This is a genomic window from Rhizobium sp. Leaf306, assembly GCF_001423425.1.
GTDB lineage: Bacteria > Pseudomonadota > Alphaproteobacteria > Rhizobiales > Rhizobiaceae > Neorhizobium > Neorhizobium soli.
This window is the reverse complement of the sequence record NZ_LMNX01000003.1, coordinates 692058-749581: the sequence shown is the minus strand read 5'-3', so window position 1 is coordinate 749581 and position 57524 is coordinate 692058. Positions and strand designations below refer to the sequence as shown.

The following is a 57524-nucleotide window of genomic DNA, read 5'->3' as shown; positions in this document are numbered from 1 at the left end:
CGCAAATGACATTGAGCATGGTCTCAACCGAGAGGTTTCCCTTGAGGCCGAGCGTCAGCGCTTCGCCCAGCAGCGCCGATGTGGCGCCCACCAAGGCGTTGAGGACGAGCTTCAGATAGCGGGCCTCCTCGGCCTGGCCGACATAGAAGCGACGCGAGGCAAAGCAACCAAAGATAGGATCGAGGCGCTTGTAGGCGTCTTCCGGACCTGACGCCATAACCGAAAGGGTTCCCGCAGACGCGGTCGCCGTGCTGCCCGAGACCGGTGCGCGCAGGTAATGGACGCCGCATGCGCTCATGGCTTCATTCACTTCGGCGGAGATCGCGGGCGACACAGTGCTCATTTCCACCAGCGTCTGGCCGGTTTTCATGACGCTCGCAAGGCCGCCCTTGCCGAAGATGAGGTCGCGCAAAACGGCGTCGTTGGGAATAGTCAGGATCACGACGTCGGATTTTGCGGCCAGATCCTCAAGCGTGTGGGCGACATTGGCGCCTTCCGCAACGATCGTCGCCCGATTTTCGGGCAAGGGTTCATAGACGTGAAGCCGGTAACCGGCTTCCAGCACCCGGCGGCTCATCGGAGCGCCCATCTTGCCTATGCCAGCCCAGCCGACTGAAATTTCTTCGTTCATTGCGTCCTCCCGTCCCAATCGACAACAGGCTGTGACGGACCACCGATCTGGCCATCGCCTGGGGATCCATACGCCCAGCGCGCGCATCGATCAGCGCGGACCAGACATTTCCTCCCTCCAAAACACTAGGGCGACAGCCTACCGAATGCTCTCTGCAAAATATCCATTCTGGACAAAAGGGGGGCTGTGACAGGTTCCGTTATCTACTAGCCTGAAGTCGGACCGTTCAGCGTTCCGTGGGAGGAACTTAGCTGACAACAAGGATCATGGTGTGCGCGCTGTCGAGCGTCGTTCCCCTGTGCCGTGTGTTTCGCAGGATATGTCGAGGATCGGAGGAGGATCCGCCATGCAAGACGATCATTTCAGAAATTTGGATATTCGACGCTAGCAAACCTCGGCAATGCGTTGGTGAGGCCACTGCCGCCATGTCGCCTCGTGACATCGGAGATTGGCGCGGCTGGCAGCGCAGGCAGATGCAGTTATTTCGGGAAGGACAGTCAGATGAAAGCCGTTCGCTACTACACACAGAAAGACATCCGGGTGGAGGATGTCCCGGCGCCTTCGGGTCCGCTCGGGGACGACATGGTGCTGATCGAGCCGCTGGTCTGTGGCATTTGCGGGACCGACCTGCATGAATACATTGCCGGACCGATCGTGACGCCGAGCACGCCTCATGTCTATTCGGGCGCAACACTGCCACAGATTCTAGGCCACGAATTCTCGGCGCGCGTCCTCGAAGTCGGGCGCAACGTCACGCATGTTTCGCCCGGAACCCGCGTGTCGGTGCAGCCGCTCATCTCCCCACGCGACGACTACTACGGGCGCCGCGGTCAGTATCATCTCAGCGAGAAAATGGCCTGCGTCGGCCTGTCCTGGGACTGGGGCGGCATGGGAGAGCGCGCTGTCGTCAACAGCTACAACGTCTTTCCGGTCCCTGACAGCGTCAGCGACGTTCAGGCGGCGATGATCGAACCGGCGGCGGTCGCGCTCTACGGCGTCGATCGCGGCGGTGTCGAGGCCGGAAGCACGGTCCTCGTGTCCGGTGTCGGGCCGATCGGAGCGCTGGTCCTTCTGGCGACCCGCGCAGCCGGTGCGACGACGATCTTCGTTTCCGAACTCAATCCAAACCGCCGCGCGCTGGCTCAGAAGCTGGTCCCGGAGGCGATCGTCTTCGACCCGCGCGAAACGGATACGGAAAGCCTTTTCCGGCAGCATACCGAAGACGGCGTCGGCGTCGATGTGGCGCTCGAATGCGTCGGCGCGGAAGCCTCTCTCAATCTCTGCGTCAAGGCCGTCAAGCGCCGAGGCACGGTCGTCCAGGTCGGCCTGCATGTCAAACCTGCCTCGATCGACGCCATGCTCTGGGCCTTGAAGGATATCACAGTGGAGGCGACGTGGTGCTATCCGGTGACGATCTGGCCACGCATCGCCCAGATGATCGGCGCCGGCATCTTTCCGGTTGAGCAGATTGTGACCGCGCAGATCTCGCCGGAGGATGTGGTCGAGAAGGGTTTCGAGGCTCTGCTCGATCCCAATGCGTCACACATGAAGATTTTGGTCAACATGCAGGGCTGACACCCTGCGCTTGCCGCGGACCGTGACAAGCGCGGCCGCCACGCAGATCCGTCCGACCAAAGGTGATTTGCGGGCGGTCTGCAGCACTTGAAACAGCCTGATCCAAGAGGGTTATCATGCATTACATCGTTCATTGCCTCGATCATCCCGGCGCCGTTGACAAGCGCCTCGCCCATTACGATGCCCATAAGGCCTATCTGGCATCTGCCAAGACAAAGACCGTAATCTCCGGTCCTCTTCTTGCCGACGATAACGAGACGATGATCGGCTCGCTGTTCCTGCTCGAGGCCGACACGAAGGACGAGGTGGTGGCCTTCAATCAGGCAGACCCGTTCAATGCTGCCGGCGTCTGGGCGTCGGTAAACATCCATCCCTTTGCCAAGCGGGTGGACAACCGATGAGCGGCTACGAGGGAAAACCCGTCCAGGCGGCCATTGTCGGCCTTGGCTGGTGGGGCAAGAAAATGGCGACGCTGGTCAATGCCGGAGGTGCTGAAATGCACTTCGTGCATGGCGTCGACCCCAACCCGGCAGAGCAGGGCTTTGCCGCGGAACGGGGCATGCGTTTCTCCTCCGAACTCGGCGAGGCGCTTGCCGATCCCGAGGTCGAGGCCGTGATTTTGGCAACGCCACATTCGCTGCACCAGAACCAGATCGCGCAGGCGGTTGCTGCCGGCAAGCATGTCTTTTGCGAAAAGCCGCTTGCGATGACCAGGAAGGACGCCGAAGCCTCTGTCGCGCTGTGCGAGAAGGCCGGTCTGGTGCTTGGCATGGGCCACGAGCGCCGCTTTGAACCGCCGATTGCCGAGATCCTTGATGCCGCGGCCACGGGCCGCCTTGGCCGCCTGCTGCAGATCGAAGCCAATTTCAGCCATGACAAGTTCCTGGGGCTCGATCCGTCCAACTGGCGGCTCAATGCCGAACAGGCGCCGGCGGGCGGCATGACCGCCACCGGCATCCATCTGACGGACCTCTCCGTCAAGCTGATGGGACCGGCGAAGGATGTCCGCGTCATCTGCGAAAACCTCGCGTCGGAAATCCCGCAGGGCGACACCATGAGTGCGCATATCCGCTTCAAGTCCGGCGGGTCGGCCTATGTGTCCGCCACACTTGCAACGCCGTTCATCTCGCGCTTTGCGGTGTTCGGCACGCTCGGCTGGATCGAGGTGCGGGACAAAGCGCATGTGGAATCGCCTGATGGGTGGATCGTCACCGAGGGCTGGAAGGGCCAGCCGATAACGACCCGCGAAGTGTCACCGGCCGAGCCGGTCCGGGACAACCTGCGGGCTTTTGCGCGCGCTGTCCGCGGCAGAGAGACCTATCCGATCAGCGGCGAAGAAATGATCGACAATATTGCGCTGCTCGAAGCGATCATCCTGTCTGCCCGCTCGGGCGCAGTCGAGCAACTTTGAGATTGGCTTTGGGAGGAGCATCATGAAAGCCTTGGTATTCGAAGCACCGGACAAGCCTGTCATTGCCGATCTGGCCATGCCGGAAATCTCTGCCAACGAGGTCCTCGTCCGAACCCGTGCCGTCGGCATCTGTCACTCGGATTACGAACTTCTGGCCGGTCGCTACATCATTCCGATCTCCTATCCGGTGACGCCCGGCCACGAGTGGAGCGGCGAGATCGTCGAGGTCGGTCGCAACGTCACGGGCTTCAAGGCGGGAGACCGTGTCGTCGGCGAATGCGTGGTGCGCACGCCCGAGCGGCTTCATCATTTCGGTTTTTCGATAAGCGGCGCCGACCGGGAGTTCTTCGCCGTCAATCCGGAGTGGCTGCATAAGCTGCCGGACGCGGTGGACGACAAGAAGGCGGCGCTGATCGAGCCGTTTACCTGCGGCTTCTATGCGGTGCTGCGGTCCGGCGGCACCAATGCCAGCGAGACGGTCGTCGTCTCCGGCGGCGGAACGATCGGCCTGGTGTCGGCGGCGGCTGCGATCGGCATGGGTGCACGCGTCATCGTCGTTGATCCGCTCGCAACCCGTCGCGATGTGGCGCTGAAACTCGGCGCAGACGCTGCGATCGATCCATCCGATGGCGGCGCGGCAGATCGGATCCGAGAGATGACCGGTGGTCATGGCGCTGATCTGGTGGTCGAAGCCTCCGGACATGATGCCTCGCTTGCGGCGGCGTTCGACTACGCAAGAGAAGACGGGCGCATGTCGATGGTCGGCATCAACATCGGCCGCAAAGTCCCTGTTGTCATCGGCCAGATCCAGATGAAGAATCTGACGGTCCGGGGCTGTATCGGCTCGCCCGGCGTCTGGCCGGCCGCGATCCGCTTCCTGGAGCGAACGGGCATCGACCTCTCGCCGATCCAGACCCATGACTATGCTCTGACCGATGCGGTGCAAGCCTTCAACTTTGGCAAGGACGCGACCAAGAGCATCAAGATCACTCTTTTGAATGGATGAGAACATGACACATCACGCTCTCATTGTCGGTGCGACCGGCATTGCCGGCAGCAATCTTGCCGAATACCTGCTGGCCCAAGGCGGCTGGGAGATTTCCGGTCTGTCCCGGTCGCAAAGCCCGATTGCCGCCGTCCGGACCCTGTCCTGCGACCTCACCGACGCTGCCTCCGTCGCTGCCGCCCTCGAGGGTATCCGGCCTACCCATGTCTTCATCACCGCCTGGTCGCGGCAGGAGACGGAAGACGAGAACTGCAAGGTGAATGGTGCGATCGTCCGCAACGTTCTCGATGCCCTGCGTGGCCGAGGTGTGAACCATGTCGCCCTCGTTACCGGCACCAAGCATTATCTTGGGCCTTTCGAGAACTATGCGAAAGTCGCGCCGCAGACGCCGTTCCGCGAAGAGCAGGAGCGCCTTCCCAACCAGAACTTCTACTATGTGCAGGAAGACGAGGTCTTTGCGGCGGCAGCCCGCGAAGGGTTCACCTGGTCGGTGCATCGGCCGCACACCCTGATCGGCTATGCGGTCGGTAATGCGATGAACATGGCGGCCACGCTCGGCGTCTATGCCTCCATCTGCAAGGAAACCGGCATGCCCTTCGTGTTTCCGGGATCCTCCGAGCAATGGCAGGCGGCAACCGACGTCACCGATGCGCGCATCCTCGCCAATCAACTGGCCTGGGCGTCGACGACGCCGGCCGCAGCCAACACGGCGTTCAACGTGGTCAATGGCGATGTCTTCCGCTGGAAGTGGCTCTGGCCGCGCATCGCTGCCTATTTCGGCATCGAAGCTGCGGACTATCCGGGCTCTCCTCAGCCGCTCGAGACGAAGATGGCCGATGCCGCGCCCATCTGGGATGCGCTCGTGAAGAAGCACGGGCTGAAGGAGAATGCGCTCTCGCGCGTGGCCTCCTTCTGGCACACAGATGCCGACCTCGGCCGGCAGGTGGAGACGTTCAACGACATGGCCCGCAGCCGCAAGGCAGGCTTCCTCGCCTACCAGGACACGACAGAATCCTTCACGGACGCGTTCGATCGTCTGCGCGCCGACCGGATCATTCCGTAATGACAGGACCACGCGACCAGCAAGGGAGATCGACAGGCCATGGCTGACATCGGTTACTTTACGGAGACGAACTCGGTCGATACCGTCAATGCGCGCATGGGCGCTGACGTTGATCCGCGCCTTGCGCACGTGATGGCGAGCCTCGTGAAGCATCTGCATGACTTCGCCCTGGACGTCCAGCTGACCCAGGACGAGTGGGAAACGGCGATCGGGTTTCTCACGCGCACCGGCCAGATCTGCACGCCGGAGCGGCAGGAGTTCATTCTTCTCTCCGATACGCTCGGTCTGTCGATGCTGGTGGATGCTATCAATAACCGCCGGCCCGAGGGTGCCACGGAAAACACCGTGTTCGGCCCGTTCCATGTCGAAGGCGCGCCGGTGCGGGAGATGGGCGACGAGATCTGTCGGGATGGTAAGGGCGAGAGCTGCCTGTTCCTCGGCCGTGTGCTTGATCTTGAGGGCAAGCCAATCGAGGGGGCGCGGATCGACGTGTGGTCCGACAATGCCGACGGCTACTATGACGTCCAGCAGCCCGACATTCAGCCGAAATGGAACAATCGCGGCGTGTTCGTCACCGGGGCCGATGGACATTACAGCTTCATTGGCATCAAGCCGGTGTCCTACCCCATTCCCGACGACGGCCCTGTGGGGGAGATGCTGGCGCATCTGGGACGGCATCCTTATCGCCCAGCGCATATGCATTACATGGTGCGTGCCGAAGGCTACCAGAAACTGGTGACGCATACGTTTGTCGGCGGTGATGCGTATCTCGAGTCCGACGCGGTGTTTGGCGTCAAGTCGACCCTTGTGGCACCGTTCGACCGTATGGAAGATGGCGAGACGCTGTGGCGTTCGGAGTTCGATTTCATCCTCGTCCCTCCGCAACAGTCTAGATAGGAGCAAGGCGTGGATAATTTCGTCTATAATGGAAATCCGGCCCGCGTCATTTTCGGAAGCGGCACGGTATCGCGCCTGGGTGACGAAGCCGACAGGCTGGACGTCCGGCGCATCCTGGTCCTTTCGACGCCGGAGCAGGCGGAACAGGCGCAAGGGATCGCAGAGATTCTAGGCTCCCGTTTTGCAGGGATGTATTCGAACGCGCAGATGCACACGCCCGTCGAGGTGACGCAGGATGCGATGCGAACGGTCGAGAGCCTCTCCGCCGATGCCGTGCTGTCGATCGGTGGCGGCTCGACGACAGGCCTTGGCAAAGCCATCGCATTTCGCACCGACCTGCCGCAGATCGTGGTGCCAACGACCTATGCGGGCTCGGAGGCGACGCCCATTCTGGGTGAGACCGAGAACGGACGAAAGGTCACGAAATTTGATCCGCGCATCCTGCCCGAGGTGATCGTCTACGACGTCGACCTCACTCTGACCCTTCCGGTTGCCATGTCGGTCACGAGCGGCATCAACGCGATCGCCCACGCGGTGGAAGCGCTTTATGCCCGCGAGGCCAACCCGATTGTTTCGCTGATGGCGGAGCAGGGGATTGCCGCGATTGCCCGCGCGCTTCCCATCATTGCCCGTCGACCGAATGATCCGGACGCCAGGGCGGACGCGCTCTATGGGGCCTGGCTCTGTGGCGTGTGCCTTGGATCCGTCGGGATGGCGCTGCACCACAAGCTTTGCCACACGCTCGGCGGCATGTTCAACCTGCCGCACGCACCCATGCACACGGCGCTTCTGCCGCATGCGGTCGCCTACAACGCGCCGGCCACGCCGGAAGCCATGGCCAAAATCGCCGCAGCTCTTGGTTCGGATGACGCGGCAACGGGGCTGTTCGATCTGGCCGAGGGATTGGGGGCTTCCACGGCCCTCAAAACGATGGGCATGCCGGGAGATGGGATCGATGCTGCCGTCGAACAGGCCATGGCCAATGCCTACTGGAACCCGCGGGTGCTTGAGAAAGACGGCCTGCGCCAGCTTCTGGCAAGGGCTTACGAGGGCCAGCGACCAGAATAACCTCTTATAATGAACGGCCCTTGGGAGGGGGTTAGCGATGAGCAAGTGGCTTGGAGACTGCTGGCACGTGATATCGGATTGGCTTCGTGAGCTGGGAGCGGCCTATGTCGTGAACGACGGCATGGGTGAGCGGGAAGACAAGCCATGATCCGGCACATCGTCATGTGGAACGTGCGCGGCGAGACGCCCGAGGAGAAACTGGCGGCTGCGCGTCTGATCAAGACCAAATTCGAAGGCCTCAAAGGGCAGATCCCCGGTTTGAGTACAATTGAGGTGGGGTTGGACATCAGCCGCATCTCCTATGCCTGCGACGTAGTTCTCTACTCCGAGTTCGACGACGAAGCCGCTCTCAAGCTTTACGCGGACCATCCGGCGCACGCGAAGGTGCGAGCCGAGCTCGAGGGCATCCGGATCGCCCGCCATCAGGTCGATTATATCTGCTGACCACACGTGTCGCCTGACCGCGCGATAAGCGCGGCCCCGCCTTCATGCCCTTCTAGGAGACCATCGCATGACCTCCCATTTCAGCAAGACGCCGAAAATTGCTTTTCTCGGAACCGGCGCACAGGGTGCATCGATCGGAGCGGACTTCGTGCTCGCCGGTCATGACGTGACCTTCATCGAGCAATGGCCCGACCATGTAAACGCGATCCGGGAAAATGGGATCACCGTCAATCTGCCGACCCGCACGATCAACGCCAGGGTCAAGGCCTTGCATCTCTGCGAAGTCGCGGAGATCAAGGAGCCGTTCGATCTCGTCTTCCTGGTGGTCAAAGCCTACGACACGAAATGGGCGACCCAGCTGATCGAGCCGGTGCTTGCCAAGGACGGCCTTGTGATCGGCCTCCAAAACGGCATGACCCACGAGGATATTGCGGCCATCGTCGGGCGGGAGCGGACTATTGGCGCCGTCATCGAAATCGCTTCCAACATGTTCGTACCCGGCGTCACCAACCGGCAGAACGACCACGATACCTCCTGGTTTGCGCTCGGCGCCCTAGACCCGCAGACCCAGGAGAGGGTGGAGTCGGTGGCCGACCTGCTGCGCTGCACCGGGACCGTCGAGGTGACGGATGATATCCGCTCCGCCAAATGGATGAAGCTCGTGGTCAACGCCGCCGAACTTATTCCGTCTGCCATCGTCAATCTGCCGCTCGGCGATGCGGCGCGCAGTCCGGGCATGCTCGAGGTGATGCGGGCGGCCGGCTATGAGGCCATGCAGGCGGCAATTGCCGATGGCGCAAAGATCGTTCCGATCATCGGCATGCCGCCGGTCACCACCAATCATCCGGAGCGCTATGTGGACCAGATCTTCGAGGAGGTGCTCACCGTCTTCTCGCAAGCCGATACGCTCACGACCTCGCTGCAGGACTGGCGGAAGGGCCGGCGGGCCGAGATCCAGGAGGTCAACGGCTGGGTCATCGACACGCTGAAAGCGCATGGCCGGACGGCCCCGATCAATCAGCGGGTCGTAGACCTGGCCTATGAGATCGAGGCGAACACGCTTGAGGCGAAGCCAGAAAACGCCGCTTTGCTGATCGAAACCTATGCGGCCAGCATCCCGGCGGGCTGAGGGCGCACTGATATGTTTCCCGTCTCGAATACACTTATCCAAAGCGGATATTTTCAGGGTTTTCGTAGTCTTCAAAATACATACAGTTGATCGGAAGGAGTTCGGAGGAGAGAATTTCCTGACGTATTTGAAGCGCCGGATTGCGTACTTGTTTTAGCAAGAGACGCTGACCGGTCAGAGTGACAAATTCTTGGAGGAGCAAGAATTTGGGCAATCCGCAAATCATCGTGCCTTGTGAAGTTCTGACCGCGCAGCGGTTCGGAGCCAGCTACAGGCTTGCCGAAGCTTGAGGCTGAGGCCGACGATGCCAAGGATCTGTCCAGCAGATTGCTTCCTCCAGGTATGAACCATAACCGGCTCTGGGAGGAGGACGCGATGCCTGATTTTGCTGACAAACCGACGTGTCTCTTTGCAGACTTCAAGGCGGCGTCCAGCGCCGCCGAAGAGATCGGCTTGCGCCGCCCGGCCATCGCCTCGGGTGAGGTGCGATCATCAAAAGGAGCCGACCGGTGAGTGCAGTCTCGACAATCCCCACACGGGCGGACAGCTATGCCCCAGGCCGGATGAAGCTGACGCGGAGTTTCGTGACCGTGGTCTTCTCAACCATGGTCCTTCTGATCGCCTGCCTAGTCTTTGCGCCCTCAAGCGTATCCTGGGGTGCCCTGTCAGGCAGTCTTCCGTTTGCGGCGATCATTGCCATTGTCGGCCTCGGCCAGTTGATGGTGGTTCAGCAGGGCGGCTTTGACCTCTCGCTTCCCGGTGCCGTCTCTCTCGCCGTCGTGGTCTCGACCCATTACCCGCAGCAGAATGACGGATTGCTGTATCAGGCAGTGCTCTTGGCGCTGGCCTTCAATCTGACGATCGGCTTTCTCAATGGCGCGCTCGTCAGCATCTTCCGCCTGAACTCGATCATTGCGACGATTGGCACCAACGCACTGCTTTATGCGACCGTCTTTGCCATGTCGGGCGGGGTGCCGTCTGTTACGACGGGCCTGCTCGCCAATATTGCCGGCGGCGAAACCTTCGGCCTGCCCAATGCCGTCTACTTCGCCCTCGGCGCCACCGCGCTGGTCTCCTTCATGCTGAAAAAGACCGTGGGCGGCCGCCGGTTCGAGGCGATCGGCGCAAGCCCTGCTGCCGGAGAGGCCGCAGGCCTGCGCGTGCGCTCCTATCAGATGATGGCGTATGTCTATGCCCAGCTATTCTATTGCCTGGCCGGCGTCCTGATTGCCGGCATCACCCGCGAACCCACGGCCTTCCAAGGCGATAGCCTGCTGCTGCCGTCGGTTGCCGTCGTCGTGCTGGGAGGCACGTCGCTGCTCGGCGGGCGCGGTTTTCCCATCTCGACGGTGCTGGCGGCCTTCTTCCTCAACCAGCTGAGCCAGTTCGCGCTGTCGGTCGGTGTGCCCTATTCAGCGCAAACCATCATCCAGGCTTTGGCCCTCGGTTTCGGCATCGGCGTCTACTCGCTCCGGTGGAGCGGGAAAGTCAGAAAAACAACCTAACAATAACAAGTGGAGGAGCAGACATGAACTATGCAAATTTGAAGAAGGGCCTGGCAGTCTCGGTTGCGACTGCGGTCATCGCACTGGGAGGTGCGGGTCTGGCAAAGGCGGAGACACCGTCCTGGTGCGGGCCCAAGAAGGCGACGCTTGCCCTTCTTGACGGTTACGGCGGCAACAGCTGGCGTCAGGTGACGACGGCATCCGGCAAGCAGACCGTCGAACTGTGCCCCAGTATCACCAAGTATGAGTATGCCGACGGCCAGGGCGACACCCAGAAGGCAATCTCCGACATCAAGGGTATGGCCGCCAAGGGCGTCGATGCACTGGTCGTCTTTGGCGACGCCGGCCCGGCCATGCTGCCGGCCATCACCAGCGTCTTCAAGGCCGGAAAGATCATTGTGCCCTACCGCGTCGCGGTCGGCGGCAAGGAAGGCATGAATTATTCGAAGTTCATCGGCTCGTCCTTCGAAAACGACGGCGTCACTTGGGGCAAGTGGATCAAGGGTGTGCTTCCCAAGGGTGGCAATGTCCTGTTCCTCAGCGGACCTGCCGGCAACAGCCAGGGCCTGGATGAGCTGAAAGGCCTGAAGAGCGTGCTCGGGCCTGAGTATGTCTTCGTCAATCAGGCGCCTTTTGCCGTCACGAACTGGGATCCGGCGCTGACGCAAAAGGTGCTGACCGCCGAAATCGCCAAGAACGCCAAGATCGACGTCATCGTCTCCGACTTCGGCCCGTCGCTGGTCGGTGCTCTGCCGGCCTTCACCAAGCAGGGCAAGTCCATCCCGGCGCTTGCCACGTCGGACGGCAACTCGCTCGGCTGCTTCTGGCAGGACAATCATGCCAGCAACCCGGACTTCAAGCTGTTCACCGTCGCCACCGGTAACGACAATGTCCGGTTGGCCGTGCAGTGGGCCGTCGCGCTTGCAACCGGCGGCGAAAAGCCGAAGGAGCAGATCTTCGAGGCGCCTGCCTACGAGGATTCCGTATCGGGCAAGCCCAATGCCGTTCAGTGCCGCAAGGATCTGCCGGGCGCCATCTACATGTCCTCGGCGCTGAAGCCGGAAGACCAGGCAAAGGCCGTCGGCCAGTAACTGAAACTCACGCATCGCTGACCCCGGAGGGTTTACCTTCCGGGGCTCTGTCACCAGGACGGATTGCAAATAATGTTGGCACGAAACAGTCAAGACGTGGCGCTGGACGCTCGGGATGTGGTGATCCGCCTTTCGGGCATCTCGAAATATTTCTCGGTTGTCGCGGCACTGGCCGATGTCAGCGTGGAATTCCGGGCCGGCGAAGTGCATGCCCTTCTCGGCGAGAACGGCGCCGGCAAATCGACCCTGATGAACATCATTTCCGGAACGCTGCAGCCGACCGAGGGAGAGATTCACTTCGAAGGCCGCGCCGTACAGCAAATGACCCCGGAAATCGCCAAGTCCCACGGGATTGGCATCTGCTTCCAGCATCCTGCCATTCTGGACGATCTGTCGATCCTGGAAAACCTGCGCGTGGCCTTGCCAGCCTCGGTGTTTGCGGGCGCAAAGCCCGACGATGTGGGCCGGCGCGTGCTTGCCAAGGTCGGCCTGCATCTCCCTCTTGGCATGCGCGCCGACGGTCTGACGGTTGCGCAGAAGCATTTGCTTGAGATCGCCAAGGCGCTGGCGCTCGAGCCGAAGGTGCTGATCCTGGACGAACCCACCGCCTCGCTCGACCAGGATTCGACCGACATGCTGTTTGCCCGCATCCGCGAGGTGGCGGCCGCTGGCACATCGGTCATCTACATCACCCACCGCCTGGCCGAACTTCGCCAGATTGCCGATCGGGTCACCGTGCTTCGGGATGGTCGCGTGCGCGGCTCCGCCGTCATCGGCGAGATCAGCGATGCCGATCTGGTCGGGCTTATCGTCGGGCGTACTCTGGAATCGGCATTCCCGCCGAAAGCGTCATCGGCCGATACGGAGACCGGTCTGTCCGTGGTGGGCATCACCAACAGGGACCTGAAGAACATCAGCTTCGACGTGCCGCGCGGGCAGATCGTCGGGATCGCCGGTGTCGCCGGCAACGGTCAGCCGGAACTAATGCGGGTTCTTGCAGGGCTGAGGCCTGCCGAGGGGCAGATCGTCTTACGCGGGCGCGCACTCGCCCAACCGGAACTCCTCCATGAGGCAGCCTTCATGCCGTCGGATCGCCACGTCGAAGGTGTCGCCGGCAGTTTGACCGTTCGGGAAAACGCAACTTATTCCGCGCTTGAGAAGTTCGCGGTCGGTGGCGTGATGAGCCGCAAGAAGGAACTGGCGCAGGTCGGTGCGATCTTCAGTGAGCTGGCGGTCAAGACGCCCGGGATCGAAGCGCCGATTTTTGCGCTGTCGGGCGGCAACCAGCAAAAAGTGGTCATGGCCCGCGCACTTTTGTCCGAGCCGGGACTGATCATTGCCGACGAACCGACGCAAGGTGTGGATGTCGGAGCCCGGTTTGAAATCTACCGAATTCTGCGCGAAGTCTCGGAGGCAGGGACGCCGGTTGTGGTGAACTCCTCCGATGCCGTGGAGCTCGAAGGTCTGTGCGACAAGGTCGTCGTGCTGTCGCGCGGGCATGTGGTCGAGATCCTTGAAGGTGACGACGTCACCGAAGAACGCATAGTCGCTGCGGCCGTTGGAGCGGAGACGCATGGCGACAGCAGTTTGACGGTGGCACAGCCGAGTACCGGCAGCCGATGGCGCGACCTGCTGCGGTCGGACAATGCTCCGGCGGTCCCGCTTGCCATCGTGACCGTGCTCCTTGGGCTCTATGTCTATGGCCAGAACGAGAACTTCTTCTCTGTCTACAACATCTACAACATCCTGCTTTTGGCGACCGCACTCGGCTTTATTGCGATGGGCCAGACAGTGGCGCTGCTGATGGGCGGGATCGATCTTTCGGTCGGTCCGCTCGCCGGATTTCTGGTCGTGGTCGCGTCATTCTTCATTACCGACGACAATTCCACTGCGATGATGGCGGTCGGCTTCCTCCTGATGTTTGCCGGCGCCTTTGTGACCGGGGCTATCAACGGTGTGCTGATCCGATTTGCGAATTTCACCCCGATTGCCGCGACGCTCGCCATGTATATCGCGATCCAGGGCTGCAGCTTCCTGCTGCGTGACAATCCGGATGGCTATATCAGCGCGACGGTCACCGACTGGGTCAACTGGCAATTGGGTCCTTTCCCGGTCGCCTTTCTGGTACTGGTTGTTGCAGCGGTCGGCGCCGAAACGCTGTTGCGCCGGACACGTGCAGGCTGGCGTTTGCGGGCGGTCGGATCCGACGAACAATCTGCGCGCCGGGCCGGCATTCCGGTCGAACTCACCTTCATCGGCGGCTATATCGCCTGTTCGCTGCTGACCGCTGTCGGTGCCATCATGCTGATGACGCAGATCGGTGTCGGTGACCCGCGCCAGGGCGTGAACTACACGCTGGCCAGCATCACCGCAGTCGTTCTGGGCGGAACGAGCCTTTCGGGCGGGCGGGGAACCTTCATCGGAACCCTTCTCGGAGCCGTGCTTCTGACCGAAGTGCTGAACGCGGTGACATTCCTGGGGCTGACCCAGACCTACCAGTATCTCTTCCAGGGATTGCTGGTTGTGGTGGCAGCGTTGATCTACGCAAGCGCTGGCCGGCGGAAATCGCACTGACCTCCTGGTTCTGAACAGGAGTACCTGCCGTCGATCGTGAGAAGACGACCCGGAACGCGCATCTTGACTGATTCCATAAATCCAGTATTCTGGATATATGGAATCAGAAGTCGCTATTCTCGCCCTTGCGGCGCTTGCTCAGCCAACCCGGCTCGAAGCTTTTCGCCTGCTTGTCAGGCATGAACCGGATGGACTGCCCGCAGGTGACATAGCGCGCGCGCTCGCGGTGCCGCAAAACACGATGTCTGCTCATCTCAATATCTTGTCACGCGCGGGTCTTGTTTCTTCGCAGCGCCAAAGCCGCGTCGTCACCTACCGTGTGGAGATTGAGACGTTACGGGAACTGGTGCTCTTCCTTCTCAAGGACTGCTGTGGCGGAAACGCAGCGCTCTGCGCGCCGCTGATTGCGGAACTCATCCCGTGCTGCCCTCCGGAAAAGGCGCTCTCATGACCGACAAGACATTCAACGTCCTGTTTCTGTGCACCGGCAACTCTGCGCGATCGATCCTCGCGGAAAGTGTTCTGCGAAAAATTGGCGCTGGGAAATTCAATGCCTACTCGGCGGGAAGCCAGCCTAAAGGCAACGTCAACCCAATGGCGCTCGATGTGCTTGTTGGCCACAAGTTTCCCACGGAGGGACTTCGGTCAAAAAGTTGGGACGAGTTTGCGGGTGCCGAGGCTCCGCAATTGGATTTTATCTTTACGGTCTGCGACAACGCTGCTGGCGAATCCTGCCCGGTCTGGCCGGGAAAACCAATGACCGCCCATTGGGGTATCGAGGATCCTGCTGCAGTCGAGGGTACCGACGCGGAAAAGCGCATCGCCTTCACCACAGCGCTTCGCTACATGAAGCTGCGTATCGCGGCTTTCGCCGCGCTGCCTTTAGAAAGCCTCGAAAAGATAAGCTTGACCGCCAAGCTTCAGGAAATCGGTCAGCTTGAAGGATCGACAAACAAAAGGCCTGACGTCGCATGACTTACCCCATCGATATCGTCATCTACCACAACCCGGACTGCGGGACCTCGCGCAACACGCTTGCGATGATCCGCAACGCCGGCATCGAACCCCATGTGGTCGAGTATCTCAAAACCCCGCCAGCGCGCGCGCTGCTTAAGCAGTTGATCGACCGGATGGGAATTTCCGCGCGCGATCTTCTTCGCGAAAAGGGAACGCCATTTTCCGAACTCGGTTTGGGCGACCCTTCCTTGTCCGACGAGCAACTGGTCGATGCCATGATGGACCATCCCATCCTGATCAACCGTCCAATCGTCGTCACGCCTGCCGGTGTCAGGCTGTGCCGACCATCGGAAGCGGTGTTGGATATTCTCCCAGCTGGCCAGCAGGCTGCGTTTGCGAAGGAAGACGGCGAAGTCGTCGTCGACCAGACCGGCCGTCGCGTCGTCTGACGCACGCCATTCAAGCCGAACCCGTGCGGCCCCAGTCTTCATGGCAAGGCTGCGGACGATGTCTATCTGCCAAGGAGGCCGCAAATGCGTCCCGAAGAACCAACACTGCGTCTGTCGTTCCTCGACCGCTATCTGACCGTCTGGATTTTTGCCGCCATGGCACTGGGTGTGCTGCTCGGAACTGTCTTTACCGGCCTGCCCGCAGCGCTCGACAGCCTGTCCATCGGCACCACCAATATTCCGATTGCCATCGGCCTCATCCTGATGATGTATCCGCCTCTGGCGAAAGTGCGCTTTGAGGAACTGCCGCAGGTGTTTGCCGACAAGCGGGTTCTGGCGATCTCTCTCCTGCAGAACTGGATTATCGGTCCGGTGCTGATGTTCGCGCTGGCGGTGATCTTCCTGCGGGACTATCCGGAATACATGACCGGCCTCATCCTGATCGGTCTTGCCCGCTGCATTGCAATGGTTCTCGTCTGGAACCAGCTTGCCCGGGGCGACAACCAGTATGTCGCGGGTCTCGTTGCCTTCAATTCGATTTTCCAGATCCTGTTTTTCAGCGTCTATGCGTGGTTCTTCCTGTCCGTCATGCCTCCGCTGTTTGGTCTTGAAGGCAGTGTGATTGACGTCTCGTTCTGGACGATTGCGGAAGCGGTGTTGATCTATCTCGGTATTCCGTTCCTCGCGGGATATCTGTCGCGCCGCTTGCTGACCGCGAGCAAGGGCAGGGACTGGTACGAGAATGTCTTCCTCCCGAAGATCAGCCCGATGACCCTGGCCGCCCTTCTGTTCACGATCGTCGCCATGTTCAGCCTGAAGGGCGGAGACGTGGTCCGCCTGCCGGGCGATGTGGTGATGATCGCCATTCCGCTGACGATCTACTTTCTCATCATGTTTCTTGTCAGTTTCTGGATGGCGAGGTCGGTGGGGACAGATTATCCACGCACGACAGCGGTTGCCTTTACTGCGGCCGGCAACAACTTCGAGCTGGCCATCGCGGTTGCCATTGCCGCGTTCGGCCTGGCGTCCCCGGTCGCATTTGCGGCCGTCATCGGCCCGCTCGTCGAGGTTCCTGTGCTGATCCTTTTGGTACAGATGGCACTGTGGATGGGCCGCAGATATTTTGCCAAATCGGCAGGAAGCCCGGCCGTGTAGCGCTCCCAGCGGGCACCCAAGGACGCACGGATCCCAGCGTACTAGTTCAGGCCGGACGGCTCGCGAGATGATCGCCAGACTTGTGGCGGCGCTCCAGTCGCGCAATCCCGACGAAGGCGACAATCGCACAGGCCCCGAGCGCTGTTGTGATGGTCAGTGACCACAGCGTACCGATATGGGCCATGGCAAACGCCAGCGCAAACGGTGCGGTCGCGGACAGGATCAATCGTGCGGCCATGACCTTGCCCTGCAGCCTGCCGTAGCCAGCGCTGCCAAACAGCATCAGCGGCAGGGTGCCGGTGACGATGCTGAAAAGACCGTTGCCCAAACCGAAGACAACGGCAAACGCCATGGCGCCTGCCACCGACGGAGCGGTAAGGGTGAGGATCAATACACCCCCAGGGATCAACGTGGCGGCAATCGTTGCCAAAGCCAGCGGCGGCAGATTGCCGCCGAGCATCATATTGGCAAAACGGCTCAGCACTTGTGACGGACCAAACAGCGTGCCGACAATGGCGGCAGTGGCCCCAAGGCCAAGACCCGACAACAGCGGCACCATATGGACCAGGATCGCCGCACTGACGAGAGATTGCAGTGAAAACCCCACCACCATCAGCTTGAACCCGAACTGCCGGACGTCCGGGCTGAGGCACCCTTCGACGACTTGCGCCGTGCCGTTCTGTTTCTGCGACTTTCCTTGGGCAAGGCCGTAGGACAACCAGGCGTGCAGAGGCAGGCAGACGAGCAGATTGAGCCCGGCAAACACCAGGTAGACATTCTGCCAGGACAGATGGGCGTGCAGAGCCGTTGTGATGGGCCAGAAGATCGTCGAGGCGAAGCCGGCGATCAGGGTCAGATAGGTGATGCTGCGCTGGGCGGTGCGGGGGCTTGCCTGCACCAGCAGCGCAAAGGCCGCGCCATATTGTACCAGATTGGCGGCGATCTCGATCACGATCAGAGCGGCGACGAAGCCGCTCTTTCCCGGCGCATAGGCACAAGCGACCAGCGCTGCCGCGGCAATCGCGGATCCGGCCGTCATCACCCGTCCTGCGCCAAAATGATCAATGGCCCGGCCGAGCCAGGGAGCGGTCAAGCCGCCCAGAAGAAGTGCCGCCGAAAGTGCGGCAAATATCCACTCCGTCGACCAGTTCAGGTCTCGCGCCATATCGGGTGCAAGAATGCTGAAGCTGTAATAGAGAGTTCCATAGCCGATGATCTGGGTGAGGCCCAGGGCAAGGATAGTGCCGATCGGCGGCCGCTCGCTCATATCGACTTCAGATCCACGCGCTGTTCGAGCTTTGCGGCCTCTTCCTTCCTCTCGCTATAGCGGTCTGTCAGATAGTCGGACGCATCCCGGGTCAGCAATGTGAATTTGACTAGTTCCTCGCAGACATCGACGACGCGATCGTAGTAGGCCGAGGGTTTCATGCGGCCATCCGTGTCGAACTCCTGCCATGCCTTGGCAACCGACGACTGGTTCGGAATGGTGATCATCCGCATCCAGCGACCGAGAATGCGCAACTGATTGACCGCGTTGAAGGATTGCGAGCCACCGGAGACCTGCATGACGGCGAGCGTCTTGCCCTGCGTCGGTCGCACCGAACCGGTCGTGAGGGGGATCCAGTCGATCTGCGCTTTGATAATGCCGGTCATCGCACCGTGCCGCTCGGGGCTGACCCAGACATGGCCTTCCGACCAGAGAGAAAGCGCGCGCAATTCCTGAACCTTCGGATCCGTATCCGGTGCGCCATCTGGAAGGGGCAGACCTTCGGGATTGAAGATCTTCACCTCGCATCCAAGGTGCTCGAGGAGCCGTGCTGCCTCTTCCGCCAAAAGACGGCTGAACGAAATCTTCCGCAGCGATCCATAGAGGATCAGGATCCGCGGCTTGTGCTGCGAATAGGGTGGTCGAAGTGCCTCAAGGTCGGGCTGGGAAATAAGATCAAGCGAGGCGGCTGGCAGATCAGCCATTTGGATACTCCATCGAAAAAAATTGAAACGTTCGCATTTGGGGCTCCTATAACGCAGACCCTGCGAGTTCTGTAGGCCCGCAACCGGCATCAGATTGGCCCGAACAACAGTTCTCCATCAGGAAATGGGCGAGGCCGTTGAGGGTCTCGAAATTCGCGCTGTAGACGATGGAGCGTGACTCCCGCTGAGCGCTGATCAGGCCCGCATGTTCCAGTTCTTTGAGATGAAAAGAAATGTTGGAAGGCGACACGTTCACAGCGTCGGCAATCATACCCGCCGCCAGTCCGCCCGGGCCTGCGACGACGAGCTTGCGAATGACCTGCAGTCGGGTCTGCTGTGACAGTGCGCCAAACGCATCAAGGACCTCTCGCTCGTTCACCAGTTCGTTCCTTGTCCAATAGTGATCAGGCGCGGGCGCTTGCCCGGCTTTCAAAGCCCTGTAAAGGCTATAGAACAATAATTATTCAAGACTTCAAGGATTATTGAAATATTGGCCGAAAACAATCTGCGTGACGAAGCCCGCGCGCTCGATCCCAGAATTCCATTCGGTCTCTCAAGCTGGTCGCAGGGTAGGGGCCGAGCTTTATAAAACCAGGGCTCGAAGCCGCAGCGAAGCTCGCGTTCCGAACGGTTGTCTTGTCGCGTGGACGCCAAACCGTTCGGACGCTTTCCAGTCAGCCTAGCGGGCTGGCGGAAATTCCAGCTTCTTTACGTCGTAGCCGAGTTCGCTCGCCTTGCGCACCATGCGGTTGAGCTTGGATTTCGATGGTACGGTTCGCGAATAGATCCACAGGTCCGACATCGACGGGTTGGCGCTGATGAACCAGGATTTATCCGGCGATTTGTAGAGCACGCGGTAGGTGAAGGTGATGAGCAGTGGATAGCGGACGCGCATCGTTGCGTTCGTCGTTCCGTAATCCTGAATCTTCCCGGTCCCATTGATTGTTTTAAGGCGCCCGGTTGGAGTATCGACACGACAACCGTCTTCGACCATGACCGTGTCAGGCGTTTTGCCCTTGCGGTAGGTGGAATAACCGGCAACACAGCCGTCGGTCAGGAACATCGGGGTCCTCCCGATTTCCAGCCATGTCCCCTGGTAGTGATCCGGCCCGACTTTGACGACATCGGGAGCGGCGAGGGCCTGCGATACGACGCCGATCGCGAAAAGGCATGTGATAAAGTGCAAGCTGAGATGTCTGATAAGATTGTGCATATGCTCATCCTGTCGGTTGCCGATCCCGCGTGATCTCGAGGCAACCGTACTCCCCGCGGAAGTACTCGCTGTTGCCAAACGGAACCACACATCAGCCGCATTCAGGGTCGCCGAGACATGCGCCACAGGCACAACCAGTTTGTTTGCCGGCCAACGATGTGGATCTATGGCTGCGACGGGCAAAATCAAGCGCGTTGCCACGCGCGAACAACTGCTCGGCTGGTCTCGATCCAATGGCGCGGCTTATCGGGTTGGCCCTATCGCTTGGTAAGCAAGATTGCGGCAAAGGGCTCCGAGTTGACGTTCGTGAGAGGTTGACTTAGGAGGGGCCGCCGTGACGCTTGATGTCCTCGTCTTGCCCGCTGTCACAGCGTTGCTGCGATCAGACCTGCCTCGTGGACATCCTGTGGCCAGACCATCATAAAGCCGCGCCAGTGCAGGCGTTTGACAAGCCGGATTTTACACCATGAGTGCCCAACCCGAAGTCGCTGGTTTTTACGACGCGCGTAGCGGCAGCATCCAGTATGTCGTAAGCTGCAAGGCCACGAAGAAATGCGCCATCATCGATCCGGTTCTCGACTACGACGAGAAATCCGGAAGCACGGCCACGCGTCACGCCGATGCGCTCCTTTCACATATCCAGATGCAGGGACTGGACGTCGCGTGGATCCTCGACACGCATCCCCATGCAGACCATCTCACCGCAGCAGCATACCTCAAGTCGAAGACCGGCGCGCCGACCGCGATCGGCGCCGACGTGGTCAAGGTCCAGGCGCTATGGAAGGACATCTACAATGCGCCGGCGATGCCAACCGACGGATCCCAGTGGGACCGGCTGTTTTCGGATGGCGACCGGTTCATGATCGGTGAGATCGAGGGCCGCGTCATGCATTCGCCCGGCCACACACTGGCATCGATCACGTATGTGGTCGGTGATGCGGCCTTCATCCACGACACGCTGTTCATGCCCGACAGCGGTTCGGCCCGCGCCGATTTTCCCGGAGGCAGCGCTGAAGATCTGTGGTCGTCGATCGAGGCAATCCTGAACTTGCCCGACGACACCCGGCTGTTCACCGGCCACGATTATCGTCATGGCGGGCGGGAAGCGCTCTGGGAGAGCACCGTCGCGCAACAGAAGGCGCAGAACATTCACCTCCGGTCAGGGCGTGACGAGTTTATCCAGTCCCGCATCAGCCGTGACAAAACGTTGCCGTTTCCGAAACTGATGCTGCATGCCCTGCAGGTCAATCTGATGGCAGGAGAGCTGCCGCCAAAGGAGGCGAACGGCGTGAGGTACCTGAAGATCCCGATCGACGCCTTCCCTGTGGCGGCCTGGTAAGACATTTTGTCGGCGCCAAGCGCAACCTCACGAAATAGTGCGGCCGTAGGCGGTTTGATGCTTTTCAGAAGGGGATAATGTTTGCATATTGTCTCGGCAGACGACGATACAGTCGTCGGCAACCCTCGGTATAGCTTGGAGGAGCGATTACATGAAGCGGACGTGGCCTGAGGAATTTGACTTCATACTGGATGGGGCTGAGGAGGTTTCGCTGGAGGTTCCAGTGGCCCGCAAGGGAGATGTTTCGCAGGGCGAAACGGTAACGCGCCATGCTCTTAAGGTCCGTCTCACGCAACAGGATTACGAACGTGTCTGGCCGTTGGCGGAAACACGCTATCGTCTTGGCGGTAGCCGTACTGGCAAAGCGATCACGCTGATCGCCAACAATCCGCACTACCAGCAATGGCACCCGGCCGACGGAGGTTCGGACGCAGGCGATGCCGAGGGCGGCCGATCCTATGCGACCCGCTATGTGGTCGTGTTCTTCCTGCTCGACGAAGTGCGAGAGACTGCAGACGCCTGACCTCTTGAGATCGCAGCCGGCCTAGAAACCCGACTGCACATGAGAGAAAATCTCGACAACGAGAAGATTGAGTTGGCCGCCTATGAACGGGGCGGCCACTGCCAGCGCTACAAAGACAGCAACAATCTTTGGCGCAAAGCTCAGCGTGCTTTCCTGGACCTGCGTGAGAGCCTGGACAAGGCTGATAACCAGACCGACTGCCATAGCGGTGAAAACCGCAGGCGCTGAAGCAAGGAGCATTGCCCAGACAGAGATCCGCAGGATCTCCAACGCGTCTGCTTCTGTCATTTCACACCAGCATTGAATGTATATTGGGCGGCGAGACCGCGTTTCGTATCTGCCTTAATACAGATTCGGCGGTTGTCAGAGTTAAGTATTGTTAAGATGCGTAAAACGTCTGGACTGCGATAAAATAACGTACAATTTTGGTATTGAAGCAGAGACGTAATGCGGAGATGCTTAGCCACCGCAGCTTTTATATTGCTTGTATTACTGCTCGCTTATGTGGCGTCGGACTTGGTTCGGTCCATGAAGATACGCGATATTATTCAATGGTGGTTGGAGGCGTTATGGACATCAGTCTATCGGGAGAAGTTCTTCCCTTCGATGAGGGCGATGCCGCCGATCTACTGAAGGTTATGGGGCACCCCGCACGGTTCAAAGTCCTCTGTCTGGTACAGGATTGCGAGCGCGACGTGCGATCACTCGCAAAGGCGGTGAATCTCAGCCAATCGGCACTCTCTCAACATCTGAAGATTCTCAGAGACGCAAACCTCGTCTCGGCGCGTCGACAAGCGCAGACGGTTTTCTATCGCTGCCACGAGGAAGGTGTCCGCCAGGTTCTTGACTGTATGCAAAGCATATTCTGTTCCGTCGCAGAGACTCACGAAGCTGTGGCGGTTGCCTACGCTTAGACCCTACGCAATGACCTTGACGATGTCCCAGCTCTCTTCTGTCAATATCGACCGCTGTCTTGAGAATGCAATGAGCACGCTGCCGGTCATAGCAGCGCTTACATGCGGCATGAATTTTAAGGCAAAAACTCGTATTTTTGGCTCTATGCTTGACGATTGCCAGAATTAGCCTCGGTCAAACGATGGCGCAGCTTAAATCAAGTTCTGCTACTATAGCATAGGGCGAACTATTAACGGTTTTTTATCCCCTGAATCCTAGATTTGTGGTGCCAGATAGGCGCCGTGGCGCCGCATACCCATGAGGGTTTTATGGCCGTGAAGATCAGGAACAGCCGCCACCTGACAGTCTAACACCTGTTCGGTAGACATCTGGGTTTTTGAGCCCCCTTGCTTGCCCCGCGATGGCTTCGAAGCACGCGCGCCGGTGATGGACTGCGTTCCCGTCAGCAACAGATCGCACTCGCTTTAGCGGGCAGACCAACCATGCCTTGTTACCAAGGGACCGCAGCAGGGGACATACATGAGTACGCAGAAATCAGCACAGGCAACGCTTAACGACCGACTGGACTTCGCTGGTCTTGGTGATCCACAGCGCAGGACACTCGCAGCATTGGCGCCCATCATTAACGGGTCGCTCGATAGCGCGCTCGATGTGTTTTACGCCAAGGTCCGTCATCACCCGGAAACCTCCAAATACTTTTCCGGTGAAAATCACATCACCCAGGCAAAAGGACGACAGGCTCGACACTGGGAAACGATTTCCTCGGCAAAGTTCGACGAAGCCTATGTTGATGAAGTCACCATGATCGGCAAAGCCCATGCAAGGCTTGGGCTTCAACCGCGCTGGTACATTGGCGGCTATGCGTTGATGATCGAGAACATCGTGCGCGCCGTCATCGATAACGAGCTCGGTAGTTTCCTGGTGCGCGGCAAACGCCAGAAGATCGGAGACGACGTAACGACGGTTGTCAAAGCGGCCCTCGTGGACATGGATTATGCGATCTCGGTCTATCTCGACGTCCTTGCGGACGAGAGAGCCAAGGCTGAAGCGGAGCAGGCGACGCTGAAAGCGGAACAAGACACAGCGCTCTCAGCCCTCGAAAGTGCGTTGAGATCTCTCTCCGGCGGTGATCTGACCCGGCCCTTGGAACAGCCCCTCGCGGTCAGTTTCGACGGGCTCAAGCATAATTTCAACGATTCCGTATCGAGCCTCAACGGTGCTCTTTCCGAGATCTCAAGCACGGTCGGCTTCGTTCTCTCGCAGTCGGCCGAAATCGCCACTGCGACCGACGAAATGGCAAAGCGCACCGAACGGCAGGCCACGGCGCTTGAAGAAACAGCGGCAGCGCTAGAGCAGATCAGTTCAATCGCGCGGCAGTCTCAAACCCGGACGACAGAAGTCCAGGCGGTCGTAACGGCCTCTGCAACAGAGGCAGCAACGTCCGGAGAAATCGTAGAGCAGGCCGTCAAGGCGATGAGCGACATTGTCGAGTCATCCAAACAAATGAACGACATCATTAGTGTCATTGACGAAATTGCGTTCCAGACGAACCTCCTTGCACTCAATGCGGGGGTCGAAGCAGCCCGTGCCGGTGACCAGGGGAAAGGCTTTGCGGTGGTGGCGCAGGAGGTGCGGGAGCTCGCGCAACGCTCAGCCCGGGCCGCCAAGGAAATCAAGGATCTCATCTCGAGATCTTCTCAGGATGTCGCGCGCGGCGTCGATCTTGTGAACACAACGGGCAAGGCATTGAGAAGCATCGGCAGACAGGTGCAGACGATCGATGAACACATGGTATCGATTGCCATGTCGTCGCGCGAACAGGCGACTGGGATAGCTGAAATCAACTCTGCCGTGGGCAGCATGGATACAATCACGCAGCAAAACGCTGCCATGGTGGAAGAGACGTCTGCGGCGACGATAAAACTCTCCAACGAGGCCGAGAGACTTTCCGAGCTTGTCGCCGGGTTCAAAACGACGCCAAGCGCGGTGGGGCAAAGCAACGGTCGGGCGCATTCTCCTGCAGCTTCGCCTGCGCGACAAATGATCCAGTCGCTTCCTGGCAAACTACAGCGGTCGAAGGCGGCCAATGAAGGCTGGTCGGAATTCTGAGCATGGCGACCCGGTACGCCACATCATGAGGGTAGTTTTGTGAAAATGCTGATCGCAATACCACTCGCACTGCTGGCTGCCGGGCTCTCCACCGCACAAGCGCTCGATAAACTGATCCTTTTGGTCAAAAGGAATCTCGAGCACCTGGACATCGGCAATACGGCGCAGTTCGATCTGAACATGCTCACGGGGTTTGCGGGTCGCCGAGGGTATAGGTCGGGATCCAAAGCGGCCGGGGCCGAATGGATATGGATGACGGAAGTCGTCGAGTTAGTGACTCGTATTGTGGACGCAAAACTAGCTGGAGGTTTTTCACCCGCGAACCTCTCCATCGGGCGAGGTTGCGGCGAGGGAATGATGACAGACAGAACCTGCGACATGCAATATCGGGTGGATCTGCGGTTCTTGCCGTCACCGGTCGTCCTGCTGTGGCAATCCCCTAAAGCGAATAAGGGTTAGGCCGATGCTTTCGGATGAACGGGCGGCAGCCTCACTCTTTTCCAATGTGACACAAGGCGGAGATGGGCTGGACGGAATGTTGCAGACGCTGTTTCACATCTCTCCGCTTGCCTATGCCATTTCGATGGCCGGGCCAAACTCCGTTTATGTGCGGGTCAACCAAGCTTACATGGACCTCGTCGGGATGAACGAAACGGCACTGGTTGGTCGCAAACTGACAGATGTCGGCCTGATCGTCGATGGCTCAGACCGTGTTGCCAGGATCAAACTCCTTGACGACGTTGGGTATTACTCCGCGCAGTCGGGCAAGATCCGGCATCGTGACGGGCGGCTAATTTCCGTGATGATCTCCGCACGCCGGATCAAGATTGGAAACGACCTCTACGATCTCGAGGCGCTGACCGATGTCACCGAACAGACGAGCGCGCAAATCAGACAGGAAGAGGCGTTGCGAGCCGCGGCCGTCACCGATAGCCTGACCGGGCTTCCGAACCGTCTTGGGTTCGAGCAACGGATCGCTCACTTTATCGAAGATCGCGCCAACCATGAGGAGTTCGGGCTCGCAATCTTCGATCTCAACGGCTTCAAGATCGTCAATGACATGCACGGTCACCCGGTCGGGGACGAGTTGCTTGCGGTTATCGGGAAAAGGCTGTTGTCGTCCCTGAGAGCGGGCGAATTCGTCTCGCGGCTGGGCGGTGACGAGTTTGCCCTCCTGTTCCAGTCAGACATGGGAGACAGTGAAATGCAGGAGCAGAGGCTCGCCGTGATGATGGACACTGTGCTGGCCGCCGTCACGATCGGAAGCAAAACGCTGCGCGTCGGTGCGGCGCTCGGTTTTGGCTTTGCAAGCGAGGTCAAGTGGTCGAGAACGGCTCTTGTCGCTCTCGTAGATCGGCGCATGTATCACGCCAAACTGACGCGGCGAAGTATTGCGATCCTCGGGCCGCCGGAGGCCTTGGCAACGGCCAACGGCTGATGCCACCCATGGCGACGTGTAAAGACCCTGCCGGTTACGAACCGGCAGGGTCTGATGTCGTGGTCTAGCGGCGGACAGCCTTGACGTCTTCCGCAGTGACCGGCGGAGCGTCGTTATGCCAGGCCTGGCGCAGGAAGGTGGCAAGTGCTGCCGCTTCTTCGTCGTTGAGGCGGTCGTTATAGCCCTGCATGCGCACGCGCATGGGACGGTCCTTGGTCGAAGGCAGTTCCGCTCCGTGCAGCATGACATCCAACAGGCCCTTTGAAGACTTCGCGGTAACCAGCGAATTTCCGTCAAGCTCCGGGAAGATTTCCGCGGCACCCTTGCCGTTGACAAAGTGGCAGCCACCGCAATTGTCGAGATAGAGGCGGGGACCGAGCGGCATATCCGCTTTGGCTTCCGTCAGCATTTTCTCGGTGTCGGTAACCTCGGCCTTTTCAGGCGCCGCCGAAGGCGTTGCCGGTGCCGTGGAACCGCCAGTGCTGCCGATCTTCTTGAGGTAGGTTGCGATCGCCAGATTGTCCTCGGGCGTCATGTATTGCAGCGAATCGCGCACCACCAGCATCATCTCGCCGGTTGCCGTGGAATGCGCGTTGCGGGCAGTCGTAAGATAGGCCGCGAGCTCTTCGGTGGACCATTTCTGCGGCGCGCTTTGCGGGCCGCGCAGGTCAGGTGCCGTATAGCCGTCGATCTCGCCGCCGGTCAGGAAGGCAGCGCTGCTCTCGTCGGTACCGTCCTGCGCCATCAGCAGGTTGCGCGGGCTGTGGCAGGCGGCGCAGTGTCCGGCGCCCTGCACGAGATAGGCACCACGGTTGAACTGCTCGTCCTGCGAAACGGGTTCAAAGCCCGGCTTGCCCAGCGCCAGCCAGTTCCAGGCGCGAATGCCCCAGCGCTGGTTGAACGGGAAGGACAGTGCCGTTTCCTCGACCTTGTTGGAAACTGCAGGCACCTCGGTCATGAAATACTGGTAGAGGGCTCGTATGTCCTCTTCCGTCAGCTTGCGATAGTTTTCGTAAGGCATGGCCGGGTAGAGATGCGCACCGTCGTTGCGAACGCCGTCGTAGAGCGCCGCGCGGAAATCATCGAGCGTGTAATTGCCGATGCCGGTTTCCTTGTCCGGGGTGATGTTGGTGGCCCAGATCGTGCCCATCGGGCTGTGGATCGGCCGGCCGCCGGCGAAGGGCTTGCCGCCCTCCGCGGTGTGACAGGCCATGCAGTCACCGGCCCGCATGGCGTATTCGCCACTGCCTGCCGGTGCTTTGTAATCAGCCGGGAGCTGGGCAACCGCGGCAGTGCGCTGGACCGGCACGAAGATGAAGGCGAGAAGGCCGACGACGCCGAGAACGGCGAGGATGAGAATGACGCGAAGAAAGGTTTTCATCGTTGCGCTCCTCACACCAGTGGCCGCGGATTGGACAGGTACTGCGTCCGGATCGCATGCGCCGCCCAATAGGCCAGGCCGCCGACCATGCCGGTCGGGTTGTACTGGGTGTTCTGCGGGAAGGCGCCGGCGCCCATCACGAAGATGTTGTGCTTGTCCCAGGCCTGCAGATATCGATTGATTGCCGAGGTCTTCGGATTGTCACCCATCACAGTGCCGCCCACATTGTGCGTCGTCTGGTAAGGACGCACGTCGTACATGGCGCCGTCCTTCTTGAAGCCTTCCTGCATTGAGGTCGGGTTCATCGACTTGGCGATCGGCTCCATCTTCGACTTCATGAACTGGGTCATGCGGATGTCGTTCGGCTGCCAGTTGAACGTCATGCGCATCAGCGGACGACCGTGGCGATCCTTGTAGGTCGGGTCGAGGTCGAGATAATTGCCGCGATAGGACATGTGTGAACCGTGCGAGCCGATCGACATCGAGTGGCCGTACCACTCGCCGATGCCCTTCTTCCAGCCGGCACCCCAGGTCGGCGTGCCCGCGGGGAGCGCCATGGAGCGGATCGGCTGACCGTTGGACTGGCCGGCACGCCAGTAGGCACCGCCGATAAAGCCTTCACGACCGAAGTCGATATTGTCCATGCCGAAATCATCGATCGACATGCCGTTGGCACCGGTGCCGATGAACGGATTGAACACCTCGTCCTTGAAGAACATCGTGTAGCCGCCGTTCATCTGGTAGGCATAGCTGCGACCGGTGACGCCTTCGTTCGTTGCGGGATCAAACGGCTGACCGATGCCCGAGAGCAGCATCAGATGGACGTTGTGCAACTGGTAGGCGGCCAGGATTACCAGATCCGCGGGCTGGAACACCTCTTCGCCGGCCTTTTCGTCAAAATAGGTCACGCCGGTCGCGGTTTTGCCGTCGGGCGCCATTTCGATTTTCAACACTTCCGCATGGGTGCGGTATTCGAAGTTCGGCTTGCGCTTCAACGCGTCGAGAATCGCCGTCTGCGGCGAGGATTTCGAATAGTTGTAGCAGCCGTAGCGCTCGCAGAAACCGCAGTGGTTGCAAGGGCCCATCTGCATTCCGTATTCGTTGACATAGGCCTGCGAGGCAATGCCGCCCGGGCTTGGGAACGGGTGACAGCCGGCAGCTTTCGCGGCTTCGGCAAATTTGGCTCCGTCCCAGGTCACCGGCATAGGCGGCATCGGGTATTCGCGCGAGCGCGGTGCCTCGAACGGATTGCCGCCCTCGATTTTCTTGCCATTGAGATTGCCGGCCTTGCCGGAAATCCCCGCGACATGCTCGAACCGATCGAAAAACGGCTCCAGCTCTTCGTAGCTGACGGGGTAATCCTGCAGGTTCATGTCTTCCGGAATGATGCCGGCGCCCCAGCGCTCTTCCACATGCGAGCGCAGACGGTATTCCGAGAGCTGCGGACGCCAGTTCAGACCGTTCCAGTGGGTGCCTGCACCGCCCACACCGATACCCGGCAGGAACGAGCCGAGGCTGCGATAGGGCAGGGCGGCTTCATCGACGTTGCGACGGATCGTCAGGGTCGAATTGCGCGGCTTTTGCATCATGCCGAGACGAACGCCGTATTTCAGCTCGTCGATCATGTTCGGGTACTGGAAATCCGGAACGGTGTTCTGGTCATGGCCGCGTTCAAGCGCAACGATCTCCAGACCCTCGTTGGCGAGTTCCATGCCGAGGATCGAGCCGGTCCAGCCGAGACCGACGATGACAACGTCCTTCTTCTTTGCAGTGCGTGCCATCGTTATGCCCTCTCACCGGAAATCGAAACGGGACCGAGCGGGTAGGCGACGTTGTGCTTCAACACCCACTCCTTGTAGCTGCCGCGGGCACCTGGGAAACCGATATATTTCCAGGCCTGCATGCCGTGATTGCCGCCATACATCGGGTCTGCGAAGTAGCCCTCCTTGGTGTTCTGCAAGAGGATCGTGAAGAAGTCGCGCAGTTCGGGCTTGATCTTCATCTCGTCTTTCTGGAGGGAGGTCAGGGCCTTGTCCTGGGTTGCGGCGTCAAGCTCGGCAAATATCTTGCCGTGCGTCTGCTGACACCATGCGTCGAACACCGGGATACCCTGCTGATAGATTTGCAGCGGCGTCAAAGGCGATTGCCAGCCGCGGAACGGATGGGCTGCGGCATCGTGCGGACCTTCCATGTACCAGTCTGCCGCCTCACCGAATCCACCGGCCAGTTCCTTGTCGATAAAGACGGGGACGCGGGCCTCGATGGCACCGGGACCTTCGCCTTCGGAGGGAATGAGCCGCGCCGTGGCAGCCATAACGAAGGCCCACTCAGTGGGCTTGAGACAGACCGGCTGGTATTCTTCGATCGGTGGCGGGGCCGACGGGGTCTCCGCCTTCGCCTGCATCACCACGCCGACGACGGCCGCACTTGCCGCCGAAGCTTTCAAAAAGCTACGGCGGGACGGTAACCCCGGGACATCTCTCATTGTATCGCTCCTTGGTGTCCCGACAGGGGGCCGGAACCGAATAGGCTGGAAACGTGAGGCACCCGTCGCTGCGACATATGGCCTCATTCGTTGCTGACCTTTAAACCCGCAAGGTTTGAGTATGCAATGCTTATGAGGTACGATTTATGAGAAAAATTTTGCGCTAATTAGCGATGCTGCCGTGCGTGCGCACAAATGCCTACCTCTGCGGGAAGTTCGTGGCTTGCTCGACTTCATCGAGTATTATTATCAATTGTCAATTTGCCGGCGGATCGCTCTCGGCATTCGAAATTCAGGTGGCGGGATCCGCAGGACCGGTCCGATCAAAAAGGCGGGAGGGACACGGCCGGTTGCCGACGTCAGTGGATTGTCGGTGTTTTGCCGGAATACGCGTCCTGGAGGATCACGATCAGCCGCGAGGCAATAGCCCGTATTTCAGCTTGCTCCGATATCGAGAGATCGGCCTCGCTGCGAGCAAGAGTTTCCAGCGCTGCCGTTGTGTCGTTGACCATCCGGGCGACACCCATCCGGCTGAGCGGGCTGAGGCGCCAGTTCAGATGCCGGATGATACCGGCGAGATCGCCAAGCCGCTGAGCGCTGAAACGCATGTTCCTATCCCGTACTCACTACAATTCAGGACAAGGATGAGCGCTAACCCGTCAAAATTTGGTTACAGCGACTTGGTTACCGCGACGGCGCCAGTACGACCGGAAACGGACGCATAACGACGCGGGCTCTAATTTAGCATTAATCCTTCATTAGTTAGTTGCCTCTAAAATTCGGGTATCAGACCGTCGCGGTCGTGCCGTTGCTTCAGATGGAGGGGGTTCGTGATGAAATTCGAAGTTTGCCTGGTTACCGAAAGTGCTCTCCCATGACTTTAAAGTCTTCTGTCAGCACCCTTTCGGACCTCAACGAGATCGCCGTTCTGCGCAACAAGGCACGCGCAATCGACCGTGCGCAAGCGGTCATCGAATTTGATCTAACCGGCACGGTAAAGAACGCTAACGAGAACTTCCTTTCCCTCATGGGCTATTCGCTGGCCGAGGTGCGTGGCCGACATCACTCCATGTTCTGCGAGCCGGAGATCGTCGAAGCTCCCGAATATGCCGCGTTTTGGAGTGATCTGGCGGAGGGCAAGCTCCACGACGGAGAGTTCAAGCGCATCGGACGCGGCGGACGCGAGGTGTGGATCCGGGCGAGCTACAATCCGATCCTCGACGACAACGGCGTGATCGTTGGCGTGGTCAAGTACGCGATGGATGTCACAGCGACCAAGTCGGTAGAGGCGGAACTCCTGGGAAAAGTAGCGGCGATCGACCGCGCAATGGCCGTGATCGAATTCGACCTCGAAGGCCACGTCCTCGCAGTGAACGAAAATTTCCTCACCCTGATGGGATATGCTCGGGAAGAGGTCATCGGTCAGCATCACCGGATGCTGTGCGGAGCCGACCAAACCCGAACACCCGCCTACAAGGCATTCTGGCAGAGGTTGGGGCGCGGCGACTATGAGAGCGGAGAGTACCGTCGTCTCGCCAAGGGCGGAAAGGATGTCTGGATCCAGGCGACCTACAATCCCATCTTCGATCTCAACGGCAACCCCTGCAAGGTGGTCAAGTATGCCTATGACGTGACTGCCAGCAAGATCCGGAACGCCGAGTTCGAAGGCAAGGTCAACGCGATCGGCCGGGCCCAGGCCGTCATCGAGTTCGACTTGCACGGCAATATCCTTGACGCGAACGAGAATTTTCTTGCCGCCGTCGGCTACTCACTGGAGGAAGTCCGGGGCAAGCACCACCGGATGTTCTGCGACCCTGCCTTCACGCAGACAGCGGAATACGCTTCCTTCTGGGACCGGCTTGGACGTGGCCAGTTCGAAGGAGGGGAATACCGGCGCCTCACCAGAAGCGGTAACGACATATGGCTTCAGGCGACTTACAATCCGATCCTCGACCTCGCAGGCCGCCCGATCAAGATCGTAAAGTTCGCCTCTGACATCACGCAGGCGAAACTGCGCAACATCGAGTTCGAGGGAAGGGTCGACGCGATCTCGCGGGGGCAGGCGGTCGTCGAATTCGATCTCGACGGACATGTCGTTTCCGCCAACGAGAACTTCCTACGGGTCATGGGATACTCACTTCGCGAAATCACGGGGCAGCACCACAGCATGTTCTGCAGCCAGGATTACATCGTCTCGGAAGACTACCGGGATTTCTGGCTGCGTCTCAACAAGGGTGAATTCTTTTCGGGGCGTTTTGCCCGCGTTGGAAAGTATGGCCGGGAAGTGCACATTCAGGGGATCTACAGCCCGATCGTCAATCTGCGGGGCGAGACGGTGCGCGTGGTGAAGTATGCCAGCGACATCACCGATCAGGTCAAGCTCGAGCATGACATCCGTTCGAAATCGCAGCAAATGACCAGCATTGTCGGAGAACTGTCCGGATCGATCGCGGAAATCACCGCTAACACCCGCACGGCCACCACGCTTGCGTCCGAGACGCAGGGCAATGCGGAACAGGGTTCAGAAGCGCTGGGCAGCGCGATCGCGGCAATCGATCTCATCCAGAAGTCCTCCACGGAAATCTCCGATATCGTCAAGGTGATTGGCGAGATCGCCAGTCAGACCAACCTTCTCGCCTTCAACGCGGCAATCGAAGCCGCAAGGGCAGGGGAACATGGGGTCGGGTTCTCGGTCGTCGCGGGCGAGGTCAGGAAACTCGCCGAGAGAAGTTCGGAAGCTGCGCACGAGATATCCAAGCTCATCCAGGAATCGACCATGCGCGTCAACCAGGGAACGGACCGGTCGCAGCATGCGAGACTGGCTTTCGAACGGATCGTCGGCAGCGTGAACAAGACCGGCGAGTCCATCCGGGAGATTGCGCAATCGACGGATGCTCAGCAGCGTGTCTCAAGGACTGTTGTCGAGCTCATCAATGACCTGACGTCATCGACGGCGCAACAGCGCAAAGTGGGTTAACCCATGAACCAGATGGTCAGATCTCTCGCGATGCCGGAAGTGCTGAGAGGCAGTCGCCCTGCAACGCAGCAGTTCGGCCTCCTGCGCATTGGCGAGGCGATGCTTGCCATCAATGTCGAGAATATCCGAGAAGTCGTTCCGGCGCCCGGTGGGCTATCGAATGCAGGCATCGCGGCAACCGGCTTGTGCGGGTTGTTCGAATTGAGAGGCAGCACCATCCCGGTTATGGATATCCGACCGATGCTCGGCCTGCCGGCGACGGAGGCCTACGGCGCCGTGATTCTGGTCCTGCGGGTAAGACAGAGGCTGATATGCATTTTTGCTGACGAAGTGCGCGGCATCGCGACAGAAGACGTCGCGGCACTCGATGAACTGGGCGTGTCGCGACCCGCTGTACAGGGACCTTTGGTCACGCATTCATTCTTCCACAGCGGAAAGGTAATCTCGGTCCTGGCAGCGGAGCGCATCTTGGCGTTGCCGGGAATTCCGTCGGTGCAAGAGCCAGTCGCGGAGGCGGTCGCAAAGACGAGCTCGAATGCGAAGCCGCTTCTGCTGTTCACGTGCGGCGCGTTTTCTTTCGGCGTTGCGGCCGGGGTGGTCGAGGCCACCGCGCCGACCGCGCAGTTGAAGGATTCGCCGATGAAGACGGAGACCTGCCTCGGTGTCATCGATCATCATGGCACCCAGGTGCCGGTTCTTGATACGCTTCGGGTGCTTGGCATGGGCGTCCTGTCGGAACGCAAGCAGTCGTCCGTCCTCGTCCTGCGTTACCCCGACGACCGGCTGCTGGGCTTTGCGCTCGATACCGTCGTCGATATACGGCCGATACCGTTGGGCGACATTATGGCGATGCCTGATCATGCCGTAGAGACCGGGTCTGTTCTCAGCGGTGTCTATTCCGTCGACGGACGGACATTGTTTCTCGTCCTCGACGAGCGGACAATGATGAGTGACGATGTCCTGCTGATGTTTTCGCGACTTTCATCCACCAAGCCCAAGACAGCGGCGGCCGGTCGAGCGCCGGGGCAGCGCGGAGACGCGTTGCTGCCATACTTGGTCTTCAGAGCAGGGGGAGACATGGCAACGCCGGTTGCCGATGTCCGGGAGATCGTCGAGATGCCGGAAGACTACGTTTCGTTGAACAATGTCGGACGCGGCACGATGGGCCTGTTTGTCCACCGTGGCACAGCTATCCCTCTCATCTCCCTTGCCAGACGGCTCCGGTTGCCTGCAGTTCCTCCCGGCCAAGAAAGTCGCGTTCTGCTCGTGTCGGACGGCCTCAAGACGACTGGCGTGGTGGTCGACAGTCTGGCACGGATCGAAATGGCCTCGAAATGTGCGACAGGACCGGACGCTACGGACTCCAGCGGGTTCGAGCACCGGATCCTGGGAGACTTCATGGTTCGGTCAGCGGACGGGCGGCTCCTCCCATATATCGACCTCAGAAAAGCCCTCGCTTGAAAGAGCCCGACTGTTGGTTGCAAAATCCAAGGTTGAGTCTTTACCTTTTGTTAACGCTGAGACGCCAAAACTCGTGTTGACGATCTTCCAACGGATTCTGATATGCCCGTCAGCGCGCTTTCCATTCTTGATCCAAACGCTCTCGACGACTATTGCGACCTGCGTTCGGTGCCGAAGCATCGTCATTTCGGAAAAAACGACATCGTTGACCGCCTGCGGTTGGCGGTTCCATTTGACTACATCTCCATCAGCGGTCTCGACGTCGACCACTACAGGTTCGGTCAGGGTTTTTCGATCGACACCGACATGCCTCCTGCATTCCTCGACGCCTATGACGCGGATCGCCTCTATCTGACCGACCCGTTCGTGCTAGCCGCGAAGGCCTCGAACGTGATCGTGGTCGAGAGCGAGGTCTACGCGGAAACTCCGCCGCCGCAGAGGCTCGTTTACCTGCAACGAACCTTCGGCCTGCACAACCGAACGCTTATCCCGATCCTCAGGAACGATGTCATTTACGGAGCGATCTGTTTTTCCCGCTCGACACCGTTTGACGAAAAAGAGTTGATCTTCCTTTCGCTGGTAGCGGAATCCATTCACACGGCTGTCACCAAGCCGCTGATGGATCGCTTCGCTGCCCACCAGCTTCGGCTTTCCAAGGGTGAAATTGCCTGCCTGACCCAGGCCAGTCTTGGGCTTACGAGCGAGGCGATTGCGGTCGCGACCGGATACCAGAACGATACGGTCAACAGTTACATAAAGTCGGCCGTGAAGAAGATCGGCGCGACCAACCGAACGCAGGCCATTGCCGAAGCTATACGCCGCCGGCTCATCGCATGATCGCATCGCCCTAGCTAAAAAGCGATCTGCCACAGGGCGCGGTCATCTTTTCGACCGTAAGCGCCTGAGGCAACAGCAAAGAAGTAAGAATTGAGCGATACGTCTCGTAACGTCTCTTTCTACTCCAATTCTCATTTCAAGATTCACCTAATATAAATGCCTCCGCCCTAGAATTAAGGCGTCCACAGCGTTGAACACGCAATCGGCATGACGCCGATCTGGGAGGAGCGCGCGGTGTATTCCACCACGCATGCCCCGATGGGACGCTGGCCAATAGGCACCCCCCGTTTCTGACAGCTTGTCGCGCGCGCCGCGAGTGTACTTCGTATCTTGGAGTTTCAAGTGATAAACCGCATCATGATCGCAGCCGTCATTGTCGCCGGCGCGCTGCTTCCTCTTCAGGCGACGGCGCTTGACTTGCCGAAAGGCAAGGTGGTGCTTACGGTGACTGGCACCAAGCTCGATCATCCCAACGTCGGTGGCAAAGCCCAGTTCGACATGCCTATGCTCGAAGCCCTTGCGGGCCGCACGGGTGAAATGGAGACCCCTTGGACCGAAGGCGTGGTCAAGTTCTCCGGCCCGCTTCTGCGGTCTGTACTCGAGGCAGCGGGGGCCCATGGCACCAAGCTCAAGGTCATTGCGCTCAACGATTATGCCGCTGACCTGCCGATGGAAGATGCAACCTCGCTCGACACAATGCTCGCCACGCGCATGGACGGCAAGCTGATGTCTGTCCGCGACAAGGGCCCGCTCTTCCTCGTGTATCCTTTCGATAAGGACCAAGGTCTGTTCAACGAGAAATACTTCTCCCGGTCGGTCTGGCAGATCAAGGATATCGAGGTCACTGAATGATCACTGCCGCCCAGCAGAGTGGCGATATCATCCGGAAAGCCAGCAAGGCGACCGTCGTGCTGCAGTGCTTTGCCGTGTTGCTGTTGCTGGGCCTCGTTTTTCTGTTTGCCGATATCTCAAGGAAATACTCCGCCCTGCAGGACGGCATTCGCGAGAACGCTTTGTGGTCCGTCTACCAGCTCGACCGGGAAGCGCGCCGGTTGCACGAGACCCTGCACATCATGCTCGTCGAAAACGACCTGACTCCGGAGCGCATCAAGGCTCTCGGGACGCGCTACGACATTCTGTACTCGCGAATGAATATTCTCGACAAAACCTCGTTCGAGACGAAGTTCAAAGTGGATGCGGCTGTTGCCGAGCAGGTCACTGCCATTCGCGACGCGGTGTTCGGTCGCAGCGCCGTTTTCGACAGACTGGCCGCAGGCGACCCCGTGGATCCGGTGCAGCTAGAGACAGCAGATTCAGAGTTTGAGAGGCTGGTAGAGAATACGGAAAAACTGCTTCTCTATACGAACAGCACCGTCAGCATCGAACGGGCTGAGGCTCGGGACGCAGTCCTTGACCTTCAGATGAAATCGGCGGGTCTCGTCGCACTTCTTGTCTGCTGCGTGGTATTCCTCATTCTTACGCTGCGACGTCAGCTCAAGTCAGTTCAGCTTGCCGGTCTCAGCCTGGAGGCGATTTCGAACCAGCTGAAGGAGTCATATCTCGCGGCGGAAGCCGGGAACCGCGCCAAGTCCCAGTTCATGGCCACGATGGGACACGAGATCCGCACACCTTTGAACGCCATTCTCGGAACTGCGGAACTACTGGAGTTGTCTCCGCTACCGCCGTCAGTTGCCCCTGGCCTGCAGACCATCAGGCGTTCTGGTCAGGCTCTTCTCGAAATCATCAACGAAATCCTCGACTTCGCAAAGATCGAACACGGAAAACTGGACGTCGAGACCCGCGCGGTTGACGTTCGGGCCGTCGTCACAGCCACGGTCGAAATGGTACGAGACAGAGCAACTGAACATGGAAATCGCATTGCGCTGGAACTGCCGACCTCGTTCACCACGCCGGTCATATCATCGGACCCCACCCGTCTGCGTCAGGTTCTTCTCAACCTGTTGAGCAACGCCATCAAATTCACGAGCGAGGGCACCGTCACGTTGCGCGTGCTGGAGATTGGCGATCCGCAAGACGCACAGCTGAGGTTTGAGATTGAAGATACAGGCATCGGGATCGACGGTGAAGGTCTTGGCAAGCTATTCCAGCCGTTCTCGCAGGTCGATGCGTCTATCAGCCGGAAATACGGTGGTACGGGACTGGGACTGACCATCTGCAAGCAGATCGTAGAGGCGCTGTCGGGAACAATAGGTGTCAACAGCCGCAAAGGCGAGGGCAGCATCTTTTGGTTCGTAATCCCTGCCAACCCGGCCGAGAAGGGTCTTGTCGACGCCTTGGCGGCAAAGGCCGCGCCCCAACAGTTTCAGTCATGGAATATCCTTCTTGTCGAGGATAACGTGATCAATCAGCAGGTCGCGGCGGGGTTTCTCGCCCATCTCGGCCAGTTGGTCACGATCGCGAACGACGGGCTGGAAGCCGTCAAACTGACGGAGACGACCCGCTTCGATCTCGTCCTCATGGACATGCAGATGCCGAGGCTGGACGGCATAGAGGCTACCAAGCAAATTCGCGCTTCCAACGGCCTTAGCCGGAACGCTCCCATCATCGCGATGACCGCGAATGCTTCTGACGACGACAGGCGGCTTTGCGAGGAGGCGGGGATGACGGGGTTCCAGTCGAAGCCGGTCTCGATGCATCAGCTTCGGGGTATCATCGGGTCTCTGGAGGCGGCTGCGGAAACTGCTGTGGAGCCTATCCAAAGTCCGAGCATCGATAACGCGTTCGAAACCCGGCGGTTGGAGATCGTGGAAGCACTGGGCGAAGAGACGTTCGACGAACTCCTGTCGAGCTTTTTCGAAGACGCAAGCCTACTCCTCACAGATCTTCACTCCGCCTTGGCCGTCAATGACCACCGTCATACCGATCATCTGCTGCACACTCTGAAGGGCGCAGCAAGCAGCGTCGGTCTTCAAGACGTGGCTGACCGGTCTCAGGACCTCCGTCATGCATCAATCACCGAAACCGTACTTGCAGACCTTGAAGACACAGTCACCCGCTACAGGCAGCTCCTTGTCGCATAAGGGACGTTCACATGCGCATTCTACTTGTCGACGACAATAAAACGAACCTCTCTCTCCTGACGAGACTCGTCGAGAAACTGCCGGACTGCGTCGCCATTCCCTATCTTCACCCCGAAGACGTGCTGGCAGATGCCCCGGCGCTCGAATTCGACATCGCGGTCATCGATTTCCAGATGCCTGTCTACAGCGGCATCGAGCTGTTGACCGAACTTGTTCGCTTCGAGAATTACCGCGACAAGCCCGTGGTATTTGTCACGGCCGATACCGATACGGCGACGCGCATGGCGGCGCTCAATGCAGGCGCGATCGACTTTCTGACGAAACCCGTGAACCCGCTGGAGTTCCAGGCCCGGATCAAGAACCTGGTCGCCCTCGTGGACGCGCGCAACAAGCTTGCTGACAAGGCCGAGTGGCTTCGTATCGAGGTCGAGAAAGCGGTCGTCGAGCTGCGTGCCCGCGAGGAGGAAATCATTGACCGCTTGACGATTGCAGCAAGCTACAAGGACTTCGAGACGGCCCGGCACACGCGGCGCGTAGGCCTTTATTCCGAAGCAATCGCGCGGGCCTACGGCATGGAGGCGCGGGCTTGTTCCGACATCAGGCTTGCCTCGCCGATGCACGATATCGGAAAGGTCGCCATTCCCGATGCCGTCCTCCTGAAGAACGGCAAGCTGACCGAACAGGAGTTCGCGGCCATGCAGCGACATACGGTCGTCGGCTGCGATATTCTCCGGGAATCGAAGTCGAGTCTTCTGCAGCTTGCTGCCGAAATTGCTGGCAGTCATCATGAACGCTGGGACGGGCAGGGGTACCCGTTCCGTCTTTCGGGTGAGACCATTCCGGTTTCCGGCCGCATCGTCGCCATTGCCGATAATTTCGATGCGTTGACGACCGCAAGGCCCTACAAAGAGGCGTGGAGCGTGGATCGCGCCGTAGCACACATACGTGAAAGATCGGGGAGCCACTTCGACCCCCGCTGCGTCGCTGCCTTCGACAAGGCATTGTCCGTCATTCTCGAAATCATGGAGACCGATCGCAGGGAAAGCCTGCTTTCAGTGCCTACAAGCTGCATCCCGGTTCACGCTGGGTGCTCGCAGTCGAAGGAATCCTTTGAACGCTGCCGCCGCGCAATCAGCGATGCCCGCGTGGAGAAAAATGACGGTCCACTGACTGTTGCAATGATGACGTCACCAACAACACAGAACTACGAACTCGAAAATCAACCGACCGCTTTGCAAGGACGATGAAATGAACACTTTGCATCCTTCCAATTCTGCACGTTCCGGTGAGACCCTGGAAATCATCGCGTTCCGCCTTCACGACCAGGAGTTCTGCGTCAGGACGGTGACGATCCGCGAAATCCGCGGCTGGGGCCCCGCGACGCCGATCCCGCATTCACCCAGAGAGGTTCTGGGAGTGATGAACCTCCGCGGTGCAGTGATTCCGATCATCGACCTCGCCTGCAAGCTCGGTATGCGGAGTACCGAACCCAATGAGCGGAGTGCGATCGTCGTGGCGGAAGTCCACGGAATGGCCTTTGGTCTTGTTGTCGACCGGGTCTCGGACATCCTCACGATTCCCGTCGAAAACATGCAGCCTGTGCCTGACATGAACGCGGGTGCCGCGACGAGCTATTCCGACGGCATCATCGTCCAGCCCACAGGAATGATCTGTTTTCTGAACCTGGAACGAATGTTCGAAGGTTTGAATACCGCCGGCCTCATCGCCGCCTGATAGCTGCGCCGTTCGCACGCATCCGCCTAGACGCTCCGTGACTGTCAGATGACAGTTCGGTGCACGACCAAACTTGGCTTGCGGAAGCAGGTACAACCTGAAACGCAACTTACGCCTCAATCGCACAACGTATGAGTATTTGATTAAGACGAATTGCTGATTTTCGCATCGTAACCACAGTTTAACGAATCTGCCCTACAAATCGAGGGAGTGGGTAGGCGCTCGTCTTTTGTCAGCGCGAGACCGATTTCAGGATTTGCACTGCCCGGTAAACGGCAACAATTTTAGTTTGGGCCAATCGTCTAGAATTCCTTTTCCGATCGACCCCTGCGGTACCGGCGAGCAAGACGCCTTGCCACTGCATACGGTCAGTTTTTCCAAAATCCACAATCTGCGACCATACTGACTTCCGGCCCGTTGTGCCGGTGGCGGGTCGATGCCCGATGAGAGGTTGAAAATGTTAATACGAACAAAGCTTCTAGCCTGTCTTTTCGTCCTTGCTACGGCGCTACTGTTGATGGCTGGTTTTGCTTTCTATGCACTCGACGAAGAAGGCAAACTTGCCAATTCCATCGTTGAAGATCGCGTTATCCCCTTGGCACAGTTGAAGCAGGTCGCCGACAGTTACGCGGTAAACATCGTCGATACGGTCCACAAGGCCCGCGCGAGAACGGTGACAGCCCGGCAGGCGACCGAAAACATCGAGACCGCCATGAAGGTGATCGACCTGCGATGGCGCGAATATCGCAACACGAAGATGACAGCCGAAGAGTCGGCGATCGCTACGACCTTCGAGGCGTCTCGCTCAGCGGCCGATGCAAAGCTGAAAGGCCTGCTGACCCTGATTGCATCCGGCGATCTGGATGCCTTGGGACGCTTCGCCGACGCCGATCTTTATCCGACAATCGATCCGCTTGGTGGTCCAATCGACGAACTGGTGAAGCTTCAGCTTCGTGTCGCAGCCGAAACGCTCGCGACAGGAAAGGAGATGAAGGCTGGCCTGACATTGGTCATGGCGATCATTGCCTTCGCGGGTCTTATCGTCGTGGTGATTTCGGTGTGGACGGTTCGTTCTGCGGTTATTCGGCCGTTGACCGAGATGACGAGGGCCATGACCGAGTTGGCGGACGGCAAACTTGACGTGCGCATCTTCGGAGAGGGCCGCCGCGACGAGATCGGCACAATGGCAGGCGCCGTTGGTGTCTTCAGGCAAAGTGCGAAAGATCGAGCTCGTCTGGAGGCCGAGGCCGATGCAAACCGCAGCGTTTCGGAGCGGGAGCGTATTGAACGCGACCGGATCAGAGCCGCGGAAGCCGAAGCGATGGAGTTCGCTGTCGATAACCTGAAACATGGTCTCGATCAGCTTGCGAATGGGAACCTCGTGCATCGGATCGATGCAGCATTCGTTGCGCAGCTTGATGTGTTGAGGACGAACTTCAACAGCTCCATGGAACGCCTCGAGCAGACCTTGCGCACTGTCGGCCAGAACGCGCAGACGATCGCGGCGGGTTCCAACCAGATCATGTCGGCCGCCAATGATCTTTCGAAGCGCACCGAGCAACAGGCTGCCTCTGTTGAAGAAACGGCTGCTGCCCTTGAGCAGATCACGACCACCGTTGCCGGATCGAGCAAGCGTGCCGAAGCCGCTGGCCGCCTTGTCACCGAGACAAAGGACAGTGCCGAAAAATCTGGCGATGTCGTGCGAAAAGCGATTTCGGCAATGGGCGAAATCGAGCGCTCGTCGAACGAGATCGTCAATATCATAGGGGTCATCGATGATATCGCTTTCCAGACAAATCTGCTGGCATTGAATGCCGGCGTCGAGGCGGCGCGCGCCGGGGAGGCCGGAAAGGGATTTGCCGTCGTCGCGCAGGAGGTCCGTGAACTTGCTCAACGCTCTGCAAAGGCGGCGAAGGAGATCAAAACCCTGATCAACACGTCAGGCGAGCAGGTTCGAAACGGGGTTCAGCTTGTTGCAGAAACCGGAAAATCGCTCACTGAGATCGTCTCCCGCGTCCAGGACGTCAGCGTCAATGTCACCGCCATCGTCGAGGCGGCCAAGGAGCAGGCGGTCGGGCTCAAGGAAATCAATACGGCGGTCAATACGATGGACCAGGGCACGCAACAGAATGCGGCCATGGTCGAACAATCGACTGCAGCCAGCAACAGCCTTGCCCGCGAAGCAGATAACCTTTTCACCATGATTGGTCGGTTCACGTTGAGCAAAGGACATGACCTTCAACCTCGAACCGGAAACGCCAACGGCGCGCCCCATATGCCGTCCCCAGCCAGAAAGCTGATGGCGAGAGTGAACAGCTCTTTTCCAACAAGTGCTGCTGTCGCCGAGGCGTGGGAGGAGTTTTAGCCGCGGTCTGGTAAGGCTCCCAGGTCGGCCGGGATTACAAGCTACCGATGGTCGCGGCTGAACTAGGATTTGCATTTTTTAAACCCGCGGCCACTGCTTTGTTACGCTTCGTCTCTCTCGCTTCGTCTCTCACGCGTCGGCAAAGATAGCCGGAAATGGCGTGCTGATATCGGCGCTTCAGAGGCGGCGCGTTGAACCGTAGCGGACGTATCTACCGTCTCAGCCAAGGCCGCTAAGCCTGCTACACGCCATCAATATCCGTTGGTTCCATAATGCATATTATCTGATAACTGGTTGATGCTCTCTGTTGGGCGGCTCGGATTTTCCACGTCGCTGAAACTGCATCTCCCCTTCGCTTTGACGACAGCGCACGGTATCGATACCGCGCGCTGTCGACGTCATTCGAAGTTGCTCTAATGACCGTCGTAAGGTTCACTTGAACCCCGACGACCCCGCAGCCCGCTGGTGACTAGTTCCGCTTGGCGCGCCCGGGCTGTGCATTGCTGTCTTGCAGCAAGGTCGCCTGATCGGCGACAATCGCAGACGCCTCGTTTTTCAGGACGTCCTTGGCATTCTTGCGCGCATCCTCAAGAGCGATCTCAGCACTCAAGCTACGTTCATTTGCTTGCAGACCATCGTCTTCGCTGCCGACCAGGCCATTGTTGATCTGCTCGCGAGCCTTCAGACGACTGGCGACGGCTGCGAGTTCTGCCCGGCGTTCGGCCTCGTTGAGCGAGATGACCTTTTTCTCGCGCTGCTGCTTCAGTTCGGCAGCGTCCTCGATGAACCGCTGGAAATCCGGGTCATCCTTGATTCGGGCTTCGTGCTGGGTCTGCAGTTGTGGCAGAACCGATGCGACATTTCCGACTGCGGCATATTTGGCAGGCTTGATACGTGTCCATGGCAGGGCATTGTCATAGCTCGCCTCACCCAGCGTCTTCGGGTCAGAAAGGCCCGGGAGGTTGATATCCGGCGTCACACCGCGAAGCTGGGTCGTACCGCCATCGACGCGGAAGAACTGGGCGATGGTCAGTTTCAATTCGCCGTATTTCGATTCGCTGCTGCGCGTCGCCTGATCGAGATCCACGACGGTCTGCACGGTTCCCTTGCCGAAGCTGGGCTCGCCGATCACAACGCCTCGACCATAATCCTGGATAGCTGCAGCAAAGATCTCGGAGGCCGAAGCCGAACCGCGGTTGATGAGCACGCCGACCGGGCCCGCCCAAGCGGGAGCAGACCGATCGTCTTTCAGGATTTCAACCTTACCCTTGGCATCGCGCTGCTGCACGACCGGTCCCTTGCCGACAAAGAGCCCGGTGAGTTCAATCGCTTCAGACAGGGATCCGCCTCCGTTATCACGCAGGTCAATCAGGACGCCATCAACGCTTTCCTGTTTGAGTTCAACGAGCAGCTTGGCGACATCGCGGCTGGCGCTCTTGTAGTTCTTCTCGCCTTTGCGTCTCGCTTCGAAGTCCTCGTAAAAGGCAGGCAGAGTGATCACGCCGATGCGGCGGGCGACACCTTTGTCCTCGACCGGAATAATGCTTTTCTGGGCCGCCTGTTTTTCGAGACTAACCCGGTCGCGCACGAGGCTGATAACCCGGTGGCTTCCGGTCTCACCGGTATCTGCAGGCAGCACGTCCAGACGGACGACAGAATCCTTCGCGCCACGGATCATCTGCACAATTTCGTCGAGGCGCGTACCCACGACGTCCTTCATCGGGCCATCTTCACCTTGCGCAACGCCTGCGATGCGATCGCCGACAGCGAGCTTGCCGGAGAGTTGCGCCGGGCCGCCAGGCACGAGTTCACGGATCGTGGTGTAACCGTCGCGTTCTTGCAGAACCGCGCCGATACCGACGAGAGACAGGCTCATGGAGATGTCAAATTCAGCCGCTGCCCTCGCCCCGAAATAGTCCGTGTGCGGGTCAACCGACGTCGTGTAGGCAGCCATGAAAGACTGGAATACATCGTCGCTCTTATAACGGTAGGTCCGATCAAGGACGTTCTGGTAGCGCTTGTCGAGCGTCTCGCGGATCGTCGCGTCTTGGGAGCCTGCCAGTTTCAGGCGCAGCCAGTCGCTTTTCACACGCTTGCGCCACAGGTCGTTGCTTTCCTGTTGCGACTGCGGCCACGGCGCGTCGTCTCGTAGCACGGAATACTCTTCCCGCTGGGTGAAGTCGAAACCCTGCTTCAGCAACTCACGTGCATAGGTCAGGCGCTCTGAAACGCGCTGCGAATAAACGTTGAAAATCGAGAAGGGAAGCTTCAGATCCTCGTCCTCGATCGCATCGTCGATCTTCTTGCTGTTCGCGGCAAAGCTGTCGATATCGGATTTGAGAAAAAAGCTCCGGTCCGGATCCAGCGACTTGATGAAGCTGTTCATGATCTTGACCGACAGCGCGTCGTCCAGCGGTACGGGCTTGTAGCTGTAGCGGCCGAGAAACTGTGCGCTGATATTGGCCGCCTGTGCCTGCCGATCGAGCGGAGCGAGGACGGGGGGTGTGCCCGGTTCCAAGGCATAGGCTGCTGGTGCGATGGCAAGAAGTAGACCAAGGAAAGAATATCTCAGACGCATTCCGCTATGTTCCAATTGCGATGTCGGTTCGTTTTGCGCAATGGTGGTGCAACAATGATCGAGTTTTGGCAACTGTCTGGGTGTGCAATATTGCGTGTCCATCGCAAGAACCAGGACGAACGGCGTGCGCGGAGGGCCCCTGATTTCTGAAGAATGCCGTTCGCGGGCGTTCGGTCGTCAGGCTTCAATGCATGATCTTCTGAAGACCGCGCGGCAATCTATTCATGCATTCCGTGCCGTCAGAGGTCACAAGGAACTGGTCCTCGATCATCAGGGCACCAAAGCCATTCCCGTAGAAGGGCGTCTCGAGCGCCACCACCATGCCCGGCTGGATCAGTTCCTCATTTCCCATCGAGAAAAATGGCCATTCCTCGATGCCGGCACTGCCGCCGACCGAGTGCCCGAAATGCCCACGATGATATTCGCTCAATCCCCCACGACGGATGGCGGCCGTGACAACCCGATGCACCGCGCCGAATGTATTGCCGGGCCGGATGTGCTCGAGGCCCGCTTCAAATGCCTCGAGGAGGATCTTGTCGAGATCGTTCGCGAGCGGCGACGCCTCGCCATAGACGAAGGTTCGTGCGCTATCGGAAGAATATCCCTCCACCAGCGTTCCTACATCTGCCTTGATGAGCGCACCCGGAACAACCGTTGCGTTCGCGTCTGAAAGATCCGGGCCAACGGAGATGTAGTCCCATGACCCGGACAGGCTGACGCCCTTCCCGATTGCGAACGCCTTCGCGCCGGATTTCCAAGCGTCGGAAAGCGATTTTACAGAGGAGCCAGGCCGTATGGCCTCGACCATTCTGACGATGCCTGCCTCTGCCGCATTGGCCGCAAGACGCAATCGAGCGATCTCGACCGGCGTCTTCACCGAGCGCAGGCGGCGCAGAACCGCAGATCCATCGGTCAACAAGGCGCGGGGCAGATGGTGCTTTAGCGCGGCAAAATCGGCGGCGGGCATGAACTCCATGTCAACGCCAAGACGGGCCTCAGATAGACCGCGCTCACGAAGCAGTTCCCCCAGCAGGCCGAAGGACACTTCGCGATCAAAGGTTTCAGGCCTTTCCCCCGACGACCCACCTCGGCGATAGCACTGGTCGATTTGCGCGATGGAGCCGGCGTCCGTTGTATCGACGGTGTCGATCCAGATCCGATGACTGCGCAACTCGACATCATGTGCGGATTTGCGGATGCTTGGCAGGGCGTGATCGCTGACGACGGCGGCAAGCGCGAGCCCCGCATCCGCGGGGACAAAAGCGATTGCTGCCCCTGCCCTGCCCCACATCGTTGCGACGCCAGCGGGTGCGCCGATTGCGTAGCGGAATGCCTCGGGTTGGAATAGCAGCAGGCCGTCAAGATCGGCCTCTTGCATCAATCGCTCTGCCCTGTCCCGATCGATATCGCCCACTGCCTGTCCCCGTCGTCCGTAAAGATGCACCCCATGACATGGCGCACCGGACATCGGCCGGTCAAGATGCGGTGGCTCAACCCGTCGGCATATGTGTTTGTCGAACGTTCGATCCCGGTAGCGTCTGGGGATTGCGAACGTGCCGGGGATCGCGCAGCAGCGAGATCGAGCAAACGATCAGTACGAATATGCCCACGAAAATTAGACCGGGCCGAAGACGAAAACTGTTCACCGAGTATAGGCCTTGTTGCTTCTCACTCAGGCAATGATGACGAACGAAGCTGACTCCCAGCTGAAGGGTGGCCGTTGGTCTAGGGCATTCAGGTGCGTGTCAGGATCCGATGCAAATCCGTGGCAATCGAGTTCGCCGAGGATCAACCAGTGCCGATCTACAGTCTGTCCAGAACCGCACCTCCTTTCTTCCGCCCGCGGATGGGTAGCGTTACCCTGGCTGTGACAGGTGCGCTCTATCTGGCGGCCTTTACCAACCGGATGTTTCTCACGCGGGCTTTCGCCTATTTCGACAGTCACCTCGCCTTTGCTGCCTTCATACTCGGTCTCGCATGCCTTTTCGCAGCGTTGATCGTATCGTTGTCGCTCAAGTATGTCCTGAAGCCGGTTCTGGTCTTTCTCTTCGTGAGCGCTGCTGCGGGCTCCTGGTTCATGGACAGGTTCGGAACGATCATCGACGTCGACATGATCCGCAACGCCGTCCAGACGACGTCGTCCGAAGCCGGGCATCTGTTGACACCGGCCTTCGTGCTGCACATGGCTGTTTTCGGTATCCTGCCATCGCTCCTGGTCTGCTGGGTCAAGATCGAACACAGGCCTTTCTTCGGCAAAGTCTTGTGGAACAGCGCGGCAATCGTTCCACTTCTGCTGGTCGCGCTCGCCTGCGGAATGAGCAGCGCTCGCAGCATTGCCTCGGTCACGCGGCTCCACAAAGACCTGATGATGACACTTAACCCCTTCGTGCCGATCGGCAATGCCATCGGCTTTGCCATGGCGACCGGCGAGGACGAAACCGTCGTCGTGAAATCGCTCGGGACCGATGCCCGCGTCATTGCCCCGACATCCTCCGGCCGACCGCGCGTCGTGGTGATCGTTGTCGGAGAGACGGCCCGTGCCGAGAATTTTTCGCTTGGTGGCTACGGCCGCGACACCAATCCGGAGCTCGCCCGCCGAGACATTACCTACTTCAAGGAAACATCAAGCTGCGGCACGGCAACAGCGGTTTCCGTGCCCTGCATGTTTTCCAACCTGACACGGCGCGGCTATTCCCATCGTGCCGGCCTCGCGAATGAAAATCTGCTCGACGTCCTCGGTCACGCGGGTGTCAAAACGGAATGGTGGGACGACAACACCGGCAGCAAGAACGTTGCAAGCCGTACCGCCTACCACTCGTTTTCCGATGCCAACGATCCCCGCTACTGCAAAGACAGGGAGTGCCTCGACGAGGGGATGGTCGCGGCACTCGATGGCTGGCTCTCGACAGTCAAGGGCGACAGCGTCCTGGTCCTCCATCAGATGGGAAGTCATGGCCCCGCCTATTCTGAGCGCTATCCCACGGCGTTTGCCCGCTTCAAGCCGGAATGCCGCAATGCTGAACTGGGCAATTGCAAAACCGATGAGATCGTCAACGCCTATGACAACACGATCCTTTACACGGACCACATCCTCGCGTCGGTTATCGACAGTCTGAAGGCGCGTCAGGACGTCATCGCTCCAGCCATGATCTACATGTCCGATCACGGCGAGTCGCTCGGTGAGCATGGCCTTTATCTGCACGGCGCTCCGTATGTCGTTGCGCCATCGCAGCAGACCCACGTGCCCTTTGTGCTGTGGCAAGGGTCGGAGTTGAAAACCACGACCGATCCGCAATGCCTCTCTTCCCGAGCGGCTGCACCCGCCTCACATGACAATCTGTTTCACACCGTACTCGGAATGATGTCCGTTCGGACTTCGAGCTACAAACCGGACCTTGACGTAATGGCATCATGCCGGCGGGTGAGAGACAGTAGCGGCGTTGCCAGCGCGCGTGCAGACTTCTGACCCGTTCGACACTGGTGGTAGTCCGCTCAGACAGTTCTTCTCGACATCGTTTGCTGGGTTGGCAACAGGGCTCTCGTGCTTCGCTTGTGTGCGCACGATTGTCGCTCCACTTCCTGAGATTTCCGGCTATCCTCGTCTCCGGATCGCCGAAGCGAAATGGCAAAGGGATGGAGCAGACTGCTTGAGAGTTCTTCTGGTCGAGGATGACGTGACACTCGGGGAAGCGGTGCGCGACCATGTGGTGAGCGCCGACCATGCCGTCGACTGGACCAAGACGCTTGACGCTGCAGAGAGCGCCCTCTCGACGACCGGCTACGGTCTTGTCCTTCTGGATCTGCGCCTGCCGGATGGCAGCGGCATCGCGCTTTTGAAACGCCTGCGCGCCAAGGGTATTACCACGCCGGTAATCATTCTGACGGCACATGACCAGATTTCAGATCGCATCGAAGGATTGAACAGCGGTGCAGACGACTACCTCGTGAAGCCTTTCAACCTGGGTGAGCTGACGGCGCGCATGTTGGCGGTCAGTCGCCGGTACAGCGGCCGTCCGGTTTCGCTTCTTCGCGTGGGCGATCTCGAGATCGATGCGACCGACCGCCGCGTTACCGCAACGGGCACCGTCATCGAACTTTCCAGCCGGGAATGGGCCGTGCTTGACGCGCTGTCGTCTCGTGTCGGTGCGGTCGTTTCCAAATCACAGATCGAGGAAGCGCTTTACGCCTTCGGCTCGGAAATCGAGAGCAATACCGTCGAAGTCTATGTCAGCCGCTTGCGCAAGAAGCTTGGCCGCGACCACATCACAACACTGCGCGGAATTGGATATCGGCTAGGGTAGATCGATGAGCATGCTTCTTTCCAAGTCGGCGCCTTCCATGACCCGGCGTCTGATTTTGTGGCTGACCGTGGTGATGGCGTTTCTCTGGCTGCTTGCCGTGGGCCTCGGCCTGGTTGTGATGGAAGAGGAGCTCGCCGAAATTTTCGATGGCACTCTGCAGGATACGGCCGAGAGACTGGTTCCTCTTGCCGTCGACGACCTTGAACATCGCAGCCTCGTCGGCGCCTCCCCCCAACAACTACAGACCGCGAGTTCGAGCGGCGAACGGGAGTACCTGATCTATCAGGTGAGAGACACGGCCGGGCGGATCCTGATCCGTTCCCATGATGCGCCGGCAGAACCTTTCGAGGCGCCTCTGAAGGCAGGGCTGTGGCGAAGCGACACCTATCAATTTTATACCGCGGCGAATGGCGATCGGAGTGTCTTCGTGCAGGTCGCCGACGCTTTCGAAAACAGAGAAGAAGCGCTTCGCGAAGGCGCCATGGCACTGTTTCTGCCACTTCTGCTGCTCATTCCCGTCTGCGGAATGGCGATCTGGTTCGTGGTGCGGCGAGCTGTCCGTCCCGTCGGTGCGTTGCGCGAGGAGATCGAAACCAAGGACGGCGGCAACACCGAGCCGATCGACGCGACGGCGCTTCCGAAAGAGTTGATGCCGATTGCCGCATCGGTCAATCGGCTGATGCAGCGGCTGCGCACAGCACTTGATGCAGAGCGTGAATTTACCGCCAACAGCGCCCACGAGCTGAGAACGCCGATTGCGGGCGCGCTGGCGCAGACTCAGATGCTGGTCGCCGAACTTGTGGGAAGCCCTCATCGCCGGCGTGCCGACCAGGTTGAAGCCTCACTGACGCGACTGAGCCACCTTGCGGAAAAGATGCTGCAACTGTCTCGCGCGGAGGCGGGCATCGGCCTCGCCGACCACGCCGTCGATCTCGGTCGTGTTCTGGACATGGTGGTGACCGATTTTCAGCGCGGCATGGCCGATCCCGACCGGCTGGTCCTCCGCCATCCAACTGGCGCGCGCCTGACGGCGCCGGTGAGCGAAGACGGGTTCGCGATCGTGCTGCGCAATCTGATCGAAAACGCACTCATTCACGGGACGCCGGATAAACCGGTCGAGGTGTTTCTTGAGGATGGTGGCCCAGTGCGCATTACCAACGGATCGCCGGTTATGAGTGCGATTGAACTTGCCGCCATTCGCAAGCGCTTCGGGCGTGGCCGGACCGAAGCCGAAGGCTCCGGTCTCGGTCTTTCAATTGTGGACCGACTACTCGGTCAGATGAACGGACAGTTGATCCTCGCATCTCCGGCGACAGGACGCTCCGACGGTTTCGAAGCGCGGATAGAACTGCGCCATCTCTAGGCGATCGACGAGCTCGTTCACATCGGAGGCACGACGCCGTTGGTGCCGACAACGACCCGGCCGCTCGACATGGAGCCATCGGCCGCCTTTTCCGACGGCACAAACACAGTCGCGCCTGCCTTGATATCCGCTTCGACTGCTGACGCGAACGTCACGATCGGGGTGCCCTCAGGGATCGAGATCTTTTTCTCCTGGCCATTGTACGTCACGGTGACCGTGTGGCCATCGACGGATTTGACCGCATCGGCAACCGTCGCATTGGTCATCGAGCTGTTCGGCTTCAGATCCCAGGCGTAGCTGCCTTCGCCGGTGCCTTTCATCGCCGCCGGGAAGATCAGAACTTCAAGAGCGCCATCACCGCCATCGGCAGTCGGCAGCGAGGCGATCCCTACAAAGTCACCAGGCTTGATGTCATCGATAGAGGCCTTGGCAACGCTCGACACCTTCCAGTCATCCTTGAGCGTGATCTTGGCATTCGTGCCTTCGCGGGTTTTGACAGACAGGGTCTTGCCTTGAAGGCTCTCGACTGTACCGCGGACCCGGACGGTGTCTGCCGCAAAGGCCGAAACACCGAGCGTGACGGCGATCAGTGCGCCTGAGAGTATCGTAAAGCCGGTTCTGGAAATGGAGGACATGGTCTCTTCCTTTTTGAAACCCTTGAGGTCGTGTCGTGCTGCCGGTGGATTCGGGTTGAAAACCCTCCGACCTTCGCCGAGCGCGGCACGATGCCGGCGCGGAATTGTTGTCGCGCAGAGGCGACAGATCAGCCCCTCGCCCTCATCGGCCACCTGACGATGCCCGCCGCAAACAGGGCGATCCAGATCAGAACAGGCTGCAACGGCAATCTGACCATGTGATAAAGCCATTGCCACTGCGAGGCATCTGGCGCAGTCAGGCTGGTAACTGCGTGCTTGATATTGGCAGGAAACACGCAGGCTGCGTAAAGCGCCAGGCCAATGCCCGCATACCGACGCGACCACGGAACAAGCAATCCGATCGCGCCTGCGATCTCGCAGAGGCCCGTTACAAGAATCACCTCCGGTGCATCAGGGACCCAGCTGGGTGTGATGCTGAGAAACGGCCGCGGCACGGTGATATGCAGGACGCCCGCTGCGGCATAGAACAGGAAGAGGCCCAACCGGCACCGACGGCGCCAGACGGTCAGGTCCTGTCCCTCGCGTTCCCTGGCGGGTTCAATCCTTTGCATCTGCCGCTATCCGTCGCTCCACCGACTTTGCAATGGAGGCTAAGTCCTTGCGTCGGCCCGCAACGCTTTCCATGGCAGCCACCGCCAGATCCCTCGCGATGTAGTCGGACTTGTGCCCGAGCTTGTGGACGACGATCAGTTTTGCGCCGCGGATATCGCGCGCCAGATGTTTGGCATGGATTTCGGGAGACACGATCTCATCGGCATCACCGGTGATGATCACGGTCGGCGCCTTGATCTTCGGATATTGTCGCGAGGCAGTACGTGCCCAGTCGCTAAGCGCCGAAATTTCCCGCGCATTATGGCGAAATGCGGTTGGGCTCAGCGCCTGAAATGCATTGGTCTCGGCAATATAGCCGGCTGGGACAGGATTGGGAGAGAAGACTGCGCTGGCCGCCCCCTTGATCGCCAGCAGCCCCACCGGTGGAACGACGAGCGCACTGAAGACCTGGCCCGTGACAGGGGCTGTGGCTGCAGAATAATACCATGCGACGCTTCCGTCCCAGGGGTAGACCGCCGGCGACAGGAAGACGAGACCGGACACCATGTCCGGATGCCGAACTGCAAATGCTGCGGCGATGGCGCCCCCGAAGGAATGGCCGACGATAATGGCCTTGCCGATCCCCCGCTTCCTCATCAGTTGCGCGACGGCATCAGCCTGGCCATCCGGAAGGATATTCTGTTCGCTTCCTATATCGGAACTGCCATGTCCCGGTCGGTCGACGAACAGCAGTCGCGCCCTGCCCTGCAACGTCTTCCTGAACGAAAAGAGGGGATCTTTCAGGCTCGTGCTCGCACCATGGAGAAAAACGATCGGGGGAAGATCCGCTTTTTTATCCGGCTCGATCAGAACGCTGTTGAGTTTGTAACCGCCGACATCGATCCGGACCGCTTGTGGCACATGGTCATCGGCCGTCACCTGCCGCGCGCCGACGATGCCGAACGCCGCGAGCGCAAACCCCAGAAGCAAGACAATCTTTTGCATTAGTCCTCAATGCGTTTCGCCGAAATGAGCATTTCGCTCCTACTACGCGCGCGGGACAAGGAAAGTTTCAGTCCGGAATGATCAAAGGCGCAAGAGGCGCCCATAGTCGCAACACGCCGCGTTTGACAGCGGCGACGACGGGCGCGTTGCGGCGGATCGCATCTTCAGCCGTTTCTGCAGCAACAAGAATGAATTCGGCCTTCGCCCCCACAGCGATCGGTGGCGCCAGCATCCCGGTGATCTTCTCCGCATCTGTCGACACCATCTCGAAAACGCTGTGCATATCGGCTGCCGTCGAGAGCTGATCAAGATTGGCGTAGAGGCCTGCCATCCGAAGCAGTGAGGCGTCGCCGTACGGTGTGAACGGGTTTTGCACATTGTTGGTGGCGAGCGCGACATCCACCCCGAAGCGCTTCATCTGGGCTGCCGGAGCGATGCCTCGCGGCCGCATCGGGTTGTCGCGCGATCCGTTCAAAAACGCGTCTGTCGCGGGCAAGACGACGAGAGCGATACCGGCCTCGGCCATGCTCCGCGCCATCCTCTCACGCTCGTCAGGGTCGAAGGCTGCAAGCTTCGTTGCATGGCCGACAGTGACACGCCCGCCCCAGCCGAAGGCTTCGGTCTGCCTGATGATCTCGGGCAAAATGGAATTTCCGGGATCGAGATCGAAGTCGGCGTGGAAGTCGACATCAACGTTGTAACGACGGGCAAAGCCGAAGATGAGCTCGACATGGGCAACGGGATCAGGGTCCGTATAAGGACATCCGCCAATCAGATCCGCACCCATCCTCATGGCTTCGTGAAGAAGGTCGATGGTTTCAGGCTCGTTGGTCAGGCCTTCCTGCACGAAGGCGCAAAGCTGGACGTCGATGAGACCCGACCATCTGCGCTTCAGCCGCAGCAGACCTTCCAGACTTCGAAGACCTGCGCGTGGATCCACCTCGACGAAGCTGCGCATGCGCTGCGTACCCGCACGCACAGCCAATTCCAAGACTTGCGCGCCGCGCGCTTCGACATCCTCTGCGGTAAAGCTGCGTTTCGCTTGCGCCGTCAGCCGAACGGCTTCAGCAAGGGTCCCCTCGCACAGCGGGCAGCGGCCAAGGATCATCGCCTTGTCGAGATGGACATGCGCATCCGTCAGTCCCGGCAGGATCAGCACCCCTCCAGCATCGAAACGCGGCGACGATAGCTGTGCGGTCTGCTCTCCGATCGCGACTATCACGCCGTTCGAAACACTTAGCGACATGCCTTGGCGACCGTCCGCTAATCTCAGATTGTCGATGATAAAAGTACTCTGCCCGACAACGCTCATGAGACCACGCTGAGTAAACCGCTTCACAAAGACCAGACGTCGTTACTCGCCCATCACCCAACAATGCAAATATCCCATGTCGCAGTGCAACGCGAGTGTTTCTCAGAGCGACTGCGGGGAGTTGCGTTGGCTGTGTAACGGTCCGGAAATCGGCTTGTTGGGACGATTGCGCGGCGCAGTCTAGGTCACTGGCTCACAAGTCTGGCCGTTCGCAATTTGGGCTAGAGCAGGATTTTCATTGTTTCACGGTTTCGTGATGGCCTGTCTGAAATCCGGGTTCGATAGGGCGAGATGCTCGTTGATGCAGTGGATCTGCGATGGATGAGCCCACTTCGGGAGGTTTTCCGGCCCATGCAAATTGGATTTTTTGATGGACATCCACATCTCCCGCTCTACAAACAGGTCATGGACGGGCTGCAGATGCGCATAACGAATGTGCGTCTGAAGCGCGCTTTTAGTGCGTGACGTCTGACTTGATACAATCCTCGCGATACGCTGATCGGATTGGTTCTTCGCCGGCGATGGCTATATCGCCCAAATAAAATACACGGACGACCTTTGGCCGGAAAGCCTATGCTTCCGCCGTAGAGTAGATCCGACTGTCTAGGAGAATGCCCGCGCTACCGAGCCCGGGCCAAATTTTTAATGGCTTATGCAACTGAAAATGACGCGCCGCTCGAAGCGACACCGACCAAGATCAGTCTAAACAACGTCTACAAAATCTTCGGCGAGCGGCCTGACAAGGCCTTGGACATGATCCGCGCCGGCAAGACAAAATCCGAAATCCATTCAGCGACCGGTTGCTCCGTCGGTGTCAACGACGCGAGCTTCGAGATCAAAGCTGGCGAGATTTTCGTGATCATGGGCCTGTCCGGCTCCGGAAAATCCACCCTCCTTCGTCTACTGAACAGGCTCATCGAGCCGACATCCGGTGCGATAAAAATCGACGGGCGTGACATCACCCAGATGTCGCGCAAGGAACTGATCGATCTGCGGCGCCGCGATATCAGCATGGTGTTCCAGTCCTTCGCGCTTCTGCCCAACCGTACCGTGCTCAACAACGCTTCCTTCGGTCTCGAGGTCGCAGGCGTCAACGAAGCCGAGCGTCGGCAGAAGGCTCTCGTTGCTTTGAAGGCCGTGGGCCTCGACGGTTACGAGGACAGCCTTCCGGATCAGCTGTCCGGCGGCATGAAGCAGCGCGTCGGCCTTGCCCGTGCTTTGGCCAGTGAACCGACCATTCTTCTCATGGACGAAGCCTTCTCGGCACTTGACCCGCTCATCCGGACCGAGATGCAGGACGAGTTGGTCCGTCTTCAGTCCGAACAAAGCCGCACGATCGTCTTCGTCAGCCACGATCTCGACGAAGCCATGCGGATCGGCGACCGTATTTGCATCATGCAGAACGGCAGCGTCATTCAGGTCGGTACGCCGGACGAAATCGTCATGAGCCCGGCCAATGATTACGTCCGCTCCTTCTTCCGCAATGTTGATGTCAGCCATGTCTTCAAGGCCGGCGATGTTGCCCGCAAGACCCAGGTCACGATCATCGACCGTCAGGGTGTATCGGCCGCCGCCGCACTCGAACGCATGAAGCACTTCGACCGCGAATACGCGATCATTCTTGGTCGCGACAAGACCTACCAGGGAATGGTCAGCCAGACATCGCTTGTCGAAAAGCTGCGCGCCAAGGCGGATGATCCCTACCGCGGAGCGTTTCTCACCGGGATCGAGACAATCGCAGCCGACGAACCGCTGTCGAACGTTCTCGGCACGGTCGCCGCCAGCGCCTGGCCGGTCCCCGTCATCGATGACGCCAAGCGCTATCTCGGATCGATCAGCAAAACGACGCTGCTTGAAACGCTCGACCGCGCCAGCTGATTTCCATTCACGACCTTAGAATTGTTGCAGCGCCCTGCCGGCCCATGATGCAGGCGGCGCTGTAGCCGGCCAGAAACCGGAGACAGACATGAATTTCAACATCGGCGACGGTATCGATACAGCCGTCAACTACATCCTCGACAACTTCTCCCCCTTTCTCGATCTGATCGCGTCGGCGATCGGCTTTGTAACCGGGACGATCCAGGATGCGCTGCTTGCGCTCCCGATGCCCGTCGGCATTGCCATCTTTGTCGCGCTATCCCTCTGGCGGGTCGGCCTCGGCTTCGGCCTGCTGACCGGCATCGCACTTTGGCTGGTGGACCACATGGGTCTTTGGAGCGCCATGATGGAGACGCTTTCCTTGGTGATCGCGTCGACGCTGATGGCGATGATCATCGGCCTGCCGCTCGGCATTGCCATGGCGCGCAAGGATAGTGTCGCAGCCATCGTCCGGCCCATCCTCGATCTGATGCAGACCATGCCGGCGTTCGTCTACCTCATTCCGGCAGCGATGTTCTTCGGGCTTGGAGCGGTACCGGGTGCCATCGCCACGGTGATCTTTGCAATGCCGCCTGTCGTGCGACTGACCAATCTTGGCATTCGCCAGGTACATCACGAGTTCATCGAGGCAGGCAACGCGTTTGGCTGCACCTCGACGCAGCTTCTGTTCAAGATCCAGCTTCCCAATGCCCTGCCCTCGATCATGGCCGGTATCAACCAGACGATCATGCTGTCGCTGTCGATGGTCGTCATCGCTTCGATGATCGGCGCCGGCGGGCTCGGCAACACGGTCCTGACCGGTATCCAGCGCCTGGATGTGGGCACGGGTTTCGAGGGCGGTCTTGCCGTCGTCATCCTGGCCGTCATTCTCGACCGGATCACCCAGAGCCTCGGCCAGAAATCCAGAAAGCCGAACGCCCTCTGGCGCGCGCTTTTCAAGAGAAACGAGCGTGAGGATATGGTGACGGCAACCGCCTGATCCAGTCCTTCGCCGAACCGTGCGGGTGATGAACCCGCAATTGCAAACCTCCCAAAAAGGAGACTACATGTTCAAGACCCTCGCAACCCTCGGGCTCGCCGCCACCCTCATCGGTGGATCTGTGACCGCAACGATGGCGCAGGACGCCAAGCCGGTAAAGATCGGCTGGTCCGCTTG

54 protein-coding genes (2 of these 54 cut by a window edge) are annotated in these 57524 nt (G+C 59.4%); 37 read left to right on the top strand and 17 right to left on the bottom strand.

The annotated features are described in order from the left end of the window. Positions 1-631: the 5' portion of an NAD(P)-dependent oxidoreductase gene (locus ASG19_RS16830; protein WP_062459871.1), read on the bottom strand. The gene continues 272 nt to the left of window position 1, outside the view; only the first 631 of its 903 coding nucleotides appear in the window; it begins with the start codon at positions 629-631; the stop codon falls past the left edge of the window. 501 nt (positions 632-1132) lie between these two features. Between ASG19_RS16830 and ASG19_RS16825 the strand changes: the two genes are divergently transcribed. From ASG19_RS16825 to arsB, 17 genes are all read left to right on the top strand, one after another. Further along, positions 1133-2206 carry a 2,3-butanediol dehydrogenase gene (locus ASG19_RS16825; RefSeq protein WP_062459869.1) on the top strand — a complete coding sequence of 358 codons (1074 nt, stop codon included), beginning with the start codon at positions 1133-1135 and terminating at the stop codon, positions 2204-2206. A 116-nt stretch (positions 2207-2322) separates the two neighbouring features. Continuing rightward, positions 2323-2607: a YciI family protein gene (locus ASG19_RS16820; protein WP_062459867.1), complete on the top strand. Its 285-nt coding sequence runs from the start codon at positions 2323-2325 to the stop codon at positions 2605-2607. Next, entirely contained in the window at positions 2604-3617 is a 1014-nt protein-coding gene (locus tag ASG19_RS16815) for a Gfo/Idh/MocA family oxidoreductase (RefSeq protein WP_062459865.1), read from the top strand. The genes ASG19_RS16820 and ASG19_RS16815 overlap by 4 nt, the downstream gene beginning before the upstream one ends. A 22-nt stretch (positions 3618-3639) precedes the next feature. Next, positions 3640-4623 (top strand): zinc-binding dehydrogenase, encoded by a 984-nt coding sequence (locus ASG19_RS16810; RefSeq protein ID WP_062459863.1) that lies wholly within the window; start codon positions 3640-3642, stop codon positions 4621-4623. A 4-nt stretch (positions 4624-4627) separates the two neighbouring features. Then, positions 4628-5686 (top strand): SDR family oxidoreductase, encoded by a 1059-nt coding sequence (locus ASG19_RS16805; RefSeq protein WP_062460483.1) that lies wholly within the window; start codon positions 4628-4630, stop codon positions 5684-5686. A 39-nt stretch (positions 5687-5725) separates the two neighbouring features. Next, positions 5726-6583, top strand: a complete 858-nt coding sequence (locus ASG19_RS16800; RefSeq protein WP_062459861.1) for an intradiol ring-cleavage dioxygenase — start codon at positions 5726-5728, stop codon at positions 6581-6583. Positions 6584-6592: 9 nt separating this feature from the next. After that, entirely contained in the window at positions 6593-7651 is a 1059-nt protein-coding gene (locus tag ASG19_RS16795) for a maleylacetate reductase (protein WP_062459859.1), read from the top strand. Positions 7652-7795: 144 nt separating this feature from the next. Then, positions 7796-8095 carry a Dabb family protein gene (locus ASG19_RS16790; protein WP_062459857.1) on the top strand — a complete coding sequence of 100 codons (300 nt, stop codon included), beginning with the start codon at positions 7796-7798 and terminating at the stop codon, positions 8093-8095. 67 nt (positions 8096-8162) lie between these two features. Next, positions 8163-9224 (top strand): 2-dehydropantoate 2-reductase, encoded by a 1062-nt coding sequence (locus tag ASG19_RS16785; RefSeq protein ID WP_062459855.1) that lies wholly within the window; start codon positions 8163-8165, stop codon positions 9222-9224. A gap of 276 nt (positions 9225-9500) precedes the next feature. Then, entirely contained in the window at positions 9501-9737 is a 237-nt protein-coding gene (locus ASG19_RS16775; protein ID WP_062459851.1) for a hypothetical protein, read from the top strand. Beyond that, the gene (locus ASG19_RS16770) at positions 9734-10729 is read left to right on the top strand and encodes an ABC transporter permease (RefSeq protein WP_200933914.1); all 996 of its coding nucleotides are present in this window, start codon (positions 9734-9736) and stop codon (positions 10727-10729) included. The genes ASG19_RS16775 and ASG19_RS16770 overlap by 4 nt, the downstream gene beginning before the upstream one ends. A gap of 23 nt (positions 10730-10752) precedes the next feature. Then, positions 10753-11820 (top strand): substrate-binding domain-containing protein, encoded by a 1068-nt coding sequence (locus ASG19_RS16765; RefSeq protein WP_062459847.1) that lies wholly within the window; start codon positions 10753-10755, stop codon positions 11818-11820. Positions 11821-11892: 72 nt separating this feature from the next. Then, on the top strand, positions 11893-14394 hold the full coding sequence (locus tag ASG19_RS16760) for an ATP-binding cassette domain-containing protein (RefSeq protein WP_062459845.1): 2502 nt from the start codon (positions 11893-11895) through the stop codon (positions 14392-14394). A gap of 97 nt (positions 14395-14491) precedes the next feature. Beyond that, positions 14492-14845, top strand: a complete 354-nt coding sequence (locus tag ASG19_RS16755; protein WP_062459843.1) for a metalloregulator ArsR/SmtB family transcription factor — start codon at positions 14492-14494, stop codon at positions 14843-14845. After that, entirely contained in the window at positions 14842-15369 is a 528-nt protein-coding gene (locus ASG19_RS16750; protein WP_062459841.1) for an arsenate reductase ArsC, read from the top strand. The genes ASG19_RS16755 and ASG19_RS16750 overlap by 4 nt, the downstream gene beginning before the upstream one ends. Beyond that, a complete protein-coding gene (gene arsC, locus ASG19_RS16745) occupies positions 15366-15800 on the top strand; it encodes an arsenate reductase (glutaredoxin) (RefSeq protein ID WP_062459839.1) in 435 nt (144 codons plus the stop codon). Before ASG19_RS16750 ends, arsC begins: the two co-directional genes overlap by 4 nt. A gap of 84 nt (positions 15801-15884) precedes the next feature. Then, complete coding sequence (gene arsB / locus ASG19_RS16740; RefSeq protein WP_062459837.1) at positions 15885-16955, top strand: ACR3 family arsenite efflux transporter; 1071 nt, start codon at positions 15885-15887, stop codon at positions 16953-16955. Between the two features lie 46 nt (positions 16956-17001). Here arsB and arsK read toward each other — a convergent pair whose 3' ends face one another. From arsK to ASG19_RS16720, 4 genes are all read right to left on the bottom strand, one after another. After that, the gene (arsK, locus tag ASG19_RS16735) at positions 17002-18222 is read right to left on the bottom strand and encodes an arsenite efflux MFS transporter ArsK (RefSeq protein ID WP_062459834.1); all 1221 of its coding nucleotides are present in this window, start codon (positions 18220-18222) and stop codon (positions 17002-17004) included. Next, the gene (gene arsH / locus ASG19_RS16730) at positions 18219-18926 is read right to left on the bottom strand and encodes an arsenical resistance protein ArsH (RefSeq protein WP_062459832.1); all 708 of its coding nucleotides are present in this window, start codon (positions 18924-18926) and stop codon (positions 18219-18221) included. Before arsH ends, arsK begins: the two co-directional genes overlap by 4 nt. 46 nt (positions 18927-18972) lie before the next feature. Continuing rightward, a complete protein-coding gene (locus ASG19_RS16725; protein ID WP_062460480.1) occupies positions 18973-19305 on the bottom strand; it encodes a metalloregulator ArsR/SmtB family transcription factor in 333 nt (110 codons plus the stop codon). 300 nt (positions 19306-19605) lie between these two features. Continuing rightward, entirely contained in the window at positions 19606-20139 is a 534-nt protein-coding gene (locus ASG19_RS16720) for a lipocalin family protein (RefSeq protein ID WP_062459829.1), read from the bottom strand. Positions 20140-20605: 466 nt separating this feature from the next. Here ASG19_RS16720 and ASG19_RS16715 point away from each other — a divergent pair, with 466 nt between their 5' ends. Beyond that, on the top strand, positions 20606-21478 hold the full coding sequence (locus ASG19_RS16715) for an MBL fold metallo-hydrolase (RefSeq protein WP_062459827.1): 873 nt from the start codon (positions 20606-20608) through the stop codon (positions 21476-21478). A gap of 151 nt (positions 21479-21629) precedes the next feature. Continuing rightward, a complete protein-coding gene (locus ASG19_RS16710) occupies positions 21630-22001 on the top strand; it encodes a hypothetical protein (protein WP_062459825.1) in 372 nt (123 codons plus the stop codon). A 21-nt stretch (positions 22002-22022) separates the two neighbouring features. On the opposite strand, the gene fliQ is transcribed toward ASG19_RS16710, so the two are convergent. Then, positions 22023-22289 (bottom strand): flagellar biosynthesis protein FliQ, encoded by a 267-nt coding sequence (gene fliQ / locus ASG19_RS16705; protein WP_062459823.1) that lies wholly within the window; start codon positions 22287-22289, stop codon positions 22023-22025. 281 nt (positions 22290-22570) lie between these two features. On the opposite strand from fliQ, the gene ASG19_RS16700 reads away from it, so the two are divergent. The 4 genes from ASG19_RS16700 (at position 22571) to ASG19_RS16685 (ending at position 26463) form a co-directional block, all read left to right on the top strand. Then, positions 22571-22915 (top strand): metalloregulator ArsR/SmtB family transcription factor, encoded by a 345-nt coding sequence (locus ASG19_RS16700; RefSeq protein ID WP_062460477.1) that lies wholly within the window; start codon positions 22571-22573, stop codon positions 22913-22915. 520 nt (positions 22916-23435) lie between these two features. Then, the gene (locus tag ASG19_RS16695) at positions 23436-25025 is read left to right on the top strand and encodes a globin-coupled sensor protein (RefSeq protein ID WP_082476374.1); all 1590 of its coding nucleotides are present in this window, start codon (positions 23436-23438) and stop codon (positions 25023-25025) included. 39 nt (positions 25026-25064) lie between these two features. After that, entirely contained in the window at positions 25065-25484 is a 420-nt protein-coding gene (locus ASG19_RS16690; RefSeq protein ID WP_156466537.1) for a hypothetical protein, read from the top strand. Between the two features lie 4 nt (positions 25485-25488). Further along, positions 25489-26463 carry a sensor domain-containing diguanylate cyclase gene (locus tag ASG19_RS16685; protein WP_082476373.1) on the top strand — a complete coding sequence of 325 codons (975 nt, stop codon included), beginning with the start codon at positions 25489-25491 and terminating at the stop codon, positions 26461-26463. 64 nt (positions 26464-26527) lie between these two features. On the opposite strand, the gene ASG19_RS16680 is transcribed toward ASG19_RS16685, so the two are convergent. The 4 genes from ASG19_RS16680 to ASG19_RS16665 all read right to left on the bottom strand — a co-directional run bounded on the left by ASG19_RS16680 (position 26528) and on the right by ASG19_RS16665 (position 30937). Further along, positions 26528-27844, bottom strand: coding sequence for a cytochrome c (locus ASG19_RS16680; RefSeq protein ID WP_062459816.1), 1317 nt, complete (start codon positions 27842-27844; stop codon positions 26528-26530). An 11-nt stretch (positions 27845-27855) separates the two neighbouring features. After that, positions 27856-29625, bottom strand: a complete 1770-nt coding sequence (locus ASG19_RS16675; protein WP_062459814.1) for a GMC family oxidoreductase — start codon at positions 29623-29625, stop codon at positions 27856-27858. Positions 29626-29627: 2 nt separating this feature from the next. After that, on the bottom strand, positions 29628-30329 hold the full coding sequence (locus ASG19_RS16670) for a gluconate 2-dehydrogenase subunit 3 family protein (protein WP_062459812.1): 702 nt from the start codon (positions 30327-30329) through the stop codon (positions 29628-29630). Positions 30330-30688: 359 nt separating this feature from the next. Continuing rightward, positions 30689-30937, bottom strand: a complete 249-nt coding sequence (locus tag ASG19_RS16665; protein WP_062459810.1) for a hypothetical protein — start codon at positions 30935-30937, stop codon at positions 30689-30691. A 266-nt stretch (positions 30938-31203) separates the two neighbouring features. Here ASG19_RS16665 and ASG19_RS16660 point away from each other — a divergent pair, with 266 nt between their 5' ends. The 8 genes from ASG19_RS16660 (at position 31204) to ASG19_RS16625 (ending at position 42744) form a co-directional block, all read left to right on the top strand. Further along, a complete protein-coding gene (locus ASG19_RS16660; RefSeq protein WP_082476372.1) occupies positions 31204-33306 on the top strand; it encodes a PAS domain S-box protein in 2103 nt (700 codons plus the stop codon). 3 nt (positions 33307-33309) lie between these two features. Beyond that, positions 33310-34767, top strand: a complete 1458-nt coding sequence (locus ASG19_RS16655) for a chemotaxis protein CheW (protein WP_062459808.1) — start codon at positions 33310-33312, stop codon at positions 34765-34767. Positions 34768-34869: 102 nt separating this feature from the next. Then, a complete protein-coding gene (locus ASG19_RS16650; RefSeq protein ID WP_062459805.1) occupies positions 34870-35604 on the top strand; it encodes an autoinducer binding domain-containing protein in 735 nt (244 codons plus the stop codon). Between the two features lie 342 nt (positions 35605-35946). Then, the gene (locus tag ASG19_RS16645) at positions 35947-36456 is read left to right on the top strand and encodes a molybdopterin-dependent oxidoreductase (RefSeq protein ID WP_244476200.1); all 510 of its coding nucleotides are present in this window, start codon (positions 35947-35949) and stop codon (positions 36454-36456) included. Continuing rightward, positions 36453-38645 (top strand): ATP-binding protein, encoded by a 2193-nt coding sequence (locus ASG19_RS16640; RefSeq protein WP_062459799.1) that lies wholly within the window; start codon positions 36453-36455, stop codon positions 38643-38645. Before ASG19_RS16645 ends, ASG19_RS16640 begins: the two co-directional genes overlap by 4 nt. A gap of 11 nt (positions 38646-38656) precedes the next feature. After that, positions 38657-39892 carry an HD domain-containing phosphohydrolase gene (locus tag ASG19_RS16635; protein ID WP_082476371.1) on the top strand — a complete coding sequence of 412 codons (1236 nt, stop codon included), beginning with the start codon at positions 38657-38659 and terminating at the stop codon, positions 39890-39892. Position 39893: 1 nt separating this feature from the next. After that, the gene (locus tag ASG19_RS16630; RefSeq protein WP_062459796.1) at positions 39894-40379 is read left to right on the top strand and encodes a chemotaxis protein CheW; all 486 of its coding nucleotides are present in this window, start codon (positions 39894-39896) and stop codon (positions 40377-40379) included. A gap of 436 nt (positions 40380-40815) precedes the next feature. Next, a complete protein-coding gene (locus ASG19_RS16625; RefSeq protein WP_156466536.1) occupies positions 40816-42744 on the top strand; it encodes a methyl-accepting chemotaxis protein in 1929 nt (642 codons plus the stop codon). 469 nt (positions 42745-43213) lie between these two features. On the opposite strand, the gene ASG19_RS16620 is transcribed toward ASG19_RS16625, so the two are convergent. Together ASG19_RS16620 and ASG19_RS16615 are read right to left on the bottom strand one after the other, a co-directional pair. Then, positions 43214-45322: a carboxy terminal-processing peptidase gene (locus tag ASG19_RS16620; protein WP_062459790.1), complete on the bottom strand. Its 2109-nt coding sequence runs from the start codon at positions 45320-45322 to the stop codon at positions 43214-43216. A 184-nt stretch (positions 45323-45506) separates the two neighbouring features. Further along, entirely contained in the window at positions 45507-46736 is a 1230-nt protein-coding gene (locus ASG19_RS16615) for a Xaa-Pro peptidase family protein (RefSeq protein ID WP_062459788.1), read from the bottom strand. 381 nt (positions 46737-47117) lie between these two features. Between ASG19_RS16615 and ASG19_RS16610 the strand changes: the two genes are divergently transcribed. From ASG19_RS16610 to ASG19_RS16600, 3 genes are all read left to right on the top strand, one after another. After that, positions 47118-48788: a phosphoethanolamine--lipid A transferase gene (locus ASG19_RS16610; protein WP_348271494.1), complete on the top strand. Its 1671-nt coding sequence runs from the start codon at positions 47118-47120 to the stop codon at positions 48786-48788. A gap of 181 nt (positions 48789-48969) precedes the next feature. Continuing rightward, positions 48970-49623: a response regulator gene (locus tag ASG19_RS16605; RefSeq protein WP_062459782.1), complete on the top strand. Its 654-nt coding sequence runs from the start codon at positions 48970-48972 to the stop codon at positions 49621-49623. A gap of 4 nt (positions 49624-49627) precedes the next feature. Next, positions 49628-50986 (top strand): histidine kinase dimerization/phospho-acceptor domain-containing protein, encoded by a 1359-nt coding sequence (locus tag ASG19_RS16600; protein ID WP_244476199.1) that lies wholly within the window; start codon positions 49628-49630, stop codon positions 50984-50986. Between the two features lie 17 nt (positions 50987-51003). Here the strand turns inward: ASG19_RS16600 and ASG19_RS16595 are convergent, their stop codons facing one another. From ASG19_RS16595 to ASG19_RS24640, 5 genes are all read right to left on the bottom strand, one after another. Continuing rightward, a complete protein-coding gene (locus tag ASG19_RS16595; protein WP_062460469.1) occupies positions 51004-51621 on the bottom strand; it encodes a hypothetical protein in 618 nt (205 codons plus the stop codon). A gap of 128 nt (positions 51622-51749) precedes the next feature. Beyond that, the gene (locus ASG19_RS16590) at positions 51750-52193 is read right to left on the bottom strand and encodes a DoxX family protein (RefSeq protein ID WP_062459778.1); all 444 of its coding nucleotides are present in this window, start codon (positions 52191-52193) and stop codon (positions 51750-51752) included. After that, complete coding sequence (locus ASG19_RS16585) at positions 52180-53178, bottom strand: alpha/beta hydrolase (protein ID WP_062459775.1); 999 nt, start codon at positions 53176-53178, stop codon at positions 52180-52182. Before ASG19_RS16585 ends, ASG19_RS16590 begins: the two co-directional genes overlap by 14 nt. 67 nt (positions 53179-53245) lie before the next feature. Continuing rightward, positions 53246-54424, bottom strand: coding sequence for an amidohydrolase family protein (locus tag ASG19_RS16580; protein ID WP_200933912.1), 1179 nt, complete (start codon positions 54422-54424; stop codon positions 53246-53248). Positions 54425-54733: 309 nt separating this feature from the next. Then, positions 54734-54868 carry a hypothetical protein gene (locus tag ASG19_RS24640; protein WP_280136954.1) on the bottom strand — a complete coding sequence of 45 codons (135 nt, stop codon included), beginning with the start codon at positions 54866-54868 and terminating at the stop codon, positions 54734-54736. Positions 54869-55135: 267 nt separating this feature from the next. Here ASG19_RS24640 and proV point away from each other — a divergent pair, with 267 nt between their 5' ends. From proV to ASG19_RS16565, 3 genes are all read left to right on the top strand, one after another. After that, on the top strand, positions 55136-56368 hold the full coding sequence (proV, locus tag ASG19_RS16575) for a glycine betaine/L-proline ABC transporter ATP-binding protein ProV (RefSeq protein WP_062459769.1): 1233 nt from the start codon (positions 55136-55138) through the stop codon (positions 56366-56368). Positions 56369-56456: 88 nt separating this feature from the next. Further along, positions 56457-57347, top strand: a complete 891-nt coding sequence (locus ASG19_RS16570) for a proline/glycine betaine ABC transporter permease (RefSeq protein ID WP_062459766.1) — start codon at positions 56457-56459, stop codon at positions 57345-57347. 67 nt (positions 57348-57414) lie between these two features. Beyond that, a protein-coding gene (locus ASG19_RS16565; protein ID WP_062459763.1) for a glycine betaine ABC transporter substrate-binding protein crosses the window boundary here: on the top strand, positions 57415-57524 show its start. 763 nt of this gene lie beyond the right edge of the window; only the first 110 of its 873 coding nucleotides appear in the window; its start codon is at positions 57415-57417; the stop codon falls past the right edge of the window.

Excerpts from the sequence above, each read along its gene's own strand:
- ASG19_RS16680 (WP_062459816.1), bottom strand. The coding sequence starts at position 27,844 with ATGAAAACCTTTCTTCGCGTCATTCTCATCCTCGCCGTTCTCGGCGTC.
- ASG19_RS16670 (WP_062459812.1), bottom strand. The coding sequence starts at position 30,329 with ATGAGAGATGTCCCGGGGTTACCGTCCCGCCGTAGCTTTTTGAAAGCT.
- ASG19_RS16800 (WP_062459861.1), top strand. The coding sequence starts at position 5,726 with ATGGCTGACATCGGTTACTTTACGGAGACGAACTCGGTCGATACCGTC.
- ASG19_RS16595 (WP_062460469.1), bottom strand. The coding sequence starts at position 51,621 with ATGTCCTCCATTTCCAGAACCGGCTTTACGATACTCTCAGGCGCACTG.
- ASG19_RS16815 (WP_062459865.1), top strand. The coding sequence starts at position 2,604 with ATGAGCGGCTACGAGGGAAAACCCGTCCAGGCGGCCATTGTCGGCCTT.
- ASG19_RS16600 (WP_244476199.1), top strand. The coding sequence starts at position 49,628 with ATGAGCATGCTTCTTTCCAAGTCGGCGCCTTCCATGACCCGGCGTCTG.
- ASG19_RS16630 (WP_062459796.1), top strand. The coding sequence starts at position 39,894 with ATGAACACTTTGCATCCTTCCAATTCTGCACGTTCCGGTGAGACCCTG.
- ASG19_RS16570 (WP_062459766.1), top strand. The coding sequence starts at position 56,457 with ATGAATTTCAACATCGGCGACGGTATCGATACAGCCGTCAACTACATC.
- ASG19_RS16750 (WP_062459841.1), top strand. The coding sequence starts at position 14,842 with ATGACCGACAAGACATTCAACGTCCTGTTTCTGTGCACCGGCAACTCT.
- ASG19_RS16675 (WP_062459814.1), bottom strand. The coding sequence starts at position 29,625 with ATGGCACGCACTGCAAAGAAGAAGGACGTTGTCATCGTCGGTCTCGGC.
- ASG19_RS16590 (WP_062459778.1), bottom strand. The coding sequence starts at position 52,193 with ATGCAAAGGATTGAACCCGCCAGGGAACGCGAGGGACAGGACCTGACC.
- ASG19_RS16655 (WP_062459808.1), top strand. The coding sequence starts at position 33,310 with ATGAACCAGATGGTCAGATCTCTCGCGATGCCGGAAGTGCTGAGAGGC.
- ASG19_RS16765 (WP_062459847.1), top strand. The coding sequence starts at position 10,753 with ATGAACTATGCAAATTTGAAGAAGGGCCTGGCAGTCTCGGTTGCGACT.
- ASG19_RS16640 (WP_062459799.1), top strand. The coding sequence starts at position 36,453 with ATGATCACTGCCGCCCAGCAGAGTGGCGATATCATCCGGAAAGCCAGC.
- ASG19_RS16805 (WP_062460483.1), top strand. The coding sequence starts at position 4,628 with ATGACACATCACGCTCTCATTGTCGGTGCGACCGGCATTGCCGGCAGC.
- ASG19_RS16755 (WP_062459843.1), top strand. The coding sequence starts at position 14,492 with ATGGAATCAGAAGTCGCTATTCTCGCCCTTGCGGCGCTTGCTCAGCCA.
- arsB (WP_062459837.1), top strand. The coding sequence starts at position 15,885 with ATGCGTCCCGAAGAACCAACACTGCGTCTGTCGTTCCTCGACCGCTAT.
- ASG19_RS16620 (WP_062459790.1), bottom strand. The coding sequence starts at position 45,322 with ATGCGTCTGAGATATTCTTTCCTTGGTCTACTTCTTGCCATCGCACCA.
- ASG19_RS16695 (WP_082476374.1), top strand. The coding sequence starts at position 23,436 with ATGAGTACGCAGAAATCAGCACAGGCAACGCTTAACGACCGACTGGAC.
- ASG19_RS16790 (WP_062459857.1), top strand. The coding sequence starts at position 7,796 with ATGATCCGGCACATCGTCATGTGGAACGTGCGCGGCGAGACGCCCGAG.
- ASG19_RS16760 (WP_062459845.1), top strand. The coding sequence starts at position 11,893 with ATGTTGGCACGAAACAGTCAAGACGTGGCGCTGGACGCTCGGGATGTG.
- ASG19_RS16685 (WP_082476373.1), top strand. The coding sequence starts at position 25,489 with ATGCTTTCGGATGAACGGGCGGCAGCCTCACTCTTTTCCAATGTGACA.
- ASG19_RS16580 (WP_200933912.1), bottom strand. The coding sequence starts at position 54,424 with ATGTCGCTAAGTGTTTCGAACGGCGTGATAGTCGCGATCGGAGAGCAG.
- ASG19_RS16650 (WP_062459805.1), top strand. The coding sequence starts at position 34,870 with ATGCCCGTCAGCGCGCTTTCCATTCTTGATCCAAACGCTCTCGACGAC.
- ASG19_RS16785 (WP_062459855.1), top strand. The coding sequence starts at position 8,163 with ATGACCTCCCATTTCAGCAAGACGCCGAAAATTGCTTTTCTCGGAACC.
- ASG19_RS16810 (WP_062459863.1), top strand. The coding sequence starts at position 3,640 with ATGAAAGCCTTGGTATTCGAAGCACCGGACAAGCCTGTCATTGCCGAT.
- ASG19_RS16635 (WP_082476371.1), top strand. The coding sequence starts at position 38,657 with ATGCGCATTCTACTTGTCGACGACAATAAAACGAACCTCTCTCTCCTG.
- ASG19_RS16720 (WP_062459829.1), bottom strand. The coding sequence starts at position 20,139 with ATGCACAATCTTATCAGACATCTCAGCTTGCACTTTATCACATGCCTT.
- arsC (WP_062459839.1), top strand. The coding sequence starts at position 15,366 with ATGACTTACCCCATCGATATCGTCATCTACCACAACCCGGACTGCGGG.
- ASG19_RS16715 (WP_062459827.1), top strand. The coding sequence starts at position 20,606 with ATGAGTGCCCAACCCGAAGTCGCTGGTTTTTACGACGCGCGTAGCGGC.
- proV (WP_062459769.1), top strand. The coding sequence starts at position 55,136 with ATGGCTTATGCAACTGAAAATGACGCGCCGCTCGAAGCGACACCGACC.
- ASG19_RS16820 (WP_062459867.1), top strand. The coding sequence starts at position 2,323 with ATGCATTACATCGTTCATTGCCTCGATCATCCCGGCGCCGTTGACAAG.
- ASG19_RS16585 (WP_062459775.1), bottom strand. The coding sequence starts at position 53,178 with ATGCAAAAGATTGTCTTGCTTCTGGGGTTTGCGCTCGCGGCGTTCGGC.
- arsH (WP_062459832.1), bottom strand. The coding sequence starts at position 18,926 with ATGGCTGATCTGCCAGCCGCCTCGCTTGATCTTATTTCCCAGCCCGAC.
- arsK (WP_062459834.1), bottom strand. The coding sequence starts at position 18,222 with ATGAGCGAGCGGCCGCCGATCGGCACTATCCTTGCCCTGGGCCTCACC.
- ASG19_RS16660 (WP_082476372.1), top strand. The coding sequence starts at position 31,204 with ATGACTTTAAAGTCTTCTGTCAGCACCCTTTCGGACCTCAACGAGATC.
- ASG19_RS16665 (WP_062459810.1), bottom strand. The coding sequence starts at position 30,937 with ATGCGTTTCAGCGCTCAGCGGCTTGGCGATCTCGCCGGTATCATCCGG.
- ASG19_RS16710 (WP_062459825.1), top strand. The coding sequence starts at position 21,630 with ATGAAGCGGACGTGGCCTGAGGAATTTGACTTCATACTGGATGGGGCT.
- ASG19_RS24640 (WP_280136954.1), bottom strand. The coding sequence starts at position 54,868 with ATGTCCATCAAAAAATCCAATTTGCATGGGCCGGAAAACCTCCCGAAG.
- ASG19_RS16700 (WP_062460477.1), top strand. The coding sequence starts at position 22,571 with ATGGACATCAGTCTATCGGGAGAAGTTCTTCCCTTCGATGAGGGCGAT.
- fliQ (WP_062459823.1), bottom strand. The coding sequence starts at position 22,289 with ATGACAGAAGCAGACGCGTTGGAGATCCTGCGGATCTCTGTCTGGGCA.
- ASG19_RS16825 (WP_062459869.1), top strand. The coding sequence starts at position 1,133 with ATGAAAGCCGTTCGCTACTACACACAGAAAGACATCCGGGTGGAGGAT.
- ASG19_RS16625 (WP_156466536.1), top strand. The coding sequence starts at position 40,816 with ATGCCCGATGAGAGGTTGAAAATGTTAATACGAACAAAGCTTCTAGCC.